General features: G+C 71.6%; 49 protein-coding genes, 10 tRNA genes and 1 other RNA gene. 39 read left to right on the forward strand and 21 right to left on the reverse strand.

The window, feature by feature from the left end; genetic code table 11:
- Positions 1–134: 134 nt before the first annotated feature.
- Positions 135–222: transfer RNA gene (locus ACIBCM_RS32625), tRNA-Ser, on the reverse strand.
- Between the two features lie 72 nt (positions 223–294).
- On the opposite strand from ACIBCM_RS32625, the gene ffs reads away from it, so the two are divergent.
- The 6 genes from ffs (at position 295) to ACIBCM_RS32655 (ending at position 9615) form a co-directional block, all read left to right on the forward strand.
- Positions 295–391, forward strand: an RNA gene (gene ffs / locus ACIBCM_RS32630) — signal recognition particle sRNA small type.
- 59 nt (positions 392–450) lie between these two features.
- Positions 451–2868: a DNA polymerase III subunit gamma and tau gene (locus tag ACIBCM_RS32635; RefSeq protein WP_399249636.1), complete on the forward strand. Its 2418-nt coding sequence runs from the start codon at positions 451–453 to the stop codon at positions 2866–2868.
- 58 nt (positions 2869–2926) lie between these two features.
- Positions 2927–4177, forward strand: a complete 1251-nt coding sequence (gene purD / locus ACIBCM_RS32640; RefSeq protein WP_399249638.1) for a phosphoribosylamine--glycine ligase — start codon at positions 2927–2929, stop codon at positions 4175–4177.
- A gap of 731 nt (positions 4178–4908) precedes the next feature.
- Positions 4909–6579, forward strand: a complete 1671-nt coding sequence (locus tag ACIBCM_RS32645; RefSeq protein ID WP_399249640.1) for a hypothetical protein — start codon at positions 4909–4911, stop codon at positions 6577–6579.
- 625 nt (positions 6580–7204) lie between these two features.
- Positions 7205–8662, forward strand: a complete 1458-nt coding sequence (locus tag ACIBCM_RS32650; protein WP_399249642.1) for a N,N-dimethylformamidase beta subunit family domain-containing protein — start codon at positions 7205–7207, stop codon at positions 8660–8662.
- Between the two features lie 50 nt (positions 8663–8712).
- Positions 8713–9615 carry a phosphoribosylaminoimidazolesuccinocarboxamide synthase gene (locus ACIBCM_RS32655; protein WP_399249644.1) on the forward strand — a complete coding sequence of 301 codons (903 nt, stop codon included), beginning with the start codon at positions 8713–8715 and terminating at the stop codon, positions 9613–9615.
- Positions 9616–9693: 78 nt separating this feature from the next.
- Here the strand turns inward: ACIBCM_RS32655 and ACIBCM_RS32660 are convergent.
- From ACIBCM_RS32660 to ACIBCM_RS32695, 8 genes are all read right to left on the reverse strand, one after another.
- Positions 9694–9766, reverse strand: a tRNA-Gly gene (locus ACIBCM_RS32660).
- Positions 9767–9787: 21 nt separating this feature from the next.
- Positions 9788–10396 carry a response regulator gene (locus ACIBCM_RS32665; protein WP_399249646.1) on the reverse strand — a complete coding sequence of 203 codons (609 nt, stop codon included), beginning with the start codon at positions 10394–10396 and terminating at the stop codon, positions 9788–9790.
- 256 nt (positions 10397–10652) lie between these two features.
- Positions 10653–12224 (reverse strand): histidine kinase, encoded by a 1572-nt coding sequence (locus tag ACIBCM_RS32670; protein ID WP_399249648.1) that lies wholly within the window; start codon positions 12222–12224, stop codon positions 10653–10655.
- 27 nt (positions 12225–12251) lie between these two features.
- Positions 12252–13043, reverse strand: coding sequence for an ABC transporter permease (locus ACIBCM_RS32675; RefSeq protein ID WP_399249747.1), 792 nt, complete (start codon positions 13041–13043; stop codon positions 12252–12254).
- Between the two features lies 1 nt (position 13044).
- Entirely contained in the window at positions 13045–13962 is a 918-nt protein-coding gene (locus ACIBCM_RS32680; protein WP_399249650.1) for an ABC transporter ATP-binding protein, read from the reverse strand.
- Between the two features lie 288 nt (positions 13963–14250).
- Positions 14251–14323 (reverse strand) — tRNA-Gly (locus ACIBCM_RS32685).
- A gap of 79 nt (positions 14324–14402) precedes the next feature.
- Positions 14403–14474 (reverse strand) — tRNA-Gly (locus tag ACIBCM_RS32690).
- 115 nt (positions 14475–14589) lie between these two features.
- Positions 14590–14925, reverse strand: coding sequence for an Lsr2 family protein (locus tag ACIBCM_RS32695; RefSeq protein ID WP_399249652.1), 336 nt, complete (start codon positions 14923–14925; stop codon positions 14590–14592).
- A 343-nt stretch (positions 14926–15268) separates the two neighbouring features.
- Here ACIBCM_RS32695 and purS point away from each other — a divergent pair, with 343 nt between their 5' ends.
- From purS to purM, 9 genes are all read left to right on the forward strand, one after another.
- On the forward strand, positions 15269–15517 hold the full coding sequence (gene purS, locus ACIBCM_RS32700) for a phosphoribosylformylglycinamidine synthase subunit PurS (protein WP_389274350.1): 249 nt from the start codon (positions 15269–15271) through the stop codon (positions 15515–15517).
- Positions 15514–16218, forward strand: coding sequence for a phosphoribosylformylglycinamidine synthase subunit PurQ (gene purQ / locus ACIBCM_RS32705; protein WP_399249654.1), 705 nt, complete (start codon positions 15514–15516; stop codon positions 16216–16218). Before purS ends, purQ begins: the two co-directional genes overlap by 4 nt.
- Complete coding sequence (gene purL, locus ACIBCM_RS32710) at positions 16215–18464, forward strand: phosphoribosylformylglycinamidine synthase subunit PurL (protein WP_399249656.1); 2250 nt, start codon at positions 16215–16217, stop codon at positions 18462–18464. The genes purQ and purL overlap by 4 nt, the downstream gene beginning before the upstream one ends.
- Positions 18465–18635: 171 nt before the next feature.
- Complete coding sequence (locus ACIBCM_RS32715; RefSeq protein WP_399249658.1) at positions 18636–19136, forward strand: ArsR/SmtB family transcription factor; 501 nt, start codon at positions 18636–18638, stop codon at positions 19134–19136.
- 17 nt (positions 19137–19153) lie between these two features.
- A complete protein-coding gene (locus tag ACIBCM_RS32720; RefSeq protein WP_399249660.1) occupies positions 19154–20062 on the forward strand; it encodes a M23 family metallopeptidase in 909 nt (302 codons plus the stop codon).
- 58 nt (positions 20063–20120) lie between these two features.
- Positions 20121–20900, forward strand: coding sequence for a sterol carrier family protein (locus ACIBCM_RS32725; RefSeq protein WP_399249662.1), 780 nt, complete (start codon positions 20121–20123; stop codon positions 20898–20900).
- Positions 20901–21084: 184 nt separating this feature from the next.
- Positions 21085–21903, forward strand: a complete 819-nt coding sequence (locus ACIBCM_RS32730) for an META domain-containing protein (protein WP_399249664.1) — start codon at positions 21085–21087, stop codon at positions 21901–21903.
- A gap of 84 nt (positions 21904–21987) precedes the next feature.
- Positions 21988–23505 carry an amidophosphoribosyltransferase gene (gene purF / locus ACIBCM_RS32735; RefSeq protein ID WP_399249666.1) on the forward strand — a complete coding sequence of 506 codons (1518 nt, stop codon included), beginning with the start codon at positions 21988–21990 and terminating at the stop codon, positions 23503–23505.
- Between the two features lie 76 nt (positions 23506–23581).
- Positions 23582–24676 (forward strand): phosphoribosylformylglycinamidine cyclo-ligase, encoded by a 1095-nt coding sequence (purM, locus tag ACIBCM_RS32740; RefSeq protein ID WP_399249668.1) that lies wholly within the window; start codon positions 23582–23584, stop codon positions 24674–24676.
- Between the two features lie 176 nt (positions 24677–24852).
- Here the strand turns inward: purM and ACIBCM_RS32745 are convergent, their stop codons facing one another.
- A complete protein-coding gene (locus tag ACIBCM_RS32745) occupies positions 24853–25107 on the reverse strand; it encodes a DUF3073 domain-containing protein (protein WP_399249670.1) in 255 nt (84 codons plus the stop codon).
- 281 nt (positions 25108–25388) lie between these two features.
- The gene (locus ACIBCM_RS32750; RefSeq protein ID WP_399249672.1) at positions 25389–26480 is read right to left on the reverse strand and encodes a Leu/Phe/Val dehydrogenase; all 1092 of its coding nucleotides are present in this window, start codon (positions 26478–26480) and stop codon (positions 25389–25391) included.
- A 162-nt stretch (positions 26481–26642) separates the two neighbouring features.
- Here ACIBCM_RS32750 and ACIBCM_RS32755 point away from each other — a divergent pair, with 162 nt between their 5' ends.
- Positions 26643–27482: a hypothetical protein gene (locus ACIBCM_RS32755; RefSeq protein ID WP_399249674.1), complete on the forward strand. Its 840-nt coding sequence runs from the start codon at positions 26643–26645 to the stop codon at positions 27480–27482.
- A gap of 484 nt (positions 27483–27966) precedes the next feature.
- Positions 27967–28173, forward strand: a complete 207-nt coding sequence (gene bldC, locus ACIBCM_RS32760) for a developmental transcriptional regulator BldC (RefSeq protein WP_003949541.1) — start codon at positions 27967–27969, stop codon at positions 28171–28173.
- 390 nt (positions 28174–28563) lie between these two features.
- Here bldC and ACIBCM_RS32765 read toward each other — a convergent pair whose 3' ends face one another.
- The 3 genes from ACIBCM_RS32765 to hrpA all read right to left on the reverse strand — a co-directional run bounded on the left by ACIBCM_RS32765 (position 28564) and on the right by hrpA (position 33904).
- Entirely contained in the window at positions 28564–28791 is a 228-nt protein-coding gene (locus ACIBCM_RS32765) for a DUF6274 family protein (protein ID WP_399249676.1), read from the reverse strand.
- A gap of 840 nt (positions 28792–29631) precedes the next feature.
- Positions 29632–29706, reverse strand: a tRNA-Asp gene (locus tag ACIBCM_RS32770).
- Between the two features lie 118 nt (positions 29707–29824).
- Positions 29825–33904 (reverse strand): ATP-dependent RNA helicase HrpA, encoded by a 4080-nt coding sequence (hrpA, locus tag ACIBCM_RS32775; RefSeq protein ID WP_399249678.1) that lies wholly within the window; start codon positions 33902–33904, stop codon positions 29825–29827.
- Positions 33905–34032: 128 nt separating this feature from the next.
- Here hrpA and ACIBCM_RS32780 point away from each other — a divergent pair, with 128 nt between their 5' ends.
- From ACIBCM_RS32780 to ACIBCM_RS32790, 3 genes are all read left to right on the forward strand, one after another.
- Complete coding sequence (locus tag ACIBCM_RS32780) at positions 34033–34458, forward strand: hypothetical protein (RefSeq protein WP_399249680.1); 426 nt, start codon at positions 34033–34035, stop codon at positions 34456–34458.
- A 65-nt stretch (positions 34459–34523) separates the two neighbouring features.
- Entirely contained in the window at positions 34524–35246 is a 723-nt protein-coding gene (locus ACIBCM_RS32785) for a DsbA family protein (protein ID WP_399249682.1), read from the forward strand.
- A complete protein-coding gene (locus ACIBCM_RS32790; RefSeq protein WP_399249684.1) occupies positions 35243–36178 on the forward strand; it encodes a cytochrome c biogenesis CcdA family protein in 936 nt (311 codons plus the stop codon). Before ACIBCM_RS32785 ends, ACIBCM_RS32790 begins: the two co-directional genes overlap by 4 nt.
- Positions 36179–36225: 47 nt before the next feature.
- On the opposite strand, the gene ACIBCM_RS32795 is transcribed toward ACIBCM_RS32790, so the two are convergent.
- The 4 genes from ACIBCM_RS32795 to ACIBCM_RS32810 all read right to left on the reverse strand — a co-directional run bounded on the left by ACIBCM_RS32795 (position 36226) and on the right by ACIBCM_RS32810 (position 38459).
- Positions 36226–36302 (reverse strand) — tRNA-Phe (locus ACIBCM_RS32795).
- 20 nt (positions 36303–36322) lie between these two features.
- Positions 36323–36397: transfer RNA gene (locus ACIBCM_RS32800), tRNA-Asp, on the reverse strand.
- 38 nt (positions 36398–36435) lie between these two features.
- A tRNA-Glu gene (locus ACIBCM_RS32805) sits at positions 36436–36508 on the reverse strand.
- 103 nt (positions 36509–36611) lie between these two features.
- The gene (locus tag ACIBCM_RS32810) at positions 36612–38459 is read right to left on the reverse strand and encodes a metallophosphoesterase (RefSeq protein WP_399249686.1); all 1848 of its coding nucleotides are present in this window, start codon (positions 38457–38459) and stop codon (positions 36612–36614) included.
- 133 nt (positions 38460–38592) lie between these two features.
- Between ACIBCM_RS32810 and ACIBCM_RS32815 the strand changes: the two genes are divergently transcribed.
- The 7 genes from ACIBCM_RS32815 to ACIBCM_RS32845 all read left to right on the forward strand — a co-directional run bounded on the left by ACIBCM_RS32815 (position 38593) and on the right by ACIBCM_RS32845 (position 44562).
- A complete protein-coding gene (locus tag ACIBCM_RS32815; protein WP_399249688.1) occupies positions 38593–38943 on the forward strand; it encodes a metallopeptidase family protein in 351 nt (116 codons plus the stop codon).
- Positions 38940–39440: a fluoride efflux transporter FluC gene (locus ACIBCM_RS32820; protein WP_399249690.1), complete on the forward strand. Its 501-nt coding sequence runs from the start codon at positions 38940–38942 to the stop codon at positions 39438–39440. Before ACIBCM_RS32815 ends, ACIBCM_RS32820 begins: the two co-directional genes overlap by 4 nt.
- A gap of 16 nt (positions 39441–39456) precedes the next feature.
- Positions 39457–39819, forward strand: a complete 363-nt coding sequence (gene crcB, locus ACIBCM_RS32825) for a fluoride efflux transporter CrcB (protein ID WP_399249692.1) — start codon at positions 39457–39459, stop codon at positions 39817–39819.
- A 444-nt stretch (positions 39820–40263) separates the two neighbouring features.
- Positions 40264–40812: a hypothetical protein gene (locus ACIBCM_RS32830; protein WP_399249694.1), complete on the forward strand. Its 549-nt coding sequence runs from the start codon at positions 40264–40266 to the stop codon at positions 40810–40812.
- A gap of 206 nt (positions 40813–41018) precedes the next feature.
- Positions 41019–43370, forward strand: coding sequence for a DEAD/DEAH box helicase (locus ACIBCM_RS32835; protein ID WP_399249696.1), 2352 nt, complete (start codon positions 41019–41021; stop codon positions 43368–43370).
- A 274-nt stretch (positions 43371–43644) separates the two neighbouring features.
- Positions 43645–44376, forward strand: coding sequence for an FG-GAP repeat domain-containing protein (locus ACIBCM_RS32840; protein WP_399249698.1), 732 nt, complete (start codon positions 43645–43647; stop codon positions 44374–44376).
- Positions 44377–44489: 113 nt separating this feature from the next.
- Positions 44490–44562: transfer RNA gene (locus ACIBCM_RS32845), tRNA-Lys, on the forward strand.
- Between the two features lie 169 nt (positions 44563–44731).
- On the opposite strand, the gene ACIBCM_RS32850 is transcribed toward ACIBCM_RS32845, so the two are convergent.
- Positions 44732–44932 carry a hypothetical protein gene (locus tag ACIBCM_RS32850; protein ID WP_399249700.1) on the reverse strand — a complete coding sequence of 67 codons (201 nt, stop codon included), beginning with the start codon at positions 44930–44932 and terminating at the stop codon, positions 44732–44734.
- Positions 44933–45394: 462 nt separating this feature from the next.
- Here ACIBCM_RS32850 and ACIBCM_RS32855 point away from each other — a divergent pair, with 462 nt between their 5' ends.
- Genes ACIBCM_RS32855 through ACIBCM_RS32865 form a run of 3 tightly spaced genes read left to right on the forward strand, consistent with a single transcriptional unit; the run spans position 45395 to position 46935 of the window.
- Positions 45395–45589: a hypothetical protein gene (locus ACIBCM_RS32855; protein ID WP_399249702.1), complete on the forward strand. Its 195-nt coding sequence runs from the start codon at positions 45395–45397 to the stop codon at positions 45587–45589.
- Entirely contained in the window at positions 45564–46076 is a 513-nt protein-coding gene (locus ACIBCM_RS32860; protein ID WP_399249704.1) for a DUF6879 family protein, read from the forward strand. Before ACIBCM_RS32855 ends, ACIBCM_RS32860 begins: the two co-directional genes overlap by 26 nt.
- Before the next feature lie 4 nt (positions 46077–46080).
- A complete protein-coding gene (locus tag ACIBCM_RS32865) occupies positions 46081–46935 on the forward strand; it encodes a helix-turn-helix domain-containing protein (protein WP_399249705.1) in 855 nt (284 codons plus the stop codon).
- 153 nt (positions 46936–47088) lie between these two features.
- Here the strand turns inward: ACIBCM_RS32865 and ACIBCM_RS32870 are convergent, their stop codons facing one another.
- On the reverse strand, positions 47089–47541 hold the full coding sequence (locus tag ACIBCM_RS32870) for a hypothetical protein (protein WP_399249707.1): 453 nt from the start codon (positions 47539–47541) through the stop codon (positions 47089–47091).
- Positions 47542–47786: 245 nt separating this feature from the next.
- On the opposite strand from ACIBCM_RS32870, the gene ACIBCM_RS32875 reads away from it, so the two are divergent.
- From ACIBCM_RS32875 to ACIBCM_RS32885, 3 genes are all read left to right on the forward strand, one after another.
- The gene (locus ACIBCM_RS32875; protein ID WP_399249709.1) at positions 47787–47963 is read left to right on the forward strand and encodes a hypothetical protein; all 177 of its coding nucleotides are present in this window, start codon (positions 47787–47789) and stop codon (positions 47961–47963) included.
- 115 nt (positions 47964–48078) lie between these two features.
- Complete coding sequence (locus ACIBCM_RS32880; RefSeq protein WP_399249711.1) at positions 48079–48531, forward strand: NUDIX domain-containing protein; 453 nt, start codon at positions 48079–48081, stop codon at positions 48529–48531.
- Positions 48532–48695: 164 nt separating this feature from the next.
- Positions 48696–49817 (forward strand): methyltransferase domain-containing protein, encoded by a 1122-nt coding sequence (locus ACIBCM_RS32885; RefSeq protein WP_399249713.1) that lies wholly within the window; start codon positions 48696–48698, stop codon positions 49815–49817.
- A 447-nt stretch (positions 49818–50264) separates the two neighbouring features.
- On the opposite strand, the gene ACIBCM_RS32890 is transcribed toward ACIBCM_RS32885, so the two are convergent.
- The gene (locus tag ACIBCM_RS32890) at positions 50265–51047 is read right to left on the reverse strand and encodes an HNH endonuclease family protein (protein WP_399249715.1); all 783 of its coding nucleotides are present in this window, start codon (positions 51045–51047) and stop codon (positions 50265–50267) included.
- 441 nt (positions 51048–51488) lie between these two features.
- Here ACIBCM_RS32890 and ACIBCM_RS32895 point away from each other — a divergent pair, with 441 nt between their 5' ends.
- The 6 genes from ACIBCM_RS32895 (at position 51489) to ACIBCM_RS32920 (ending at position 56684) form a co-directional block, all read left to right on the forward strand.
- Positions 51489–51764, forward strand: a complete 276-nt coding sequence (locus ACIBCM_RS32895) for a hypothetical protein (RefSeq protein WP_399249717.1) — start codon at positions 51489–51491, stop codon at positions 51762–51764.
- A 376-nt stretch (positions 51765–52140) separates the two neighbouring features.
- Positions 52141–52554 carry a YciI family protein gene (locus tag ACIBCM_RS32900; RefSeq protein ID WP_399249719.1) on the forward strand — a complete coding sequence of 138 codons (414 nt, stop codon included), beginning with the start codon at positions 52141–52143 and terminating at the stop codon, positions 52552–52554.
- A gap of 148 nt (positions 52555–52702) precedes the next feature.
- A complete protein-coding gene (locus tag ACIBCM_RS32905; RefSeq protein ID WP_399249721.1) occupies positions 52703–53935 on the forward strand; it encodes an RNA polymerase sigma factor in 1233 nt (410 codons plus the stop codon).
- Between the two features lie 204 nt (positions 53936–54139).
- Positions 54140–54895 (forward strand): MerR family transcriptional regulator, encoded by a 756-nt coding sequence (locus tag ACIBCM_RS32910; protein ID WP_399249723.1) that lies wholly within the window; start codon positions 54140–54142, stop codon positions 54893–54895.
- Positions 54896–54992: 97 nt separating this feature from the next.
- A tRNA-Met gene (locus ACIBCM_RS32915) sits at positions 54993–55066 on the forward strand.
- A 457-nt stretch (positions 55067–55523) separates the two neighbouring features.
- Entirely contained in the window at positions 55524–56684 is a 1161-nt protein-coding gene (locus tag ACIBCM_RS32920; RefSeq protein WP_399249725.1) for a PP2C family protein-serine/threonine phosphatase, read from the forward strand.
- The last annotated feature ends 73 nt before the right edge of the window (positions 56685–56757 follow it).

The following is a 56757-nucleotide window of genomic DNA, read 5'->3' on the forward strand; positions in this document are numbered from 1 at the left end:
GCAAGACGCTCGGCTGGGATACCCCAGCCGAGCGTCTACGTGATCTACTCACCACCTGAAACCAAGTGGTGTTGCGACGACCCCTTGAACCCAAGGAACAGCGGGGCCTTCGACGTTAGTGCCCGGTGAGGCACTGGCGGAGGATACGAGATTCGAACTCGTGAGGGGTTGCCCCCAACACGCTTTCCAAGCGTGCGCCCTAGGCCACTAGGCGAATCCTCCGCCGCAAACAATACAAGACGCCGAGGAGTGCTCGCGAACTCGTTCCCACCCCTCGCGATCGGGTACCCTGTGCGCAGCCCCTCACGTGGCGCTATCTGACTGAACTCCCCCAGGGCCGGAAGGCAGCAAGGGTAGGTCGGCTCTGGCGGGTGCGTGGGGGGCCCTTGCGTTTGGGGGAGAGGTACAGGTGGGGGACGGTTGTCGGTGGGGCCCGATAGCCTCGTAGGTGTGTCGTCCCTTGCGCTGTACCGCCGCTATCGCCCCGAGTCGTTCGCCGAGGTCATCGGGCAGGAGCATGTCACCGACCCGCTGCAGCAGGCCCTGCGGAACAACCGGGTCAATCACGCGTACCTGTTCAGCGGGCCGCGAGGGTGCGGGAAGACGACCAGTGCGCGGATCCTGGCGCGCTGTCTGAACTGTGAGCAGGGGCCCACGCCGACGCCCTGCGGTGAGTGCCGGTCCTGCCAGGACCTCGCCCGGAACGGGCCGGGGTCGATCGATGTCATCGAGATCGACGCGGCATCGCACGGCGGTGTGGACGACGCGCGTGATCTGCGGGAGAAGGCGTTCTTCGGGCCGGCGAGCAGCCGCTACAAGATCTACATCATCGACGAGGCCCATATGGTCACCCCGCAGGGCTTCAACGCTCTGCTGAAGGTGGTCGAGGAGCCGCCGGAGCATCTGAAGTTCATCTTCGCGACCACCGAGCCCGAGAAGGTCATCGGCACCATCCGGTCGCGTACGCACCACTACCCCTTCCGGCTGGTGCCGCCCGGCACCCTGCGGGACTACCTGGGCGAGGTGTGCGGCAGGGAGAAGATCCCCGTCGCGGACGGTGTGCTCCCTCTTGTTGTACGGGCCGGGGCGGGCTCGGTCCGGGACTCGATGTCCGTCATGGACCAGCTGCTCGCGGGCGCGACCGAGGAGGGCGTGACCTACGCCATGGCCACCGGCCTCCTCGGCTATACGGACGGGTCACTGCTCGACTCGGTCGTGGACGCCTTCGCGGCCGGGGACGGAGCCGCCGCCTTCGAGGTCGTGGACCGCGTCATCGAGGGCGGCAACGACCCCCGGCGCTTCGTCGCCGATCTGCTGGAGCGGCTCCGGGACCTGGTGATCCTCGCGGCCGTGCCCGACGCGGGGGACAAGGGGCTGATCGACGCACCCGCGGATGTGGTGGAGCGGATGCGGGCACAGGCGTCCGTCTTCGGTGCGGCCGAGCTGAGCCGTGCCGCCGACCTGGTCAACGCCGGGCTCACCGAGATGCGCGGGGCGACCTCGCCGCGGCTCCAGCTGGAGCTGATCTGCGCCCGGGTGCTGCTGCCCGCCGCCTTCGACGACGAGCGTTCGACGCTGGCCAGGCTGGAGCGGCTGGAGCGGGGAGGCGCCGCGGCGGCGGTCGCGTTCTCCGCCGGTCCGCCCGGGGCGGGACCTGCCGCCGGGACCGGCCCCGGGATGGTCGCCATGGGGTACGTCCCCGGGCCCGAGGCCGCCCCCCATATGCCCGGTCCGGACGGTCCGGTCGTCAGGGAGCCGGTCCGGGATCCCGGTGTCCGGCCCGGAGGAACCACACCCGGAGGAATCGCTGCCGAGGGCGTGCCCCCCGCCCCCCATCAGCAACCGCAGGCACAGCAGCCGCCGCCACCGCAGGCACAGCAGCGGCCGGGAGCCTGGCCCGCCGCCACCCAGCAGAGCCCCCAGCAGGCCCCCGCCCAGCAGAGCCCCGGGCAGGCCCAGCCCTCCGGACAGGCCCCCGCCCAGGCGCCCGCCGCCGAGACCGGCCGACGTCCCGGCGGCTGGCCCACCGCGTCCGCCCCGGGCCAGGGCGCCCGGCCCCCCGCCCAGCAGCCCCCGGCGACACCGGCGGCACCGGCCGCCGCCCCCGCCTCCCCGGGCGCACCGGCCTCCGCGCCCTCGCCCGGTATGGCCCAGGGCGCCGGGCAGGTACGGAACATGTGGCCGGACATCCTGGAGGCCGTGAAGAACCGCCGCCGGTTCACCTGGATCCTGCTCAGCCAGAACGCGCAGGTGGCGGGCTTCGACGGCACCACCCTCCAGCTCGGCTTCATCAACGCCGGAGCCCGGGACAACTTCGCGAGCAGCGGCAGCGAGGATGTGCTGCGGCAGGCTCTGGCGGAGCAGTTCAACGTGCAGTGGAAGGTCGAGGCGATCGTCGACCCCTCGGGCGGTGCCGGAGGGGGCCCCGGCGGTCAGAGCACACCGGGCCCGGGCGGCCCCGGCGGTTACGGCGCCCCCCCGGGGCAGGCCGCCCCGCACACCCCCGCGGGCCAGGGAACCCCGGGCGCCGGGGGCGGGCACCCCGGCCAGGGCGGATTCGCCGCGGCCCGCCCGGCCCAGCCCTCCGCCTCCGCCCAGCCTCCCGCGTCCCCGCCCGCCTCACCGGCGTACACCCCCGGCGGCCCGCCCTCCCCCGTACAGCACACCGCTCCGGCCGCCGCCCGGCGGCCCGACGGACCGCAGCGCTCCGCCCCCGACACCCAGGCGCACACCCCGCCCCCGGTCGCCCCAGAGGACGATATGCCCGAGGACGACGACCCGGACCTGGTGGACTCGGCGCTCTCCGGTCACGATCTGATCGTGCGCGAACTGGGCGCGACCATCGTGGAGGAATACACAAACGAATAGGGGGACCTGTTCGGAGGCCCGTACGGGCGAGTGCCGGGCGACGGTTAGGCTGGCGCCCGTGAAGGTCCTTGTCATCGGCGGCGGCGCCCGCGAACACGCCCTGTGCCGCTCTCTCTCCCTCGACCCCGACGTCACCGCTGTGCACTGCGCGCCCGGCAACGCCGGCATCGGCGAGATCGCGGAGCTGCACCCGGTCGACGCCCTCGACGGCGACGCCGTCGCCCGTCTGGCGGCCGGTCTGGAGGCCGGGCTCGTCGTCGTCGGGCCCGAGGCGCCGCTGGTCGCCGGAGTCGCCGACGCCGTACGCGCGGCCGGGATCCCCTGCTTCGGCCCCTCCCGCGAGGCGGCCCGGCTGGAGGGCTCCAAGGCGTTCGCCAAGGACGTCATGGCGGCGGCCGGTGTGCCGACCGCCCGCAGCTATGTCTGTACGAACCCGGCGGAGGTCGACGAGGCCCTCGACGCCTTCGGCGCCCCCTACGTCGTCAAGGACGACGGTCTCGCGGCCGGGAAGGGCGTCGTCGTCACCCACGATCTCGCCGCCGCCCGCGAGCACGCGATCGCCTGCGGCCGGGTCGTCATCGAGGAGTACCTCGACGGCCCCGAGGTCTCCCTCTTCGCCGTCACCGACGGCGAAACCGTCGTTCCGCTGAGCCCCGCCCAGGACTTCAAGCGCGCGCTCGACGGCGACGAGGGCCCCAACACCGGTGGCATGGGCGCCTACTCGCCGCTGCCCTGGGCCGACCCCAAGCTGGTCGACGAGGTCATGAAGACGGTTCTCCAGCCGACCGTCGACGAGCTGCGCCGGCGCGGTACGCCGTTCGCCGGACTGCTGTACGCGGGCCTCGCGATCACCTCGCGCGGTGTACGGGTCATCGAGTTCAACGCGCGCTTCGGCGACCCGGAGACCCAGGTCGTGCTGGCCCGGCTGCGTACCCCGCTCGCGGGCGTACTCCTCCACGCGGCCAACGGCACCCTCGACGACCAGCCTTCGCTGCGGTGGCGCGACGAGGCCGCCGTCACCGTGGTCGTCGCCTCGCACAACTACCCGGACACCCCCCGAACGGGTGATCCGATCGAGGGGCTCGACGACGTCGCGGCGAAGGATGCGCCCCACGCGTACGTTCTGCACGCCGGGACCCGGCGCGACGGCGACCATGTCGTCAGCGCGGGCGGACGGGTCCTGTCCGTCACGGCGACGGGGAAGGACCTGCGGCAGGCGCGGGAGCGGGCGTACGAGGCCGTGGGCAGGATCCGTCTGGACGGTTCCCAGCACCGCACCGACATCGCCCGCGCGGTCGCGGAGGGATAGCCCCCGCGCGCCGGGCTCGGACCGGCCCCGGTCCCCCCAGCCCGGTCGATCGGGGGCATCCGGGCTCGGACGCCCCGGCACCGAGGGGCGCCGAACGGATGCGCGGACGCCCCGGGCCAGGGGCTTCGTGAGCGGCCCGCCAGGGAGCCCAAGGAGCCGGGGAACCGGGGAGCCGGACTGTCCGGTGGGGGTGCCGCGGGCCGATCGGCGGTAGCCCGCCGGGGTGTCGAAGGGCGGCCTCGCATCGGGCTCAGGGCCCCGCACACCGTGTGGGTGACGCACTTCTCAGGAACCCGCGGGCCCGTGCAGCCGCCCGCGCCCCGGGGACCTCACGGCCCCCTGGCACCTCGTGTACCGGGGCAGTACGGGCACCCCGGGGCCGGGGCCCGGCGAAGTCCCGCGTCCCGCCGAACTGCCCGTCCCCCGTACCCGTACCCGTGCCCGTGCCCGTGCCCCGGCCGGATTCCGGGCCCGTGGCGCGAAATGTTTCCCTGCCGTTCAGTACGGGACCCGTACTGAACCCATACCGTCGGAAACCCGTCATCACCTTTGCCCAAAGCCATTCCATCGAGTGACGCTGAGCCATCCGGATGACGGCCGCCGAAGCCCCAACTATGGTGCGGCGGAGGCGTTCCGGCACTTGGCCCACCGGCATTGCGATGTCGGTGGCGGGTGCCACAGTGGGGGAGTACACCTACACCGTCGCAGGGCAGAGGGGGTGAGGACGGATCGTGTCCGGTACCGGAATCGACGAGTCGATCGGCGCACTGGCCGCGCGCTCACGGGCGCTGGCCGTGCTGCGCGTCCGCAGCAGGGCGGTGGCCGTGGCGCTGCTGCCCGCGGCCGTTGCCGTCGTGCTCCTCGCGGGTGGTGTCACCGGCCATATGAGCGGCGGGAGTTGGGACACCGCGCGGATGGTCGTGGGCGTGGCCGCGGTGGCCGTGCTGCTGATCGCGGCGGCCGTCGCGGCGGTGATCGTCCGGGCCAGCCCGGCGCTCAGCCCCACCGTCGAGGTGTCCGAGGGTTCGGCCCCCGATCTGTACCGCCTGGTCAGAGATCTGGCGGAGCGCCTGGAGGTGCCCGCGCCCTCCGCGCTGGCGCTCACCCCGGACTGCGACAGCTGGCTGGAGGACCGTACGCACCCGGCCCACGCCCTGCCCCAGGCGATACGCGGCGGGCGCCGGCGGCGGTCGGCCGAGGCGCCTGTGCTGGTCATCGGCTCGCCGTTCCTGTGGTGGATGCGGGTCGCCGAGCTGCGCGCCCTGCTGGCCCCCGTGGTGGCCGGCACGGCGGCGTCCGCGCACCCCGACATAGCCGCTGCCCGCCGGTTCGTACGGGGCCTGGACGCGGCCGTCGCCGTCGCGGAGAGCCCCGCCCCCGGCCTGATACGACCACTGCGCCCCCCGCGGAAGGCGGCGCTCGGCTTTGTCGGATGGGTCGCCCGGCTGCTGCTGCGCGGCTGCCAGTCCGCCGCCGCCGAGATGGAGCGCGGGGTCGCGGCCGCCGCCTCCGAGCGCGCGCAGACCGTGGACTACGGACTGCGGATCGTCGCCCAGGAGCAGGTCGGCCTCGCGTACGCGGGCTGGGACCGGCTGCTGACCCGCGTCGCGCTGCCCGCCTGGCGCATGGGCCGCTGGCCGTCCCGGCTGGACGCGGGCGTCGTCTCCGCCCTCACCGAGCTGTCCCGCCGCGATCGCCTCGCCGAGGGGTTCGCCTCCCGGCTGGGCGAGCGGCCCGCGTGCGATCTGCTGGAGGAGCCGGGGCTGATCGACGAGGCCGCGTCGCTGCTCGCCGCCCGTCTCTTCCACGGCGGTCCCGCCGAGACCGGACCCGACTGGTCCCCGGTGGACTGGCGGCAGTACCCGGAGGAGGTCGTCGACCGCAAATGGCGTACGGAGGCGGCCCGGCTCCACCGAGTGCTCGACGGGCTCGGGGTGGCCCCCTCGTCCGGCCCCGACGGCCCTACGCTCGCGCGGGTGATGGGTCATCTCGCCGGAGAGGTCGGTGAGGAGGCCGGTGAGCATCTCGCGGCCGGGATCAGCGCGGAGGTCGCCCGTGAGGAGGCGGCCGCCGTCACGCCCGTCGCCAGGAGCGCGGGCGACTCGCTCAACGGCTGGGGCGCGGATCCGCTGCCCCTCTTCCCGCTTCAGCCGCCGCGCACGGGGCGGGAACTGCTCGCCGACCATGTCACCGCGATGGTCTGCTGCGCCGCCGTCGACACGGCGGGCGCGGCCCCCGGCCTCGACTGGCTGGACGGCCCCGCGCTCCTGATCAAGGGCGAGCGCTGCGCCGATCTCACCACCCGGGTGCTCACGCTCACGGAGGACGGCGACCCGGGCCCCCTGCGCAGCTGGCTCACGACGACGGGCATCCGCCCGGAGAAGCCGGTCCGCCTGGTGTAGCGCGCGTTCCCCCGTACGACCCCGTGTACGGCCCCGTCTCCCCGTCTCGTACGAGTACAACCCCGGCACGCACGCCCCACGCCTCACGGACGCCCCGCCCCCGGGCCTGGGGCGCCGACCCAGGCAGCGTCCGTGCTGCCCGACGCCATGCCGGAGCGCGTCCGCACCGGAGCGCCCCCGCACCGGGGTGCTGCCCGCACCCGTGGCAGGCGTCGCGCCACCGTGCCCGCACCCGTCGCGAGCCCGCCCCCACCGTACGCAGCCCCCGCGCCCGCGCTCCCTCGGCGAGGAGCACCGCCGTGAACCCGCCCCCACCGCACGCCCCCACCGCACGCCCCCACCGCCCCGGCACCCCAACAGCACCCCACCACCCCCGAATCATCGAAAACACCGCCGAACCCGCACGAAAAAACTCAAGCGAGCAACAATTCACAACGAAGGGTGACCGCCCGGGTGCGTAATGTGATGTGCTGGAGATCGGCGTCGGCCGGGTCGACGCGGCACGGGATGCGCGCGGACGCGCATGGACGTGCGTGGGTGGGCACCGTTGCGCACCGATGTGCGGGGGCGTCCGTGAAGAGGGTCGCGGACGGGCCGGGGCGGGTACGAGGAGGGGCGCGGAACCATGGGGGCGGAGCAGATCCGGCGGTGGGAATCGGGCGCTCTCGCCCATGCCGTGTCGGACCCCTTCGGACAGGGGCCGCTGCCCTGGCTGCGCAGCAGTGAGCAGTACATCGACGCCAGCGGACAGGCGGTGCCCTGGTACGCCGACCCCGACCGCGGCCGGAGCGCCCGCGCCCCCCGCACGGCCGACGACGTACGGCGCCAGATCAAGGGCTTCGTCTCCACGGGCGCCGTCGCCCCCGGCGGCGCGATCGACTTCCACATCACCGTGGACCCGCCGCAGCAGTTCTCGGTCGACGTCTACCGCATCGGGCACTACGCGGGACACGGCGCGTTCAAGGTCACCACCAGCCCCCGGCTCTCCGGCATCGTCCAGCCGCCCCCGCTGACCGCGGGCCGTACGGTCTCCTGCCACCACTGGTGGATGTCCTGGCGGCTCCAGGTGCCCTCGTTCTGGTCGGTGGGCGCCTATGTCGCGGTCCTGACCACCGTGGACGGCTACCGCTCCCACATCCCGTTCACGGTCCGCGACGACCGGCCCGCCGATCTGCTGCTGCTCCTCCCGGACATCACCTGGCAGGCGTACAACCTCTATCCCGAGGACGGCCGGACCGGCGCGAGCCTCTACCACGCCTGGGACGAGGAGGGCCGGCTCCTCGGCGAGCCGGACGCGGCCATCACGGTGTCGTTCGACCGCCCCTACGCGGGCGCCGGGCTGCCCCTGCACGTCGGCCACGCCTACGACTTCATCCGCTGGGCTGAGCGGTACGGCTACGACCTCGCGTACGCCGACACCGGCGATCTGCACGCGGGCCGTGTCGACCCCGCCCGCTACCGGGGCCTGGTCTTCCCGGGCCACGACGAGTACTGGTCGGCCCCCATGCGCCGTACCGCCGAGGCGGCGCGCGACCGCGGCACCTCCCTGGTCTTCCTCTCCGCCAACACCATGTACTGGCAGGTGGAGCTGGGCGCGTCCGCCTCGGGCGTACCGAACCGGCTGCTCACCTGCCGCAAGCGCCGCGGTCCGGGCAAGCCCGCGCTCTGGCGGGACATCGACCGCGCCGAGCAGCAACTGCTGGGCATCCAGTACGCGGGCCGGGTCCCCGAGCCGCACCCCCTGGTCGTACGGAACGCGGGCCACTGGCTATGGGAGGCGACCGGCGCCGGCGAGGGCGACGAGCTGCCGGGGCTGGTGGCGGGCGAGGCGGACCGCTACTTCCCCCGCACCCCGCTCCCCGACCACCGGCGCCGCATCCTGCTCGCGCACTCCCCCTACCGGGACGGCGGGGGCGCGCTCCGGCACCAGGAGACCTCGCTCTACCGGGCGCCGTCCGGCGCGCTCGTCTTCGCGTCCGGCACCTTCGCCTGGTCCCCGGCCCTCGACCGTCCGGGGCACGTCGACACGCGGATCCAGCGTGCCACCGCCAACCTCCTCGACCGCATCTGCAAACGCGACTGAGACGACTGGGACAATGGGCACCTACCAGTCGTGAGCAACGCGGAGGAACCGTGTCCGGATTCGTCGAAAAGCCCGAACCGATCCAGGTGCCGGGCCTGGTGCATCTGCACACCGGGAAGGTGCGCGAGCTCTACCGGAACGAGGCGGGCCACCTCGTCATGGTCGCCACCGACCGCATGTCCGCGTACGACTGGGTCCTCCCCACCGAGATCCCCGACAAGGGCCGGATCCTCACCCAGCTCTCGCTGTGGTGGTTCGAGCTGCTCCAGGACATCGTGCCGAACCATGTACTGAGCACGGACCTCCCCGAGAACGCCCCCGCCGACTGGGAGGGCCGGGCGCTCGTCTGCACATCCCTGCGCATGATCCCCGTCGAGGCCGTCGCCCGCGGCTATCTCACCGGCTCCGGGCTCGCGGAGTACCGGGAGACCCGTACGGTCTGCGGGCTCGCGCTCCCCGAGGGCCTCACCGACGGCTCCGAGCTGCCCGCGCCGATCTTCACCCCCGCCACCAAGGCCGCCGTCGGCGACCACGACGAGAATGTGAGCCACGAGGAGGTCGCCCGCCAGGTCGGCGCGGAGACCGCCGCCCTGCTGCGCCAGACGACGCTCGCCGTCTACACCCGCGCCCGGGACGTCGCCCGTGACCGGGGTGTCGTCCTCGCCGACACGAAGTTCGAGTTCGGCTTCGACGGCGACGACCGGATGATCCTCGCGGACGAGGTGCTGACCCCGGACTCCTCGCGCTTCTGGCCGGCCGACACCTGGCAGCCGGGGCGCCCCCAGCCCTCGTACGACAAGCAGTACGTACGCGACTGGCTGACCTCGCCCGCGTCCGGCTGGGACCCCCGCGGCGAGCAGCCGCCGCCCCCGCTTCCGCCGGAGGTCGTCGAGGCGACCCGGGCGAAGTACGTGGAGGCGTACGAGCGCCTGACGGGCCTGACCTGGAGCTGATACCCCTGACCTGGACCTCATCCGGGGGCCGACGCGGAAGGCCCCGGTTCTCTTCGGAGAACCGGGGCCTTCACACCGAGCGGACGACCAGGTTCGAACTGGCGACCTCAACCTTGGCAAGGTTGCGCTCTACCAACTGAGCTACGTCCGCGTGCGCCGTGCGCGCAGCCCACTATACCCAACCTCGCGCCCGGGCGAGACGGACCGCGGTATGCCGGTTCTCGGCCCCCAGCTTGGACGCGGCCGACGACAGATAGTTCCGTACGGTTCCCTGGGACAGGGACGCCCGCTCGGCGATCTCCGCGATCGGGGCGCCGTCCGCCGCGAGTTCCAGCACCTCGGCCTCGCGCGCGGTCAGCGGCGAATCCCCGGCGGAGATCGCGTCGGCGGCCAATTCCGGGTCCACATAACGGTTTCCGGCATGGACGGTACGGATGATCTCGGCGAGCCGCCGGGCGCTGACGGTCTTGGGGACGAAACCGCGGACCCCGGCGGTGAGGGCGCGTTTGAGATGGCCCGGCAGACCGTGGCTGGTGACGATCATCGTCCGGCACCCGGGGAGTTCGGCCCGCAGTGATGTGGCCACGCTCACACCGTCGGCGCCGGGCATCTGGAGATCGAGCACGGCGACGTCCGGCCGGTGGGCCCGGGCCATGGCGAGCGCCTCGGTGCCGGAGGCCGCCTCGGCGACGACTTCGAGATCGTCCTCCAGCGCGAGCAGCGCGGCGAGGGCACCACGGATGAGGTGCTCGTCGTCGGCGAGCAGTACGCGGACGGTCATGCGGTCACCTCGTGCGTACGTACTCCTGCTCCGGCCGCCGTCCGGGGGCCGTCGCCGATCCGATGGGGGACCCCGGGCCGGGTGCGGGCGATCGGCCCCGCGGCCCGCGTCGCCCTCCGTGTCTCCGGCTTCGGTGTCTCCCATGCCTCGCGGGCCGGCTCCGGTGCCTTCCGCGCCCGCCCCCGGGTCTCCCGCCCGCTCGGAGACGTCCCGGGCGCGCGGTGCGTCGTCCCACGCCCTCTGATCCCACGCCCTCTCATGCCGCGCCCTCCATGCCCTGCTCGGGTGCGCTGTCCGGGCCGATGCGCCGGGGCGCCGGTCTCGGGTCGCGCCACTCGGACCGTTCGGGTCGCTGGTGGCCGGTCCGGCCGGGTACGGAGGGTTCCCGAGCGGTCTCCGCGGCCGCGCCCGCCGCCGGGGGCGTCTCCAAGGGCACGCCCACAGCCGGCTCTCGCCCGGTCCCGGCCCGGCCCCCCGCTTCCGGCCCGGTTCCGGCCCCCCGCCCGCTCTCCGGCCCCTGCTCCCGGCCCGACCCCGCTGCCCGGCCTGTCTCGGCACCCGCTCCCGCCATCGTCCCGGCCCCCACCGCAGTCTCCGCCCCAGCCCCCGCAGGCGTCCCCGCACGCAGGGGAACCCGCGCCGTCACCCGGTAGCGCCCGCCCCGCACCGGGCCCGAGTTCAGGGTGCCGTCCACCGCGGAGAGGCGTTCCCGCAGCCCGGCGAGCCCCGAGCCGCCGCCGACCGAGAGGAAGGAGACCTCGCCCGCCCGGTCGTTCTCGACGACGAGGACCACGGAGTCGTCCACCGTGCCCAGCGAGATCGTGCAGCGCCGTGCGTCCCCGTGGCGCAGGACGTTCGTCGTGGCCTCCCGTACGACCCATCCGAGGGCGGACCGCACCTCACCGGGCAGCTCCACCTCGTCCTGGACCACCGTGCAGGTGATCCCGGCGGCGTCCAGCACGGCGCGCGCCCCTTCCAGCTCCACCCGGAGGTCCGCCTCGCGGTAGCCGCGCACCACATCGCGGACCTCGCGCTGGGAGTCCTGCGCGATGCGCTGGACCTCGCTCATCTGGTCCACGGCCTCGGGGCGCCCGCGCCGGGCGAGCTGGACGGCCAGTTCGCTCTTGAGCGCGACGACCGCGAGATTGCGGCCCAGGACGTCATGGAGATCGCGGCCGAAGCGGAGCCGTTCCTCCGCGACCGCGAGCCGTGCCTCGACATCACGGGCGTGCCTCAGCTGCCACATGACCCCCAGGACCCACATCGACGCCCGTGAGGTGAACGCCATCCACCCGTTCACGAACCCGATGACGACAAAGGTCACCAGCACAGCCCCGGGCCGTCCCACGAACAGCGCGACCAGCCCGCACACCACGGTCAGCACGGCCACCTGGACCAGCACGGTGGTCCACTTGCGGACGAGCAGACAGTGCACGGTGAGCAGCGGCATCAGCGTCCACGCCATCAGCGAGGGGAACAGACCCAGCAGATCGTCGCCGGGCACCGTGAACGTCAGCGCGAGGATGACACCTGACTCCGCGGCCGTCATCGCGACGGCCCACCCGATCAGCCGCGAGGACACCCGCCCCTGCCCCAGATAGGAGTCCATCGCGCGCCGGGCGAGCCGCCCGCAGACCAGCCCGATCGCGATGCCGAGCACCGGCCCGAGGACGGCGAGCGGCAGCGGCGCCCGTTCGCGTACGGGGGACGACAGGGTCATGGCCGTCAGCCCGAGCGCCGCGATCCACACGATCAGATAGACCGTGCCGCGCGTGTACAGATCCACCTTGGCGAGCCCGCTGCGCCCGCTCCAGCCCTTCACCCGCACGGCGACTCCTCCAGGGAAAACAACAGGTCAGCGGCGGGGCTCCCAGCGGAACCACCGCTGCACAGCAAACACCGAGACCACGGTCCAGGCCAAGGCGGTGCCGACGGCCGTGATGAGCTCCCCGTTGTCGCCCGCCCCGAACCATCCGGCCCGTACCAGCATCATGACCCCGCTCAGCGGCAGCAGTTCACAGACCGCGGCCATCTTCTCGGGCATCACTTCGAGCGGTACGAGCAGTCCGGAGCCCGCCACCGAGATCATGAACATCGGCATCGTGGTGATCTGCGAACTCTCCACGGTCCGGGTAACCGCCGCGGTGAGCGCCGCGAGGGCCGTCAGCAGGACCACCCCGGCGGCGATGCCCCCGATCAGCAGATCTGGCCGCTCCGGCGCCCCCAGATCGAGGACGGTGACACCGGCCGCCACCAGCACCAGGCACTGCACGAGCGCGAGCCCGACGCCAGGCAGCGCGGTCCCCGCGAGGATCTCCCGGTCGGACACCTCGCCCGTGCGCAGCCGCTTGAGCACCAGCTCCTCGCGCCGCGCCACATAGGTGGAGACGAGATTGAGATGGACGACCAGCAGCAGCACCATCCCGATGCCGCCGGTCACCGCCGCCCCGGCCATGGTCATCCCGGCCTTGCCCAGATCGACCCGGTCCAGCGACGACTTCATCGCCAGCACCATCAGCAGGGGCATCAGCAGCGCCACGAAGAGCGCGGTCCGATTCCGTACGAGCAGGGTCAGCTCGGCCCGCCCGAGGGCCGTGAGCCGTCCCGCCGTCGTGCTGCGCGCCCCGGTCGCCGTCGTCGCCGCCATGTCAGACACCCGCCGTTTCCGTCTGTGCGATCTCCAGGAACGCCTCTTCCAGCGACGCCGAGCGGGCGTCGAGCCCTTCCAGCCGCAGATCCGACTCCCGCGCCCACCGCAGCAGCTCCTCCAGCGAGTCCTGGAGCCGATGCGTACGGATCTCGATCCGCCGGCCGTCCGCACCGGCCCGCAGGGACAGGGGCAGCCGCCCCACGGGCACTCCCGCGGGCAGGACGAAACGGATCCGGGCGGGCCGGGAGGCCGTCACCTCGGCGGGTGTGCCCGCGGTGACGATCGTCCCCTTGTGCATGATCGCCAGCCGGTCGGCGAGCGACTCGGCCTCCTCCAGATAGTGCGTGGTCATCAGCACGGTGGTGCCGGTGTCGCGCAGCGCCCGTACGAGATCCCAGGTGTCGCGCCGCCCCTCCGCGTCCAGTCCGGTCGTCGGCTCGTCGAGGAAGAGGACCTCGGGGCGCCCGAGCAGCGCCAGCGCCAGATCGAGCCGCCGGCGCTCACCGCCGGAGAGCTGCTTGACCCGTACGCGGGCCCGCTCGCCGAGCCCGACCATCCCCAGAGCCTCGTCGACCGGGCGCGGCCCGCTGGTGCATCCGGCCCACATCCGGGCGGTCTCCGCCACGGTGAGATCGGCGGGGAAGCCGCCCTCCTGGAGCATCACACCGATCCGGGGGCGCACGGCCGCCCGCTCGCGGTACGGGTCGTGGCCGAGGACCCGAACGGTCCCGGCGGTGGGGGCGGCGAGCCCTTCCAGCAGCTCGACGGTGGAGGTCTTCCCCGCGCCGTTCGTCCCGAGCAGCGCGAAGATCTCCCCGCGCGCCACCGAGAACGAGACTCCTCCCACGGCCTCGAAGCCACCCGCGTAGCTGCGCCGCAGGTCCTCCGCCGTGATCACGTACTGGTCCCTGGTCATGCCTCCAGGTTTCCGCCCGTGTGATGAGGCGGGCAGTGCGCGCTGTCACCGGCGGTGATGACAAATGTCATCGGTGCCGCCGATCGCCGTACGGGCGGGGCGGACGGCGGACGGGCATCCGGTGCGGCGAGGGGACATGGCCGGATATGACGGGAGGTCATGGCCGGATAAGCGGGGGCCAATCGATGGATGCGCCCAACACGGCGCGGACACGACAAAGGCGCCGGTCCTCCGACCGGAAACGACAAAGACCCCGGTCTTCCGACCAGGGCCTCGATCTTTCATCGGAGCGGACGACGAGATTCGAACTCGCGACCCTCACCTTGGCAAGGTGATGCTCTACCAACTGAGCCACGTCCGCATTGCTCCCGCGCGGCTCTCACCGAGCGGTGCGACACCACCCTACCCGATCCGAATGAATGACCGGTTCGAGCGATGAGAGCGGGTGACAGGGATCGCACACTGCGCCTTCCCCCTGGAAGGGGGATGTTCTACTACTGAACTACACCCGCACGCTGCTGAGGTGGGGCCTTGCGGCCTCGCCCCTCGGCGTGCTTCAGACTCTAGCCGACGCCCTGGGGTGCAGCGCAACTCCGAACACGCCCGGCCGCCGGCGGCCGGGCCTGCTCAACTCGCCTCGCGGAAGGCTTCGTAGACCGCCTTCGGGATCCGCCCCCGGGCCGGCACATCCATCTTGTTGGACTGCGCCCACGCCCGGACGGCCGCGGGCGCCGGCTCCAGCGCGGTGTGCTTGTAGGCGCCGCGGTGCCTGCCGCGCTTCCCGGGGTTTGTCTGCTTTCGGCCCGCGGCGACGTAGGGCGCGAGCGCCTTGCGCAGTTTCTTTGCGTTGGCGGTATTGAGGTCGATCTCGTACGACTTCCCGTCCAGACCGAACATGACCGTTTCCGCCGCTTCTCCGCCGTCGATGTCGTCGAAGAGTGCGATCACTACTCGCTGAGCCACGGATATCGGTCCTTTCCCGTGGTACCACCGTCCCCGGTTCTGACATGTGGTGATACCGGATTTCCGGATACTTGAGGGCCACAAGCGGCTCTCATGTATTCCTTTGTACAGCGGCCGACCGCACATTGTGAAGCCCGCGCAATTACCTGCGCGTGTCCCGCGCAATGACTCCCGGGATATTTCCCAGGATTTTCGCCGTCCGTTACCTTGCGCCTTCCCGGTGACGGTGCCTGCCCGCGTACCCGGTCCGGCCGCCCGATATCCACCCCCGTCTACGCGGGTAGAAATTCCGGCCGGGTACGCTGGGCGGACCGCCCCAGCAACACACCACCCGGGAGTGCCCGTGGCACGCGTCGTAGTCGACGTCATGCTCAAGCCCGAGATCCTCGACCCCCAGGGGCAGGCGGTGCAGCGCGCACTGCCCCGCCTCGGATTCGACGGCATCGCGGACGTACGTCAGGGGAAGCGCTTCGAACTGGAGGTGGACGGGCCGGTCGACGAAGCCGCCCTCGCCCGCATCCACGAGATGGCCGAAACCTTCCTCGCCAACACCGTCATCGAGGACTTCGTCGTAAAGGTCGACGAGTCGTGACCTCTCGTATCGGAGTCGTCACCTTCCCCGGCACGCTCGACGACCGGGACAGTCTGCGGGCCGTGCGTCTCGCGGGCGCCGAACCCGTCTCCCTCTGGCACCGTGACAAAGATCTCCAGCAGGTCGACGCGGTCGTCCTCGCCGGGGGCTTCTCCTACGGCGACTATCTGCGCGCCGGAGCCATTTCCCGGTTCTCGCCGGTGATGGAGACGATCATCGACCAGGCCAGGTCGGGCATGCCGGTTCTCGGTATCTGCAATGGCTTCCAGATCCTCACGGAGTCGCATCTGCTGCCGGGTGCGATGCTCCGCAACAACCATCTCCACTTCATCTGCCGCAACCAGAAGCTGCGGGTGGAGAACGCGGAGACGGCCTGGACCTCCGATTACGAACAGGGCCAGGAGATCTCCGTACCGCTGAAGAACATCGACGGCCGTTATGTCGCCGATGAGCGGGTTCTCGACGAGCTGGAGGCCGAAGGCAGGGTCGCCTTCCGCTATGCCACCGGCGGCGCCGCGGCGGACGGATACGGAAACCCGAACGGCTCCCTCCGTGACATCGCGGGTATCACCAACGCGGAGGGCAATGTCGTCGGGCTGATGCCCCACCCCGAGCACGCGGTGGAGCCCCTGATCGGCACCGGCCGTACCGACGGCCTCGCCTTCTTCACCTCGATCATCAAGAAGCTGGTCACGGCATGACACTCGACACCGTCAAGCACGCGACCGAGACCCCGGAGGCGGACCAGCCCTGGGCCGAACTCGGTCTCAAGGAAGACGAGTACGCGCGCGTCCGGGACATCCTGGGCCGCCGCCCGACCGGCGCCGAGCTGGCGATGTACTCGGTCATGTGGTCGGAGCACTGCTCGTACAAGTCGAGCAAGGTGCATCTCAAGCAGTTCGGCGACAAGGCCCCCGAGAACGACGCGCTCCTCGTCGGCATCGGCGAGAACGCGGGCGTCGTGGACGTCGGCCAGGGGTACGCGGTCACCTTCAAGGTCGAGTCGCACAACCACCCCTCCTACATCGAGCCCTACCAGGGCGCGGCCACCGGCGTCGGCGGCATCGTGCGCGACATCCTCGCGATGGGCGCCCGCCCGGTCGCCGTCGTGGACCCGCTGCGCTTCGGCGCGGCCGGCCACCCCGACACCAAGCGCGTGCTGCCCGGTGTCGTCGCGGGTGTCGGCGGCTACGGCAACTGCCTCGGCCTGCCCAACATCGGCGGTGAGGTCGTCTTCGACGACTGCTACCAGGGCAATCCGCTGGTCAACGCCGGCTGTATCGGTGTGATGAAGCACGAGGACATCCATCTCGCGCAGGCGTCCGGCCCCGGCAACAAGGTCATCCTGTACGGCGCCCGTACCGGCGGCGACGGCATCGGCGGTGTCTCCGTACTGGCCTCGGAGACCTTCGAGAGCACCGGCCCGGCCAAGCGGCCCGCCGTCCAGGTCGGCGACCCCTTCCAGGAGAAGCTGCTGATCGAGTGCACCCTGGAGATCTTCCGGGAGAAGCTGGTCGCGGGCATCCAGGACCTCGGCGGCGCGGGTCTGTCCTGTGCGACGAGCGAGCTGGCGAGCGCCGGCTCGGGCGGTATGCGCGTGGACCTGGACACCGTGCCGCTGCGCGACGCGACCCTCTCGCCCGAGGAGATCCTCATGAGCGAGTCGCAGGAGCGCATGTGCGCGATCGTCGAGCCGGACAAGGTCGCCCGCTTCCTGGAGATCTGCGAGAAGTGGGACGTCATCGCCACCGTCATCGGGGAGGTCACCGAGGGCGAGCGGCTGGAGATCTTCTGGCACGGAGAGCAGATCGTCGACGTCCCGCCGCGGACCGTCGCCCACGAGGGCCCGGTCTACCACCGCCCGTACGCCCGTCCCGACTGGCAGGACGCCCTCCAGGCGGACGACGCGGGCGCTCTGCCCCGCCCCTCGACCGGCCAGGAGCTGCGCGAGCAGGTCCTGAAACTGGTGGCCTCGCCCAACCAGGCGTCGAAGGCGTGGATCACGGACCAGTACGACCGCTTCGTGCAGGGCAACACGGTTCTCGCCCAGCCCGAGGACGCGGGCATGGTCCGGATCGACGAGGAGACCAACCTCGGGGTGGCGATGGCGACCGACGGCAACGGCCGTTACGCCAAGCTCGACCCGTACGCCGGTGCCCAGCTCGCGCTCGCGGAGGCGTACCGCAATGTCGCCGCCTCCGGCGCCCGGCCGCTGGCGATCTCCGACTGTCTGAACTTCGGCTCACCCGAGGACCCGGGCGTGATGTGGCAGTTCGCCGAGGCCACCCGTGGTCTCGCGGACGGCTGTCTCCAGCTCGGCACCCCGGTCACCGGCGGCAATGTCTCCCTCTACAACCAGACCGGTGAGACGGCGATCCACCCGACGCCCGTGGTCGCGGTTCTGGGGGTGATCGACGACGTCAACCGCCGTACGCCGATCGCGTTCGCCGAGGAGGGGCAGCTGCTCTATCTCCTCGGGGACACCCGTGAGGAGTTCGGCGGCTCGGCCTGGTCGCAGGTGATCCACGATCACCTCGGCGGGCTGCCCCCGGCCGTGGACCTGGACCGGGAGAAGCTGCTCGGCGAGATCCTGATCTCCGCCTCCCGCGACGGAATGATCGACGCGGCGCACGATCTGTCGGACGGCGGGCTGATCCAGGCGGTCGTCGAGTCGTGTCTGCGCGGCGGGACGGGCGCGCGGCTGGTCGTCCCCGACGGGCTGGACGCGTTCACCTTCCTGTTCAGCGAGTCGGCGGGCCGCGCGGTCGTCGCGGTGCCGCGCAGTGAGGAACTGCGGTTCACCGACATGTGCGGGGCGCGCGGGCTGCCCGCGACCCGTATCGGTGTCGTGGACGGCGACGAGGTCGCGGTCCAGGGTGAGTTCGGCATCGCGCTGAGCGAGCTGCGTACCGCGCACGAGGAGACCCTTCCCGGTCTGTTCGCGTAGCAGCCCGTCATGGCCGGACCGGTGCCCCGGCCCGGTGACAGCACCACCACGAGCCCCTGTCCGAGCACCTTCGGGCAGGGGCTCAGCCATGCCCATGACCCCTGGCCCCTGGCCCCTGGAAATGGCATGACCCCCTTGAATGAAATTACGTAATTACGTATCTTCGGAGTCATGGACCTGGAAGAGCGCGTGGCCGGGCTGGAGCGCCGGATCAGCGCACTGGAGGAGAAGCCCGCCGAGGCCCCGCCCGTGGGCGAAGGCCCGCTGTGGGCGCTGGAGGGCTTCAAGGAACAGCTCGCCGGGATCGGCGCCGCCGACGGGGGCGTGATGTTCACCGGGGCCGTACGGCTGCCGACGAGTGACCGGTACGAGTGGCAGTACGGCGTCCTCACCGAGGAGCTGATCGAAAGCGACTGGTCGGACGCCGCCGAATCGTTCGCCGCGCTCGGCCACCCCGTACGGCTGCGGCTGCTGCGGGAGATCCTCGCGGGCAGGCGCACCGTCGCCGAGCTGACCGAGCTGGTGGGGCTCGGCACGACCGGCAAGGTCTACCACCACCTGCGCCAGCTCACCGGTACCGGCTGGCTGCACATCGAGAGCCGTGGCCGCTACGAGGTCCCCGCCGCGCGGGTGGTCCCGCTGCTGGTGGTCCTCAGCGCGGCCTGTCCGTAACCCAGGGGAGGAGCACGATGTCCGTACGCCATGAGGGCCGGAGCCGGAGCCGCAAGACGATGGCGGTCCTCGCCCGGATCTGCTGGGTCGCCTTCGTCGTGCTTCTGATCACCGATCTCTCCCTCGACCTGCCCGGGTCCTCCCTGTGGGTGCTGCCGGCCGCCGTTCCCGCCGTCGCGCTCGACCTCCTCAACGGCCGGGCGGCCCGCGGGGAGCACACCGCCCTGGGGCGCCCGCCCGCCATCGAGGTGGCCCCGCCGGTCACGGGCCGCTGGACCGCGCTGAACAGTCCGGCGGACAAGGTCCCGAGCCATGGCACCCACGGCTTCGGCCAGACGTACGCGATCGACATCGTCGCCGAGGGCCAGGGCGAGGGCGAGGGCGACGGTGCCGGGAAGCGGCCGGGCTTCTCCTGGCTCTGGCCGCTCGTCCGCCCGAGCAGCGCGTTCCCCGCCCATGGCCGGCCCCTGCTCGCGGTCGCCGACGCCACCGTCGTCCACGCCTCGGACGGTCAGCGCGACCATCTGAGCCGCACCTCACTGCCGATGGTCGTCTATCTGATGGTCCTGGAGGGATTCTTCCGCTCGCTGGGCGGGCCCTCCCGGGTCACCGGCAATCACCTCGTGCTCGACCTCGGCGGTGGTACGTACGCCCTGTACGCCCATGTCCGGCGCGGCTCCCTCGCCGTCCGCGCGGGCGACCGGGTCCGTACGGGCCAGCGGCTCGCCGAGTGCGGCAACTCGGGCAACTCCTCCGAACCCCATGTCCACTTCCAGCTCATGGACGGCCCGGACCTCGACACCGCGCGGGGCCTCCCCTTCAGCTGGCACGGCATCGGCGTCCCGTCCAACGGGAAGACCTTTACCGTCCCCACCGCCCCACCGGTGACCGGCCCGGTGACCGAACCGTGCGACCAGGACGTCTGACCGGTCCCGGACGCCCTCAGGGCCACACGGCCCGGTCACAGCCCTTAGGCTCACGGCCATGCCCCCGGTGAGAAAGCGCCCCCGCAGCTACGACCCCGTACGGACCCGCGCGGCCGTGCTCACCCAGTTCGGCAGTGTGCGTACGGCCGTCGAGGCCCTCGGCCCCGCCGAACTGGCGCTGCCCACCAGGATCGGGCAGTGGACGGTACGCGAACTGGCCGCGCACATGGCGCTGGCGGCGGACGGCGTCGTCCGCGCCATCGAGCGGCCGGAGCCCGCGAAGGCCGAGGTCGGCCTGCTGGGGTGGCCCGCCGCGTACGGCGGCCCGAGCGACGAGGACACCGGGGAGCCGGCCGCCGCGGGACCGCTCGACGAGCTGTACCCGCGCGTCGCGGACCGCCTCGCCCGCGCCCTGGCCGACACCCCGGGCCACCGGATCGTCCCCACCCGTGTCGGGGCCATGCGGCTGGAGGACTTCCTGGTCACCCTGGCCGTGGAGCTGACCGTCCACACCGACGACCTGAACGACGCCGGACTGTCCGTCCCGCATGACCGCCAGGCGCTCGCCGCCTGCACCCGGCTGCTCGCCGACGCGCTCGCGGTGAAGGCCCCGGGCGGCTCGGTCGAGGTGCGGGTGCCGCCGTATGCGGTGGTGCAGTGCGTCGAGGGCCCCCGGCACACCAGGGGCACCCCGCCCAATGTCGTCGAGACCGACCCGCTGACCTGGATCCGCCTGGCCACCGGTCGTACGGAGTGGGCCGAGGCCCTCGGCGCGGCGCGGGTCAGCGCCAGCGGGGAGCGCGCCGACCTGACCGCCCTGCTCCCGGTCCTGGGCTGAGGCGCCCGGGGGTATCCGGAGGTATAGGGAGCAGCCCCGTACGGACCGGAGCCCGTACGGACCGGAGCCCGTACGGAACCGGGGGCCTGAGGCACAGAGCCGTACCGGACCGGGGCCGTACGGAAACGCGAGCCCGGGGAAGAGTCGTACGGAACCGGAGTCCCGCCGTCTCCGTCCCAGGGGCATGCGTACCCTGCCGATCATCCCCGTCGCGGTCCTGGCCCTCGTCACGCTCACCGCCTGCGGTTCGCAGACAGTGTCCGGAGACGGCGCCGGCGCGGCCGGTCACCGGGCCCTGACCGATCTGCCCTACACGGACGTGCGCTGGAACATCGAGAGCCTGACATCCGAGGGCAGGAAGACGACGGCCCCGGCGGGCGCGAGCCTGCACTTCCCCGACGGGGGCACGGTCCAGGGCAACAGCGGGTGCAACACCTTCCGCGCGGACGCCGGGCTGGACGGTGACGCCCTGGTCCTGGGCCAGGTGGAGCGGACCATGATCGGCTGCCCCGAGCCGGCCGCGGACTTCGAGGAGACCCTGCTCTCGGTCATCGGAGGACGGCTGAAGGCCGATCTCTCCGCCGACGAGAAGAAACTCACACTCACCGACAGCGGCGACGGCGACACCGTCACCCTCACCGCCGAGTCCCCGACCCCGCTCCTCGGTACCAAGTGGACCGTGAACTCCCTGATCACAGGCGATGTGGCCGCCTCCGTGCCCGCGGGAGCCGAGGGAGCCGCCCATCTGGTCCTCGGCAAGGACGGCACCGTCCGCGGAAACCTCGGCTGCAACACCTTCACCGGTACGGCGAAGGTCTCCGGCCAGAAGATCGCCCTCGGCCGGATCGCCAGCACCAAAATGCTGTGCGACGGCGCAAAAGGCCAGGTGGAAGCCCATCTGCTGAAGGTGCTCAACGGACAGGTGACCTTCAGCGTGCAGCACCGCGGGCTGACCCTGACCGGCCCCGGGGAACGGAGTCTCGCCGCCGTCGCGGGCGGCTGAGCGCCGGGCCGGCCCCGGGCCCGGATCCGGATTCCCCGCCTCCCCAATTCGGACCAGTGGTCGATCTCGCCTACACTCGGTGCCGTGCCACGTGGTGACGGTCGACTCAATCACGATCTGCTCCCCGGTGAGAAAGGCCCCCAGGACGCGTGTGGCGTCTTCGGTGTCTGGGCTCCCGGAGAAGAGGTCGCAAAGCTCACGTACTTCGGGCTCTACGCCCTTCAGCATCGCGGCCAGGAGTCCGCGGGTATCGCGGTGAGCAACGGCTCGCAGATTCTGGTCTTCAAGGACATGGGCCTGGTCTCCCAGGTCTTCGACGAGACATCCCTCGGATCGCTCCGGGGGCATATCGCCGTGGGCCATGCCCGGTACTCGACGACCGGGGCCTCCGTCTGGGAGAACGCGCAGCCGACCTTCCGGGCCACCGCCCACGGCTCCATCGCGCTCGGGCACAACGGCAACCTCGTCAACACCGCCCAGCTCGCCGAGCTGGTCGCCGCCCTGCCCCGCCAGGACGGGCGCGCCACCCAGGTCGCCGCCACCAACGACACCGACCTCGTCACCGCGCTGCTCGCGGGCCAGGCCGACCCCGACGGCAAGCCGCTCACCGTGGAGGAAGCGGCGGCCACGGTGCTGCCCCAGGTCAAGGGCGCCTTCTCGCTGGTCTTCATGGACGAGTCCACGCTGTACGCGGCCCGTGACCCGCAGGGCATCCGCCCGCTCGTCCTCGGCCGCCTCGACCGGGGCTGGGTCGTCGCCAGTGAGTCCGCCGCCCTCGACATCTGCGGCGCCGGCTTTGTCCGCGAGATCGAGCCCGGCGAGCTGATCGCCATCGACGAGAACGGCGTCCGTACCTCTCGATTCGCAGAAGCGAAGCCCAAGGGCTGTGTCTTCGAGTATGTCTATCTGGCCCGTCCCGACACGGACATCGCCGGCCGCAACGTCTATCTCTCCCGTGTCGAGATGGGCCGGAAATTGGCCAGGGAAGCTCCCGTCGAAGCCGACCTGGTCATAGCGACGCCGGAGTCCGGCACCCCGGCCGCGATCGGCTACGCCGAGGCGAGCGGCATCCCCTACGGCTCCGGACTGGTGAAGAACGCCTATGTGGGCCGTACCTTCATCCAGCCCTCCCAGACCATCCGCCAGCTCGGCATCCGCCTCAAGCTGAACCCCCTCAAGGAAGTCATCCGGGGCAAGCGGCTCGTGGTCGTCGACGACTCCATCGTCCGCGGCAACACCCAGCGCGCCCTGGTCAAGATGCTCCGCGAGGCGGGCGCGGCCGAGGTCCACATCCGGATCTCGTCCCCGCCGGTCAAGTGGCCGTGCTTCTTCGGCATCGACTTCGCCACCCGCGCGGAGCTGATCGCCAACGGTATGACGATCGAGGAGATCGGCGTCTCGCTGGGCGCCGACTCCCTCTCGTACATCTCCATCGACGGCATGATCGAGGCGACCACCATCGCCAAGCCGGATCTGTGCCGCGCCTGTTTCGACGGCGAGTACCCGATGGAGCTCCCCGACCCCGAGCTGCTCGGCAAGCAGCTTCTCGAGACGGAGCTGGCGGGCGGCGCGGACGCCGCCGACGCCCTCCGCCGCCCGTAGGCCCCACCGTGATCCACAGCATCCGTGACTCACCCCGCACGGGCCCCGCAGCAACGACACGAAGGCTTTCCCCGTCATGACAGCTGAGTCCTTTGAGCGAGCCCCGCAGGACGGCGCCGGCGCCAGCTACGCCGCCGCGGGCGTCGACATCGAGGCCGGTGACCGCGCCGTCGAGCTGATGAAGGAGTGGGTGCGCAAGACCCGCCGCCCCGAGGTCCTCGGCGGCCTCGGCGGCTTCGCCGGGCTCTTCGACGCCTCCGCCCTCAAGCGCTACGAACGCCCGCTGCTGGCCTCCGCCACGGACGGCGTGGGCACCAAGGTCGACCTCGCCCGCAGGATGGGCGTGTACGACACGATCGGCCACGACCTCGTCGGCATGGTCGTCGACGACCTCGTCGTCTGCGGCGCCGAGCCGCTGTTCATGACCGACTACATCTGCGTCGGCAAGGTCCACCCCGAGCGGGTCGCCGCCATCGTCAAGGGCATCGCCGAGGGCTGTGTACTGGCAGGCTGCGCCCTGGTCGGCGGCGAGACCGCCGAGCACCCCGGACTGCTGGGCGAGGACGACTTCGACGTCGCCGGCGCCGGTACCGGAGTGGTGGAGGCCGACGGGCTGCTGGGCCCGGATCGTATCCGTAAGGGTGACGCGGTCATCGCCATGGCGTCGTCCGGCCTTCACTCCAACGGGTACTCACTGGTCCGCCACGTCCTGTTCGAGCGGGCCGGGATGGCGCTGGAGCAGCAGGTCGAGGAGTTCGGCCGCACCCTCGGCGAGGAGCTGCTGGAGCCCACCCGGATCTACTCCCTGGACTGTCTGGCGCTCGCCCGGACCGCCGAGGTCCACGCCTTCAGCCATGTGACCGGCGGCGGGCTCGCCAACAACCTCGCCCGGGTAGTCCCGGACGCCCTGCACGCGGTCGTCGACCGTTCGACCTGGACCCCGGGACCCGTCTTCGACCTCGTCGGGCGGACCGGGTCGGTCGACCGCCTCGAACTGGAGAAGACCCTGAACATGGGCGTGGGCATGATCGCCGTGGTCCCCGCCGAGTCGGCCGAGGTCGCCCTGACCCTGCTCGCCGACCGCGGTCTGGACGCCTGGATCGCCGGGGAGATCACCGACCGCGGCGATCACACCACGGGCGCGGAACTCGTCGGCGACTACGCGGTCTGACGGCGGCCGCGGCGGGCGGGCCGGTGACGACCGGGACCGGGCACGGCGATGCCTGAGCGATCAGACACGATGATCCGGACCTGTGCGGGATCGGCCCCGGCGGCACGTGAGCCGTACAGCACAGAACCCGGTCCGTGGGGTGGTGCCCCAGGACCGGGTCGGTGGTCGGTACGAGGTCAAGCGCCGCGACGCTGCGACGACGGTGCGTCGTCCTCGTCGTCGTCCTCGTCGTCGTTGTACAGGTCGGCGTACCGCGCGTACGGGTCGTCTTCCTCGTCGTCGTCCTCGAACGGCTCCGGGTTCGGAGGCTGGCTCGAAGTCGATGCGCCCAGCTCGTTGGCCAGACGCGACAGGTCAGTCCCGCCGCCGCTGTTGTACTTCAGCTGGCGGGCGACCTTTGTCTGCTTGGCCTTGGCCCGGCCGCGCCCCATGGCTCGACCCCCTCGGTGACGGGGCTCGACGGCCCCAGAGTCTTGACACGCGTTCATGATTCGGAACGGACTCTCCGTGGAGAGACCGGCCCGTAGGGCTTCAACGGTACCTGCTTCCGCGGCCATACGGTACGCCGCCCGCATGACGTGCCACTTCGCAGGACCCGCGAGGAGCCCCGTCCTCGCTGGTCAACTGCGATATTAACCTCTTCTGGGCACTCGACCCGCCGACCGGGGTGAGTCTTGTCTCCCAGGGCGGCGGGCCATGGCCCCGTGCGGCGTCAGCTCCGGCGGGCCTCCGCCATGCGCTGCTCGGCGATCCGGTCGGCCGCGGCGGCCGGCGGAATGCCGTCTTCCTTCGCACGTGCGAATATGGCGAGCGTGGTGTCGTAGATCTTCGCGGCCTTCGCCTTGCAGCGGTCGAAGTCGAAACCGTGCAGTTCGTCGGCGACCTGGATCACACCTCCGGCGTTCACCACGTAGTCGGGCGCGTAGAGGATCTGGCGGTCGGCGAGGTCCTTCTCGACGCCGGGGTGCGCCAGCTGGTTGTTGGCGGCGCCGCAGACGATCCGGGCGGTGAGCCGGGGGACGCTGTCGTCGTTCAGCGCCCCGCCGAGCGCACAGGGGGCGTACACGTCGAGTCCGGGCAGTCCGATGAGCACATCGGTGTCCGCGACGGTGGTCACCTGCGGGTTTCTGGCCAGAATTCGCTGTACGGACTCCGGGCGCACATCCGTGATCACGACCTCGGCGCCGTCCTCCAGGAGGTGGTTCACCAGGTGATGTCCGACCTTTCCGACGCCCGCGACACCGACCGTGCGTCCGCTGAGCGACGCCTCGCCCCACAGATGCCGGGCCGAGGCCCGCATGCCCTGGAAGACCCCGTACGCGGTGAGGACCGAGGAGTCGCCGGCGCCGCCGTTCTCGGGGGAGCGGCCGGTGGCCCAGCGGGTGCTGCGGGCGACCACGTCCATGTCGGCGACATAGGTCCCGACGTCACAGGCGGTCACATAGCGCCCGCCGAGGGAGTCCACGAAACGGCCGTAGGCGAGGAGCAGTTCCTCGCTCTTGAGGGTCTCCGGGTCGCCCATGATCACGGCCTTGCCGCCGCCGTGGTCCAGGCCGGCCATGGCGTTCTTGTACGACATGCCCCGGGACAGGTTCAGCGCGTCGGCGATGGCCTCCGCCTCGGAGGCGTACGGGTAGAAGCGGGTGCCGCCGAGGGCGGGGCCCAGGGCGGTGGAGTGGATGGCGATGACGGCCCTGAGGCCGGTTGCGCGGTCCTGGCAGAGCACGACCTGCTCGTGGCCACCCTGGTCCGACCGGAAGAGGGTGTGCAGTACATCTGCAGAGGCGCCGGTCACATCGGTCACGGTAGTGACTCCCAAGTACGAAGCGGCGGGCGGGCTTCCCGGGGTGGGGGAAGCCCCAGTTGGGGACGAGGGTAAGTCCTACGCGGCCGTAGATCAGGCGCAGTGCCGAGGATCACCCGCTCGGGGAGCGCAGCGGAGTGAGGGCGTGGAAGGATTTGCGGTATGCCAGCGGTGTCCTCGGTGATCGTTCCTTACGCGTCCTACCTGCGGGTGTACGAGCCCCTGGCGGCCTTCCCGGAGCCCGAGCGGGGCCACTGGGCCCGCTACGCGACCCGTGGTGCCACCCCCACGGCGCAGGACGAACTGAGGCGGTCCCTGGCCGATTTGCTGCCCACTCCGCCGGTGCCCGTACCGGTGCACGAGAGCGGGGACGCCTTTGTCGCGGAGGTGGACGGGACGGTCTGCGTCTGCCCCTGGCGGACGCGGCTGCGCGGCTGGCTGGCGCTGGAGGAGCTCTCCGCGCGTCTTCCCGGCCCTCTGCTCGACGCCGCGCTGCCGCCCGTGGTGCGCGGCCAGGCCGCGGCGGACTGGGAGGCGTGGCGGGAGCGTAATCCGGACGCCCGGCCGTGGATCAGGACGGCGGTGTGGCAGGTGCCGGTGCGGTGGTTCGCGCTCTTCCGGGACGAGGAGCGGGAGTACGAGCCCGCCGGGCCCGGGGCGGCGGTGATGCGCTACCGCACGCCCATGGTGGAGGCCCGGCGGCGCACCGCGCGGGCCCTCAGAGCGCTGCGGGAGTCCGCGGACGGCGGGCCGCTCACCGAGGGGCTGGTGGAGGTGGGCAAGTGGCTGGAGGAGTTCCATCCCCGCTCCCTGGTCGAGCTGGACTACGGCGGTCTGGTCCACGCGCTGACCGGACCGCAGCTCGACGGCGACCACTCGGCCGCGGATGTGGCCTCGGGCATCGCGGCCCTGCGGGCCGGTGACGGCGAGGGCGCCGGCGAGGCATACGGTCGTCTGGTGGAGCGGTGGCGAGTGGTGAGGGAGCTTCAGTTCGCGAACTGAGCGAACCCCCGTCCCGTCGCTGGATTGAAGCCTGTCGTCTTAGGCCGTAGGTCCCGATCCGGGCCTTTGTCTCAAGCGTGACGGACTGCACTAACGGGGCCCTTGCGTCTATCGCCCTCCCTCGTGTCAAAATAGGACAAGGAGTCCGGGGGGTTCCTTCCGCCCAAGTTCGGGCGGAATGCTTGGCATTGCACTCTATGGGGGGTCTGGTGACTCCTGATCGCTGTGTGACTGATCGTCACTGTGACGTGACTGTCCGCTATGGCATGGTCCATCGGCGTTCCGCCGCTGTTGGACACCTCAGAGGGCAATTCCGTCGGTTTGGCCGACGTGGCTGGACAGATGGTGTAGTTGTAGTGCCGAGGACAAGCCGTTCGTCCTATAACCGACTCGGCCCGCGTCCGCCATTTCGGGCAACGCGGGTCAAGGTGCAGAATTTAGAGGAAAGAACCGAGAAGGTTCGGTTCTCCCGAGGAGGCCGCTCATGACAGCTCGCACCCCTGATGCCGAGCCGCTGCTGACCCCGGCTGAGGTTGCCACGATGTTCCGCGTGGATCCGAAGACGGTCACCCGCTGGGCCAAGGCAGGCAAGCTCACGTCCATCCGCACGCTCGGAGGACATCGCCGGTACCGCGAGGCAGAGGTACGCGCGCTGCTGGCGGGTATTCCGCAGCAGCGCAGTGAGGCGTGAAGCCTTGCTGACCGGGCAGTTCCGGGACCCCCATCCTGGTGAGGCCCACCCATAGCTCCACATGACGGGCGTCTGCCCCAACAGGCCCGCAGTCATTGATCGCGCTGGACTCCGCCGGGTCCAGCGCGATTTTTCATGCGCTAACGATGTACTCCTCGGTAGGCGCCGAGGGGCCGGCGGGAGAGGCCCCGGGGCGGTTCGGGGAGGGGCTCGCGGAGGCACGCGAGGGCGCTTACCGGTGGGTGCAATTGCACATACTAAATTTGTCGTCTGTAGGGAGGGCTTAAGAACCCGCGTTCTGAAAACCTATACGGTGACACCCGTCACACCGTGCAACTCTTGCCAACGTCGAGCGTGTCACTTTCCGAGCGGCGGGGAACCGGGCCGAAGTCACTCCGTGCCGGGACCTTCGGCCCCGGGGGCGGGTGTGGTGCCGGAGGCGGGCGCGGGTGCGGTGTCAGTGCCGTCGGGGGCGCCGGGTTCGGCTTCCGTCGCGAGGCGCTGGAGATGGCGGCAGGCGGGGCACTTCCGGGTGAGGTGCCGGTAGCCGGAGGCGGCGGCGAGGTGGGCGCGCAGGAGGGCACGGGTCTCGTGCCGCCGTATCGGGGACGCCGCCATGCACGTCACCTCCGCCCGTGGGTGTGTGCCGCCCTCTCCTTGATGGGTACCCGGCCCCTCCGGCCCCGTCAAGAGCCTTGCCCGGGGCGGTGGGGTCCGGGGGGCGGGGTCCGGTGCCCCGGGGCCCTCAGGGGCGCGTGGGGCGCCTTCTGCCCGCCTCCGGGTCAACGGGTGGGCTCCCCGCGCGACTTGCCCGGGGCGCGGGCTCCTGCGGCCTTCTCCCGCCCCGTGGCTCCGCCCCGGGCCCCTGCGCCTCAATCGCCGGCGAGGCTGGTTCCTTCGGGCGTCCTCGCCTTTCCGGCGCGGGTGCGTTTCGTGCCCCTTTGCGGGTGCGGGTCCCTGCCGGGGGCTCTGCCCCCGGACCCCCGCGCCTCAATCGCCGGCGAGGCTGGTCTTTGGCACCGTTGCCTTTCCGGCCCAGCCTTTCCAGTCTGTCCGGCGTATGAGGGCGGAGGGTGTGGTGGTTGTCCGCTGCCGGTGCGGGCGCCTGCGCCTCAATCGCCGGCGGGGCTGGTTTTTGGCGCCGTTGCCTTTCCGGGTTGGGGGCTGGGGGCGCGCTTTCAGCCCGTCCGGCGCTTGAGGACGGACCTGTGGCCGGGGTGGGGTCCGTTTGGTGTGGTGGCCGGGCCGGATCCACGCATCTCCAGCCCGTCCGGCGCTTGAGGACGGACCCGGGCCGTCGGAAATTCGCGTGGTGGCGGGCGCGGTCACTCCAGCCCGTCCGGCGTTTGAGGACCGAGCCCGGACCGCGGGGGCCCGAGGCCCGGTGGCCCGGGGACAGTTGGGGTATGCAGAAGACCCCGGGCCTCTCCGAGGCTACGGGGTCTTGAAAAACCTGCGCGGTCCTGACGGGATTTGAACCCGCGGCCTCCACCTTGACAGGGTGGCGAGCACTCCAAACTGCTCCACAGGACCAGATGTCGCAGCTCCGAAAACTGCGCTGGGCTGCGAGAAGAGACTCTACAGCAGCCCGGCCCGGCGGTCGAACTCACTGTGGGCGACGGGCCCGTCACGAGCGGAGGGGGCCCGCCGGTCAGGGTGCCGCCGCGTCGATGGCCTTCACGATGCGCTTGTCGGAGACGGGATACGCCGTGCCCAGCGCGTGCGCGAAGTAGCTCACCCGCAGCTCCTCGATCATCCAGCGGATGTCCAGCACGCTCCCCGGGACGGGCCGGCCCCTGGGCAGCTGCTCCAGGAGCCAGGCGTACTCGTCCTGCATCTCGTGGACCTTCTCCATGCGGGTGGTGTCGCGCTGCACCGCCGACGGCATCTGCTGGAGCCTGCGGTCCACCGCGACCAGATAGCGCATCAGATCGGGCAGCCGCCGCAGCCCGGTCGAGGTCACGAACCCGGCCGGCATCAGGGCCGCCAACTGCTGCCGTACGTCCTGGACGTTGTTGACCAGGGCAAGGCTGTTCGTGGCCTTGAGACGGCGCTCGCACGCCTGCCAGGCGGCCAGGATCTGCTGGACCTGGTCCACCGTCCGTACCGTCGTGTCGACGAGATCGGCGCGTACGGAGTCGTACAGCTTGCGGTAGGACTCCTCGTCCCAGGCCGGCCCGCCGTGCTGGGCCATCAGCCGGTCCGCCGCGGCCGTCGCGCAGTCGTCGAAGAGGGCCTGGACCGAACCGTGCGGATTGCGGGACAGGGCCAGCTTCTGCTGGTTGCCGAGCCGGTCGGAGGCGAACTTCGCCGCGTTCACGGGGATGTTCCGCAGGATCAGCCGCCGCGTGCCCGCCCACATCGCCTGCCGCTGCTCCGCCTCGGTGTCGAAGAGGCGTACGGAGACGGTGTCCCCGGCATCGACCAGCGCGGGGTACGCCTTCACCGGCTGCCCGGCGCGCCGGGTCTCGAAGACCTTCGCCAGCGTGCCGATCGTCCAGTCCGTCAGTCCCGTGCGCTCGATGGACTCACCCGAGGGTCCCGCGGTCGCCGCCGCGGCCCGGGAGAGGGCCTGGCGGGCCCTGGGGCGCAGCTCCAGCCGCAGCGCCTCCAGATCCTTGGCCTCGGCGAGCCTGCGCCGGCGCTCGTCGACGATACGGAAAGTGATCTTCAGATGGTCGGGGACCCTCGACAGATCGAAGTCCTCGGCGCGCACCGGCACCCCGACCATGCTCTGGAGTTCGCGCGCCAGCGTCACCGGCAGCGGCTCCCGCAGCGGGACCGCGCGCTCCAGGAACGCCTTGGCGTAGTTCGGCGCCGGCACGTAGTGCCGCCGGATCGGCTTCGGCAGGGAGCGGATCAGCTCGATGACGACGTCCTCGCGCAGCCCCGGGATCTGCCAGTCGAAGCCCTCGTCCGTGACCTGGTTCAGCACCTGGAGCGGCACATGCACGGTGACGCCGTCCGCGTCCGCGCCCGGCTCGAATTGATAGGTCACCCGGAACGCCAGCCGGCCCTGGCGCCAGGAGTCCGGATAGTCGTCCTTGGTGACCGCGCCCGCCTTCTCGTTGATGAGCATCTCGCGCTCGAAGTCGAGGAGTTCGGGCTCGTCCCGGCGCTTGTTCTTCCACCAGGAGTCGAAGTGCGCGCCCGAGACGACATGGTCGGGCACCCGCTGGTCGTAGAAGTCGTAGAGCGTCTCGTCGTCCACGAGGATGTCGCGGCGGCGGGCCCGGTGCTCCAGCTCCTCGACCTCGGTCAGCAGCCGGCGGTTGTCGGCGAAGAACTTGTGGTGGGTACGCCAGTCACCCTCGACCAGGGCGTTGCGGATGAAAAGATCACGTGAGGTCTCCGGGTCGATCCGCCCGTAGTTCACCTTGCGCTGGGCGACGATCGGGACCCCGTACAGCGTGACCTTCTCGTATGCCATCACCGCCGCCTGGTCCTTCTCCCAGTGCGGCTCGCTGTAGGTGCGCTTCAGCAGATGCTGTGCGAGCGGCTCGATCCACTCGGGCTCGATCTTCGCGTTGACGCGGGCCCACAGCCGGGAGGTCTCCACCAGCTCGGCGGACATCACCAGCCGGGGCGGCTTCCTGAACAGCGCCGAGCCGGGGAAGACGGCGAACTTCGCGCCCCGGGCGCCCAGATACTCGTTCTTGCCGCCCGCCTTCCCGGCCTCCGCGCCCGCTTCCTTGAGACCGATGTGCGAGAGCAGCCCCGACAGCAGCGAGATATGGATGCTCGCCTCCGGGCCGTCCTCCTCGTTGATGTGGATGCCCATGGCCTTGACGACCTGGCGCAGCTGGGCGTAGATGTCCTGCCATTCGCGGATGCGCAGGAAGTTCAGGTACTCCTGCTTGCACATCCGCCGGAAGCTGGAGGAGCCGCGCTCCTTCTGCTGTTCGCGGACGTACCGCCACAGATTGAGGTAGGCCAGGAAGTCGGAGGTCTCGTCCTTGAAACGGGCGTGCTGCTGGTCGGCCTGGGTCTGCTTCTCGGCGGGCCGCTCGCGCGGGTCCTGGATGGAGAGCGCGGCCGCGATCACCATGACCTCGCGTACACAGCCGTTCTTGTCGGCCTCGATGACCATCCGGGCGAGCCGCGGGTCCACCGGCAGCTGGGACAGCTTCCGCCCGAGCGGGGTGAGCCGCTGCCCCTTCTTCCCGTCCGTCCTGTCCGGTTTCCCGGTCGGCTTCCCGGCCTGCTGTCCGGCCGGTTCTCCCTGCTGCTCGCCGGCGGGTTTTCCATCCTGGGCGGACTTCTGCGCCGTGTCGAAGGCGCCCAGCTCCTGGAGCAGCTGCACACCGTCGCGGATATTGCGGTGGTCCGGCGGATCGATGAAGGGGAACTTCCCGATGTCGCCGAGTCCGGCCGCCGTCATCTGGAGGATGACCGAGGCCAGATTCGTCCGCAGGATCTCGGCGTCCGTGAACTCGGGGCGCGCCTCGAAGTCCTCCTGCGAGTACAGCCGGATGCAGATCCCGTCCGACGTACGGCCGCAGCGGCCCTTGCGCTGATTGGCGCTCGCCTGGCTGATCGCCTCGATCGGCAGCCGCTGGACCTTGGTGCGATGGCTGTAGCGGGAGATACGGGCGGTGCCCGGGTCGATCACGTACTTGATGCCGGGAACGGTCAGCGAGGTCTCCGCGACATTGGTCGCCAGAACGATCCTGCGGCCGGTGTGCGGCTGGAAGACCCGGTGCTGCTCGGCGTGGGAGAGCCGTGCGTACAGCGGCAGGATTTCGGTGCCGTGCCGGTCGGAGCCCCCGGCGCGGGGGCGCTGCCTCTTGGCGAGGGCGTCCGCCGTGTCCCGGATCTCGCGCTCGCCGGAGAGGAAGACGAGGATGTCGCCCCTGCCCTCGCCCTGGAGCTCGTCCACCGCGTCACAGATCGCGGTGATCTGGTCGCGGTCGCTGTCGGGGCCGTCGGCGCCGCCCGCGCCGTCTTCGTCCAGCAGCGGCCGGTAGCGGACCTCCACCGGATACGTACGCCCGCTGACCTCGATGATCGGCGCGTCCCCGAAGTGGCGGGAGAACCGTTCCGGGTCGATCGTCGCCGAGGTGACGACGACCTTCAGATCCGGCCGCTTCGGCAGTAGCTGCGCCAGATAGCCGAGCAGGAAGTCGATGTTCAGCGACCGCTCGTGCGCCTCGTCGATGATGATCGTGTCGTAGGCGTGCAGTTCGCGGTCCGTCTGGATCTCCGCGAGGAGGATGCCGTCCGTCATCAGCTTCAGATAGGTGTCGCCGCCGACCTGGTCGGTGAAGCGGACCTTCCAGCCCACCGCCTCGCCGAGCGGGGTCCGCAGCTCCTCGGCCACGCGCTCGGCGACGGTACGGGCCGCGATACGCCGGGGCTGCGTGTGGCCGATCATGCCCCGCACCCCGCGCCCCAGCTCCATACAGATCTTGGGGATCTGCGTCGTCTTGCCGGAGCCCGTCTCACCGGCGACGATCACGACCTGGTGGTCCCGTATCGCCTCCAGGATCTCGTCCTTCTTCTGGCTGACCGGCAGCTGCTCGGGGTACGAGATCTCCGGGACGCGCTCCGCCCGCCGGGCGGTCCGGGCCGCCGCCCGCTCGGTCTCGGCGGCGATCTCGTCCAGCACGGCCTGCCGCGCTTCGGGCTTACGGATGCGGCGGGCGCCCTCAAGACGGCGGCCGAGCCGGTGGGCGTCCCGCAGGGACACCCCGGCCAGCAGCGTCTGGAGGTCGGCGAAGGAAGTAGACATACGGACCCCAGGATCGCACCCCCGGGAAACCGGGGGCGAACGCATTTCTTCCACGAACTGGTGCAGTATGGAGCAGATCATTCACCTGCCATGTATTTGTCGAGCCCGCACGAAGGGACCGGTCGTCCATGCCGCCCAGCCGCGACCGGCACCGGTCCCGTCTGCCGGTGGCCGCGATCGCGCTCCTGGGGCTGGTCTTCACGGTGCTGCTGGCGCTCTGCCCGCCTCCCTCGGCGCCCTCTGCGGGCCTGTCCTCAAAGGGGGCGGGCCCGTCCTCGGGCGCGTACGGCCACGGGGATGAGCGGCCGGTTCTGACGGCCCAGGGCCAGGGCCCCGGCTGCGGTAAGACCGGGCAGGGCGAGGACCGGGGCGCGCAGCCGTCCGCCCCGCCGCGCGCCACGGCCGCGTACGAGCCGCCGCCCGTGCCCTGGGACACCCACTGCGCGACGGACACCTGGGCCCGGACGGCGACGGCCACCGGGACTGCGCCGGACGGACGGCCGCCACCGCTCGTTCCGCCGTCTCCGGAGGAACTGTCGATCCTGCGTGTGTAGGACGGGCATCCATTCCCCATGGACGCCCCTTCTGCCCGTTTCTGCCGCTCAGGAGTACCACCGTCATGCCGTCCTCCTCCCGCAAGCCCCTGATCATCGGCGCCGGTGTCGCCGTCGCCGCCCTGCTGCTCGGCCTCGCCTCCTACACCGCCACCCGCCCCGACGACCCCGCCTCGCCCGGCACCTCGGGACCAGTCGCCGACGTCAGCGCCGCCCCGGGCGGGGGCGCCGTACCCGGGCTGGAGCAGTACGCCCGCCGGGACGCCAAGGACCCCCTCGCCGTCGGCCGCGCCGACGCACCCGTCGTGATGATCGAGTACGCCGACTTCCAGTGCGGCTTCTGCGGAAAGTTCGCCCGCGACACCGAGCCCGCTCTCATCAGGAAGTACGTCGACCAGGGCGTTCTGCGTATCGAGTGGCGCAACTTCCCGATCTTCGGCGAGCCCTCGGAGAACGCGGCCCGCGCCGCCTGGGCCGCCGGGCGGCAGGGGAAGTTCTGGCAGTTCCACCAGGCCGCCTTCGCGGAGGGCGCCAAGGAGAAGGGCTTCTCCGAGGACCGGCTGAAGACCCTGGCCCGGGAGGCCGGCGTCCCCGACCTGGACCGTTTCGCCCGGGACCTCGACAGCGAGGCCGCGAAGGCGTCGGTCGCCGAGGACCAGGCCGAGGCCTACGGACTCGGCGCCGCCTCCACCCCCTCCTTCCTGATCAACGGCCGCCCGCTCGCGGGCGCCCAGCCGCTCGCGGAGTTCACCCGGGCGATCGAGGCCGCCCACAAGGCCGCGAAGTGACCGAGATCGGCTATCTGGCCGCCTTCCTCGGCGGTCTGCTCGCCCTGATCAGCCCGTGCAGCGCCCTGCTGCTCCCGGCGTTCTTCGCGTACTCGCTCGACTCGGCGGGCCGGCTTCTGCTGCGTACCGGGATCTTCTACGCCGGGCTCGCCACCACCCTGGTCCCGCTGGGGGTGGCGGGCTCGTACGCGAGCCGGTTCTTCTACGGCAACCGGGACCTCCTCGTGTCCCTCGGCGGCTGGCTGATCATCGTCCTCGGCGCCGCCCAGATCCTGGGCCTCGGCTTCGCCTCCCGCCGCCTCGCGGAGATCTCCGGCCGCATCCGGCCGACGACGGCCGCCCCCGTGTTCGCCCTGGGCCTGGTCTACGGCCTCGCCGGGTTCTGCGCGGGCCCGATCCTCGGCAGCGTCCTCACGGTCTCGGCGCTCAGCGGCAGCCCGGTCTACGGCGGGCTGCTCCTCGCGGTCTACGCCCTCGGGATGGCGGTCCCGCTCTTCGTGCTCGCGCTGCTGTGGGAGCGGTTCGGCCTCGGCGGGCGCGCATGGCTGCGCGGTCGGGCCTTCACGGTCGGCCGCCTCCGCCTCCACACCACCTCGCTGCTCTCGGGCCTGTTCTTCATCGTCCTGGGGTCCCTGTTCCTCGCCTTCGACGGCGCCACGGCCCTGCCGGGGCTGCTCTCGGTCGACGACTCCTTCGCCGCCGAACGCTGGGCGGGCGAGCTGGGCCGGGCGGTCCCCGACTGGGCGCTGCTGGCCGGGGTGGCGGCGGTGGCCGTGGCCGTTCCGGCCGTACGGGCACGGCGTCGGCGGGACGCATCCGCCGACCCGGTCCGGGAGGCCGGGGACGGAGGAGCCGGAGACACCCCGGAGGCCGGAGAACTCCCCCAGGCCCGAGGCACCCGCGAGGCCGGAGACGTCCGCGGGCAGGCATGACGGCGCAGACACGACGAAGGGCCCGTCCGGTGGACGGGCCCTTCGGGTGGTGGCTGGGGCCGGGATCGAACCGGCGACCTATCGCTTTTCAGGCGATCGCTCGTACCAACTGAGCTACCCAGCCACGCGGTGACATGACCGCAGCGGTCCTGACGGGATTTGAACCCGCGGCCTCCACCTTGACAGGGTGGCGAGCACTCCAAACTGCTCCACAGGACCAAGCAATGTGCGAGCACCAGTCTCGCACATGTGTTGCGTGCCCCCAACGGGATTCGAACCCGTGCTACCGCCTTGAAAGGGCGGCGTCCTGGGCCACTAGACGATGAGGGCTAAGGGCCCGCCTGGGCGCTTTGCAGCGCGTCGGGGACGTGAGAAGCATATGGGATGGCGGGAGGTATCGCCAAAACCGTTTTCGGGCCCTCGGGAAAACGGCTCAGGGAGCCGGTGAACGCGGTGGCGGCACCGGTGAACGGGAGGGGGAGGAGGCCCCCGGCGAGGGTGGGGGAGGGGTGGCGCCGGGCCGGTTCTCCTCGGGGAGATGACGGCTGACCTCGGCGGTCGTCAGACCGAGTCCGCCGAGGGTGATCTCGTCCCATGCCTGGAGCCGCCGGGTCGCACGGTCGAGATAGAGCACCGACGCCCGTACCTTCTCCGGTTTGTCGTTCTGCACCGCGCGCAGCCCGCCGCCGCCCGTGGAGCCCTCGATCTTCAGCCGGGTGCCGTGCTCCATCACCTCGTTGACACGGCGGTGCACATGCCCGGCCAGGACGAGCGGGACCGTGCCGTCGGTCTCGCGGGCGGCGACCGGGTTGTGGGCGACCGCGATGTCGACGGGGGTGCCCGCCCGGGTCTGGTCGCGCAGGGCGGAGGCGAGACGGATGCCCGTCAGCCGCTCGGCCGGATCCCCCTGGGCGGCCACCGAGCGGTCGGGGGTGAACTGCGGGTCCCCGCTGCCCGCGATGCGCAGCCCGCCGACGCTGACGGCCCGGCCCTCGTCCAGCACATGCACGTTCTTCAGCCGGGAGAGATATGCCTGGGTGATACGGGAGTCATGGTTGCCGCGCACCCAGACATAGGGGGCGCCGAGGTCGGCGATGGGGTCGAGGAAGGTGTTCTCGGCGGCGGTTCCGTGGTCCATGGTGTCGCCGGAGTCGATGATCACGTCGATCCCGTACTGCTCCACGAGCGAGGCGATGATGTGCCAGGCGGCCGGGTTCAGATGGATGTCGGAGACGTGCAGGACCCGCATGGTGCCCGGGTCCGGCTGATACGCGGGCAGGGTGGAGGTCGCGTCGTACAGCTTGGTGACATTGGTGACCAGACGGGCCAACTCCTGCTGGTAGACGTCGAATTCGGTGACGATCGAGCGGGCGTTGCCGACGAGGGAGGGCGCGCTGGAGAGCAGACCGGAGAACTTGGGCTCCAGCACCGAGTCCGCGTTCCAGGTCACCACCGCGCTGACACCGGACGCGGCGAGCAGCGCCAGCGCCAGCCCGCCCGCCGCCAGCGCCCTGCGGGGACGGCGGTAGACGGCGAGACCGAGGGCCGTCGCCCCGCCGACGACGGCGGCACAGGAACGTACGGCGAGTTCCGTGGTGCCGCTGACGACGTCCTGCGCGACCTCGTCCTGGAGGCCGGACAGCCGCTCGGGGTGCTCGACCAGCGCGGTGGAGCGGGCGGGGTCGAGCTGCTCCACGTCCACGTCGAGCCGCAGCGGCGCCAGATGGGATTCCAGCTCCAGCGCACCCAGCGGCGAGACGTTGATCCTGGTGCCGCCGGTGAGATCGGGCCGCAGGGTCATGCTGGTGTTCATCGGCCCGACGGGGGTGTGGACGCTGCCCACGATCAGCAGCCCGAGCCAGGCGCCCGCGACCACGACGACCGTGAGACCGAGCGCGCGGGCCCAGGGGTGCGGGGTGCGGACGAGCGTACTGGTGAGCTGCTCGGTGTACCGGGAGCGGTAGTGGCGCCGTATCCGCTCGTACGGCTGCCGGAGCCGTCCGTATCCGCGCCGGAGCGGGCCGCGTATCCGCCGGAGCCGGGGGTACGGGAGCGGGACGCGGATGCCCGGAAGGCGGCCGGCCGCGCGCCCGAGCCGGGTCCCGGGCCCTTTCTCGCGCCCGGTCCCGGGCCCTTTCCTGCCCTCGGCGCCGGGCCTGTTCGTGCTCGGGCCCCGGTTCCGGTCCGGGTTCCGGTTCCGGCCACGGTTACCGAGCCGGAGCAGCGCGGCGCGGACCGGTTCTCCGATCCGTTCCCGGACTTTGCGGACTGAGCGTGCCATTGGGCCCGTATGCCCATCGGGGCCCCTCGCCATGCGAACACCGGGGCGGGACCGCACTGGGGCGGCGGACCGGCCGCACGGGACGCGCAGGGCTCGGGGAGACCGCCGTCATGTTGTACGTGACAATGGCCAGGTGCTGGAGATGACGCGCGAGGAGTTCGAGGAACTGGTCGCCGAGGCGCTGGACCGGATCCCGCCCGAGCTGACGCGGCTGATGGACAACGTCGCCGTGTTCGTCGAGGACGAACCGGCCGCCGACGACCCCGAGCTGCTCGGGCTCTACGAGGGAACCCCGCTCACCGATCGCGGCGAGTGGTACGCCGGGGTGCTGCCGGACCGGATCACGATCTACCGGGGGCCGACGCTGCGGATGTGCCAGAACCGCGAGGAGGTGGTGGAGGAGACGGAAATCACCGTGGTTCATGAGATCGCCCACCATTTCGGCATCGACGACGAGCGGCTGCACGCGCTGGGGTACGGGTGAGCCCCGGCTCTCCGGGACCGGGGGAGGCCGTCGACCCTTCCCCGGGCGCGGGGGAGGCCATCGACCCGGATGTCGATCTGCATGTGCCGACCCAGCGGGCGGAGACGTCCGGGGCGCGCCGGTGGGGCGTCCTCGCGGTGATCTCGGTGGGCGGCGTCATCGGCGCCCTGGCCCGCTACGCGCTCATGCGGGCGTGGCCGGTGGAGGGCTTCCCCTGGGTGACCCTCGTGATCAACGGCTCCGGTTCCGCCCTTCTCGGTGTCCTGATGGTCCTCATCAGCGAGGGCGGCCGGAGCGCGCATCCGCTGGTGCGGCCGTTCGCCGGTGTCGGGGTGCTGGGCGGATTCACCACGTTCTCGACGTACGGGCTGGACTTCCGTGTGCTGCTGGAGAGCGGCCGGTCCGGCGCGGCCCTGGGGTACGCGGCCGGCACGGTCGTCTGCTGCGTCGGCGCGGTGTGGCTGGCCACGGCACTGACCCGGCGGGCCCTCCCATGACCCGGCGGGCCGTCATATGACGTGGCTGCTGGTGGCGTTGGGCGCGGCCGTCGGGGCGCCCCTGCGCTATCTGACCGACCGTGCGATGCAGGCGCGCCATGGCTCGGTGTTCCCCTGGGGCACCTTCGCGGTCAACGCGTCGGGGTGTCTGGTGCTCGGCGTGGTGGCGGGGATGTCGGTGTCCTCGCAGACGAACGCGCTGCTGGGGACGGGGCTGTGCGGGGCGCTCACCACCTACTCGACCTTCTCCTACGAGACGTTCCGGCTGACAGAGCGCGGGTGGGGTCCTCTTGCGGCGGCGAATGTGCTGGGGTCGGTGGTGGTGGGGCTCGCGGCGGTGGTCCTGGGGGCGGAGGCGGCGCAGGCGCTGCTGGGGTAGGGCGGCGGGCCGGGACGCCGGACGGGCGCTGCCGGTCCGGGGCCGGCGGCCCCCGGCGGTCGGGGCGGGCCCGGGCGCCGGGTTCTCCTGCGGTGCGGCGGTTGTGCCGGTAGGGGCCGTGGGTTGGCAGGGTCCGTAGGCACCGTCCGCTGGTACGGGGCGCGGTCGGCCCGCGCGTACAGGCCCGCGTCGGCACCGGTCCGCCCGTACGGGCCGGTGGTGGCCGTGGCGGTGCCGGGCTCGGGGCCTGCCCCGGCGGGCGCGGGCGTCGGCGCCGTCGTGTACTTGTCAGGCTCTGGGGCGTGTCCCCCGCGGGCCACGGGGAGTTGGACAGGGCACCCCCGCGTCCGGGTGCGCATCCCGCGCGCGGTGGCGAATCCCGCGCCCTGTCCCCGTACCGTCCCCGGAGGTGCCCCCGTGCGCCAGTTGTCCGCCCCTGGCCGTTTGGCTGTCGCGTTCGCCGCCTCGCTGGCGCTCGCCGCCACGGCGGGCTGTATGAGCGTGAGCGACGACAAGGGCGCCGAGCCGGTGCCCGGCAAGCCCTCCGGCCGCAGCGGCGCCGTGACCGAGCACGACGGTGTCCACGGTGGGTCCGGCGGCCGTCACCTCCGTGGCGGACGGGGAGATTCCGGCGCCCCCGGGGGCAAGGGCGACGCACCGGACGCGTCACCGAGCCCGAGTGGTACGGCGGGCCCCGCCGCCCGGCCGCCCGGGGGCGGGAAGCGCCCGCACCAGCCCGGTGTGCCCCAGCCGACCGGAGACGGGCCCACCCCTTCCGTACAGCCGACTCCGCCGCAGGAGGAGCCCGCCACCGAGCCGCCCGTGGAACCCACCCCCCAGCCCACCCCCGAACCGACCGACCCGCCGTCGCCGTCCTCCGCGCCCGATGTGCACGCGGGCGCGGTACGGCCGGCCTACGCCGACGGCCCCGGGCCGGGGTGGGAGCCGGTGGCGTCACCCCAGACGGGGCCGGAGCAGAGGGGGGCGGTGTAACGGGGGTCACTCCGGTGTGGTTTGCCTGGGGAGGGGGAGGGTGCGTATGGTGGTAGATCGTTTGATCCCATTGCCCGGCGCCGAAACAGAAGAGCGCCGCGTGGCGCGTACTCTCCCTAGCCGTGGCTGACCGCATAGAGGCGGTCGACTTGCGAAAACACGGAGTTTGGGCGCGTGCCGAGACTCCGGAAGGTTTCGCATTTCGCATGTCCGCTTTCAGTGCTGAGCACCCCGTCATGCCCGAGAACGAGCCGACGGGCGAGGCCCCGGCCGAGACCGCCGGCACCCCGGCGGCCGCCGGAACCGTGACCCTTGAATCGCTCGGTGTCGAGCCCGCCGCCGACGCCCCCGAGGCCGCTGAGGTCCCTGCCGCTGAGGTTTCCGTGGCGGCCGAGTCGTCCGTGGCGGCTGAGTCCTCCGTGGCGTCCGAGCCGGCTGACGCGTCCGAGGCGTCCGACGTGTCCGACTCCTCCGCAGAGTCTGTTGCGTCCGAGGCCCCCGAGGTCACGTTCGCGGACCTCGGCCTCCCCGAGGGCGTCGTCCGCAAGCTCGCGCAGAACGGCGTCACCGTCCCCTTCCCGATCCAGGCCGCGACCATTCCGGACGCCCTGGCCGGAAAGGACATCCTCGGCCGCGGCCGTACCGGCTCCGGAAAGACGCTCTCCTTCGGCCTCCCGCTGCTGGCCACCCTCTCCGGCGGCTTCACCGAGAAGAAGAAGCCGCGCGGTGTCATCCTCACCCCCACCCGTGAGCTGGCCATGCAGGTCGCGGACGCGCTCCAGCCGTACGGCGACGTCCTCGGCCTGAAGATGAAGGTCGTCTGCGGCGGTACGTCGATTGGCAACCAGATCTACGCCCTGGAGCGCGGTGTCGACATCCTCGTCGCCACCCCGGGCCGGCTGCGGGACATCATCAACCGCGGCGCCTGCTCCCTCGACCAGGTCCAGATCGCGATCCTGGACGAGGCCGACCAGATGTCGGACCTGGGCTTCCTGCCCGAGGTCACCGAACTGCTCGACCAGGTGCCGACCGGCGGTCAGCGCATGCTCTTCTCCGCGACGATGGAGAACGAGATCAGCACCCTCGTCCGGCGCTATCTGACCGACCCGGTCAGCCACGAGGTCGACAGCGCCCAGGGCAATGTCAGCACCATGACCCACCACGTCCTCGTCGTGAAGCCGAAGGACAAGGCCCCGGTCACGGCCGCGATCGCCGCCCGCAAGGGCCGCACCATCATCTTCGTCCGCACCCAGCTGGGCGCGGACCGTATCGCCGAGCAGCTGCGCGAGTCGGGTGTGAAGGCGGACGCGCTGCACGGCGGTATGACCCAGGGCGCGCGCACCCGGACGCTGGCCGACTTCAAGGACGGCTACGTCAACGCGCTCGTCGCCACCGACGTCGCCGCGCGCGGTATCCACGTCGACGGCATCGACCTGGTGCTGAACGTGGACCCGGCCGGTGACCACAAGGACTATCTGCACCGCTCGGGCCGTACCGCCCGCGCCGGCAAGTCCGGCGTCGTCGTCTCCCTGTCGCTGCCGCACCAGCGCCGCCAGATCTTCCGGCTGATGGAGGACGCGGGCGTCGACGCCTCGCGCCACATCGTGGGCGGGGCGGGCGCGTTCGACCCGGAGGTCGCCGAGATCACCGGGGCGCGTTCGCTGACCGAGGTCCAGGCCGACTCCGCGAACAACGCCGCCAAGCAGGCCGAGCGGGAGGCCGCCGAACTCACCCGGCAGCTGGAGCGCGTCCAGCGCCGCGCCGCCGAACTCCGCGAGGAGGCCGACCGCCTGGTGGCCCGCGCCGCGCGTGAGCGGGGCGACGACCCCGCGGCCGCGATCGCCGAGGTGACCGAGGCCGCCGAGGCGGAGCTGGAGGCCGCCGTGGCCGCGTCCGCCCCGCAGCCGCAGGCGGACCGCCGTGACGACCGCCGTGACGACCGGGGCAACTTCGAGCGGCGGGGCCGTTCGTACGACGGCCGCCGTGACGACCGTGACGATCGCCGGGACGACCGGGGTGGCGAGCGCGGTGACCGTGGCGGGCGTTCCTTCGACCGTGACCGTCGTGATGACCGTCCGTTCAACCGCGACCGCCGTGATGACCGTGGTGGTCGTTCGTTCGACCGTCGTGACGACCGTCCCTCGGGCGGCTTCCGCCGTGACGATCGCCGGGACGACCGGGGTGGCGAGCGCGGTGACCGTGGCGGGCGTTCCTTCGACCGTGACCGCTCGTTCGACCGTGACCGTCGTGAGGACCGTCCGTTCAACCGCGACCGCCGTGATGACCGTGGTGGTCGTTCGTTCGACCGTCGTGACGACCGCCCCTCCGGCGGCTACCGCCGCGACGACCGCCCCGGCGGCCACCGTGGCAGCGACCGTCCGTTCAACCGCGACCGCCGTGACGACCGCCCCTCGGGCGGCTACCGGCCGGGCTCCTCGGACCGCCCGTACGCCCGCCGCGACGACCACCGTGGTGAGCACCGCGGCACCGGCACCGGCACCAACTCGGGCTCCTTCGGCCGCCGCGACGACAAGCCGCGCTGGAAGCGCAACGGCTGACGGTACGACGGCTGATCGCGGCACGTCGGCCCGCCGCTGACGGCTGGTCACCGGCCGGCCCGATGTGATGCGTACGGGCAGGGCCCGCACCTCGACTCGAACTCCGAGGTGTGGGCCCTGCCCGTCTGTCGTTCCAGGCTGCCGTGGTCAGCGGTCCGGCGACGACGACCGAGGTCGCGCGGCTGCCGGTGGACGTGCGGTGGACCGTGGACACGTTCGGCGGGCACGTCGCGTTCACGACGCCGACCAGGCCGTCCACGTCCGGGCGGTCACTGTGCCGACCAGCCCGATCGGCCTGGCCGACAGCCACACGGCCACCGGGACGAACGTGGCACGCCCCCACACCGACAACGGCGCCCCCGAGGTACTCACCCGCAGCGCGACCGCGATCTACGGCCACGAAGGGTTCGCCAAGGACCACAGCCCGGGCCTGAGCTGGTCCGCGGCCTCCGGCTGGAGGGCCGCCGACACCGTCGTCCCCATGGACGACAAGACGGGCGACCGCTGCAAAGCCGTCGTCGTCCGCGTCACCCCGGGCGATCTGATCCGCCACAACGGCACCTGCGACGGCATGCCCGGCCCGGCCTCCCCCAAGGTGACGTTCGCCACCGGCTTCGACAGCTTCGACACCGTGCTGACCACGGGCGATCTCACGGGCGAGGGCCGCGCCGACATCCTGGGGGAGGGCCTCACCCTCATCGGCGCCGGCGACATGACCGGCGCCGGCCACGGCGACCTCATGGTCCGCGACTCCGGCGGCGAACTCCGGCGCTACAACGGCACCGGGCGCGGCACCGTCAGAAGCAGGGCCCTCGTCCTCAAGGACTGGGGCGCGGGCCGCAACGCCATCGTCGGCGCGGGCGACCTCAACGGCGACGGCAAGAACGACCTGATCTCCCGCGACACCTCCGACCGCCTCCTGCGCAACCTCGGCAACGGAACGGGCTCCTTCGGCCGCACGGTCGAGGTCGGCTCCGGCCGGCAGGACTACCGCTCCCTCCACTGACCCCCGCCCGCCCTCCCCCCACAAGGCGACACCACCCGACTCCCGCCCCAATGATCGGATACCCGATCGGCTCCCGGGTTCGCTCCGGCTATGCTCGGGTGTGATGTCGCCGAGGGCCGTTAGCTCAATTGGCAGAGCAGCGGACTTTTAATCCGTTGGTTGTGGGTTCGAGTCCCACACGGCCTACCCTCCAGCCCCAGGTCAGAGCACATCTGGCCTGGGGCTCACCGCTTTTCAGGGCACCGGAGAGGCGCCTGCTGGCCCGCTGCCGGCCCGATAGGTAAACGATCACGACGCAGAAGAGCCCCGGCCTGTCCGCGACGGGGGCGCGGGCAGACCGGGGCGGTCTCGGGGGTCAGGGGCAGGCCCATACCTCGGTGTCGAGGACGTGGGCGCCAGCGTGGCCGCGTGCCCATCCGGCGTGGACGGCTCCGGTGGTGAGCGGTTGGCCGCAGGCGTAGCAGTCGTAGCCCTGGTACGCGCGCCAGCTCAGGTCTTCTACGGGCGGGATCGGCACGTCCCGGCACGCCGGGACCGAGCGGGGCAGGGGCTCCATCAGCGGCTGTGCCCGTGGCCCCCGGACGGGGCCGCCGGAAGCACGGGCGTTCCGGTGTCCCGGCAGCGGAGACAGACACAGGGTGGGTACGACAACGACGCTGGGACCACCGTGGGATCGCCGTCACCGCCGAACTCCGCCGTTGGCCGCACCGTCCGCCGCTGCCCGTCGCGGCTCACCCGGTACACCTTGATCGTCATCACCGGTCGTCCCCCAGCCGAGTCGTCGGATCGCGTCCCAGGACCGTAGGAAGCGGGCATCCCGGACCGCCACAAAGTTGCACCGGATTACAGGGGAGTTGGTCCCTCCAGGTCATGACGACGATGCGCCCTTGACCCGTGTCGCTCCAGCCGTGACGGTGGATGCAATCCCCTGCAATCGGCTAGCGCTTGGAGGTCAGCCGCTGTGACCATACGGTTCGTCGGGATCGATCCCGACACAGACGAGGACGGATGCCCAACGGTGTGGGTGGACACAGCCGCCGAGGACTTGCTGATCCAGAGCTACCGGGCAGACGACGCGTCCACCGCCGAGTGCCACACGCTGTCGCCCGCCAAGGCCCCCATCCCTCCCGGCGAGACGGTCATCAGGATCCCCAAGCGCATGGTGCCGATCATCAGGAAGGCGTGCGATGAACTCGATCCCGGAATTCGCTGACCTCCTCGCCGACACCCGGCGGTCAGCGGTCCACCTGGAGATGCGGGACAGCTACTACAGCAACCCTCGCTTCGAAGCGTGGCAGCAGGGCCACCGCGTCGACTGGGAGGACACGGCGTCATGGTGGCGTCCGTTCCACCAGCAGATCGCCGACGCCGTCGCCCGCGGTGTCGCCGTGCGCCGGGCCCGGGTCGTCTCCGAGCCGGTGACCGAATACATCCGCTGGGAGCACTACCAGACCCACGCCAACGCAGCGGCCGGGGAACAGGTGCGCTGGCTCCCACGGCAACGGACGGACCTGCTCCTGCCGGCCAACGACTTCTGGGTCTTCGACAACCGCCGGGTCCGCATCCACCACTTCTCCGGTGACGGCGAGTGGAGGGGCAAGGAACTGCGGGAAGACCCGGCAGCGGTCGAGTTGCATACTGCCGCGTTCGAGCAGGTCTGGAGCCTCGCCATCCCGCACGAGAAGTACGAGATCCAGTAGCGCCATGTCCCGCTTTCCGACGTCGAGCGTGCACGAGGCGCGCGCAGCTCTCGCGGGGCGCCTGCGGGAGCTGCGGCAGGACGCCGGGATCACGGGGAAGGAACTGGCCCGGCGCTGCGGATGGTCCGTGGCCAAGTCGTCCCGGATCGAGAACGCGCGCACGGCTCCTTCCGATGAGGATGTCCGGGCTTGGTGCCGGGCGTGCGGAGCCACCGGTCAGGCCCCGGACCTCATAGCGGCGAACCGCCAGGCCGACTCCATGTACGTGCAGTGGAAGCGCCTCCAGCGCACGGGAATGCGGCACCTCCAGGAGGCGTCGGCGTCCCGGTACGAGAGCACCCGCCTGTTCCGCGTGTACGCCTCGCACGTGGTACCGGGGTATCTCCAGACCCCCGGCTACGCGTCGGCTCTCATGGGGACCATCGCGGGATTCAGAGGCACCCCCGACGATGTCAGCGAGGCGGTCGACGCGCGGATGCGCCGCTCGCGGGTGGTCCACGAGGGGGACCATCGCTTCGCGACACTGGTGGAGGAGAAGGTCCTGCACCACCGCGTCGGGGACACCGAGGTGATGGCGGGGCAGCTGGGCGCGTTGCTGGCGTCCATGGGCCTGCCGTCCATATCGCTGGGCGTCATCCCCTCTGCCGCGCCCCGGGAGCGGGTGATGTGGCCCATCGAGCAGTTCACGGTCTTCGACGACGCCCGCGTCCATGTGGAGCTGCTCGCCGCGCGGGTGACGGTCACGGCCCCCAGTGAGCTGGACATCTATCTGCGTGCATTCACCAGGCTCACGGAGCTGGCGGTGTACGGGCAGGAGGCGCGCGGGCTGATCGTGAAGGCGATCGACGCACTGAACTGACGGAACCGTTGCCGTCTGAGCAACGGTTGCCCTTACGGCCCGGCCGGGCCCGGACTGGTAGATCACCGTGCCAGCCCCGGCGGCCAGGCCCGTGAACGACGAAACCGCCCCCGCCCCCGCGTGATGAGGGTAGGGACGGTGTCGTGGTCGGAGTCAGGTCAGCCTTGCGCAGCCGGAGATCACGCCGTTCTTGACGTTGCAGACCCGGAATCGGACGCTGTTCGAGTCCACGGAAGTGACGTTGTAGTGAGTCCCCCACCAGGGTGCGACTTCCCAGCCGAAGTTCTGCCAGGCGCCTGAACGCCACAGCTTCCCTGACCACTGGATCACACCTGAGTCGATCCAACTGGCGCAGTTGGTCTGCTCCCACACATTGCCGTACCCCGAGATGTCCGAGTTCGGGAGGCCTGCATGTGACCCATCAGGAGTGATGTCTATGTGTACAAATCCGCCCCAGCAGTTGCCGTAGCTGACCGCCTGGAGGTAGTCCAGGGCACCGGTCTCGCCCGCGCTCGCGGGCGCCTGGCTGATGCCAACGGTGAGGGCCGCCGCGGCAAGCGCGCCGGCGACGCGTGTTCGTGTTCGTGTTCGTGTTCGTCCGAGCATGAGTTCTCCTGAAACAGAGGGGAGATTGCCGGAACATCAGGGTGCTGGCACAGCGCCACCGGACTCCATGGATACCCGTGCACAGTCATGGGAGATGGATGCACGAAAGCCCCCCGCCCGGACCTCACGAAGGGGCCGGACAGGGGGCGGGAGTAAGAGGGGAGGGTCAGCGGCCGGGGGTACAGCGACGCACCCAGAGCGCACACGGCCGTGACCGCAGCCACCGACGGCAACGGCCACAGCTGGTGCTCCAGCGCATCGAGCCGCGACTCGTGGTCGTCGAGCTTCCGGTCCGTCTGGTCTCCGTGCTGCACCAGCAGAGCGAGCGACCCGTCCACCCGGGCGAGCCCCGTCTCCAGCGTGCCCTGACTCCCGCCAACAAGGCGGTACGTGCCGCTGTGAGCGTTGCTTCCCCCTCCTGACATGGTTCACGGACAGGGGCACCGAGGGCGGATGGGCCCGGGTTCGCCGGATGGGGCATGGTGGATCGTCCGACCGGCTCGGTCCCGTAACCCGGACTCCTGAAGGTGTAGAGGCATGAAACGGCTCATCGCACGTATCTGGCACCTGATGCGCGGTTCGGTCCAGTGGCGGGTGCTGTGGCTGGCGCACGCGAAGTTCATGGTCGGGGTCACCGGGGTGGTGCGGGACGAGCGGGGGCGGGTACTTCTGCTGCGGCACCGGATGTGGGCCGCGGGACGGCAGTGGGGGCTTCCCACCGGATACGCGGTCAAGGGCGAGGAACTTCCCCGCACGGTGGTCCGGGAGGTCAAGGAGGAGACCGGGCTCGATGTGGAGACCGGTGAGCTGGTGCGGCTCACCAGCGGCTACCGGCTCCGGGTGGAGGTGGCCTACGAGGCGCGGCTCGTCGGCGGGACCCTCGACATCGACCCGTTCGAGATCCTGGAGGCGCGGTGGTGCGAGCCGGACGACCTGCCGGAAGGAGTGCAGGAGTCCCATCTGAGTCTGATCCGCCGCCCGCAGAGCTGACCGGGACGGCCGACGGCGGAGACAGACGGCAGGGGGCCTGCGACCGGTGGGAAGAGCCCGGGACCGGTGAGAAGTGGGTGGCCCCCCAGGGCCGTGGCTTCCGGTCGGCGTTCGTGATGCGGTGATAGTACGTGCCATGTACTACGCAGTACGTACTATCAAGTATGCGCACCCAAGACGCCCAGACCCTTGTCCTGTCCGCCCTCGCCGACGGCCCCTTGCACGGCTACGCCGTCAACACCGCCATCGAGAAGCTGTCCGGCCGCCGCCTCGGAGCGGGGAGTCTGTACGGGGCCCTCGCGAGGCTGGAGGACAAGCGGCTGGTGGAGCCGTTGGAGGGGCAGGGGCGGCGGCGGCCGTTCCGGCTGACGGATCTGGGACGGGGCGTACTGGAGCGGAAGGCGCGGTCCATGGCCAGGGTGAGCGGCCATGTCTTCGAAGCCACGACGCCGGACGAGATCCGGTACCTCGACCGGGTGGCGGCGAGCACCGCGGCCAGTTCGTACAAGCACGTCATGCTGCACACCCTCGGCCTCCGGGCCGGTCAGTCGGTGGCCGACCTGGGGTGCGGGCCCGGAACGGATCTGGAATCCCTGGCGCGGGCGGTCACCCCGTCCGGCGCGGTCATCGGCGTCGACCTCAGCGAGGAGATGGTCGACCGGGCGCGCCGGCGTACATCAGGCCTGTCCGCCGTGGACGTACGGAAGGGCGACCTCCACCGGCTTCCCCTGGCCGACCGGAGCGTCGACCGGGCACGTACCGACCGGGTGCTCCAGCATGTCGAGGACCCGGGCCGGGCCCTCGCGGAGGCCCGGCGCGTGCTGCGCCCCGGCGGGCGGCTCGTCATGGGGGAGCCGGACTGGGACTCGCTGGCGATCGACGGCCCCGACCTCGACATCGCGCGCGCCTACACCCGGCACATCACCGACCGGATCGTCCGCAACGGGGTCATCGGGCGGCAACTGCCCCGGCTCGCAGAGGAAGCCGGGTTCACGGTCACCTCGGTCGTCCCGGTGACCTCGGTCTTCCGCGAGGTGGGCGCCGCCGACGACATCCTCGGCCTCCAGCGGAACACCGAACGCGCCGTCGCGGCCGGGTATCTGCCCGCCGACGCGGCACAGCCGTGGCTCGACCACCTCGCCGAGGAACCCTTCTTCGCCGCCGTGACGCTGTACGTCGTGGTCGCGGAGACGCCCCAGACGACCGAGTTCACAGGGACTGTAGAGGTCACAGAGGCCACAGAGGTTGCAGTGGTCAGCGAGAGCGACGGAAGCACCGGGAAGTGAGCGGGTGCTGAGGACTCCGCCCTCCGGGGACATCGCGGACACGCCGTACGGGTGAACAGGCGGGGGCAGGCCGTACGGGTGAACAGGCGGGGGCGGGCGGACAGCCTGACACACGGACGGACGCGCGGGCCGAGTCATCACCGCGCCGGGCGCCCCGGGGCCGGGGGTCTTCCGGCATCCGGTGCACGCCGGCGCGGGACGGAGGGGCGCCTGGTCCGGGACGTACGGACGCGGGGATCCCGGCGCATCGGACAGCCGTGTCCCGGGTGTCGGGGCCGAGCAGGGTGGCCCGGTCCGGCCCACCCCTCCGGGGACGGCCCCGAACGGCCCCTTCCGGCGGAGAAGACCGGCCCGACCCCCTTTCTTCCGGAGAAGACACCGGTCCGGTTTCCCGCGGAGAAGACACCGGTCCGGGCCCCTCCCGGTGGAAGGGGCCCGGGCGCGCGGCTACGGCGCGGGCTCGTAGGTGACCTCGTGATCGGCGCAGCCGACGGCGAGGGCGAACAGCCGGTCCTGCTCGTTCTCGTCGACCGACAGACCCCAGCGGAGCTTGGTCGCGGTCCATTCGGTGAGGTACCGGCAGAGGGCGTCCGGCGACGGCGGCAGCCAGTCGGCGGGGTCCTGGTCGGCCTTCTGGCGGTTGGAGCGCGCGGTGACGGCGACGAGCGAGGCGGGCGCTCCCTGGTCGTTGGCGTACGCCTCCCGGCGCGCGGCCGTCCAGGCGTACGCGCCCGAGTCCCATGCCTCGGCCAGCGGGACCATGTGGTCGATGTCCAGGGCACCGGCCGGCGTCACGACCTGGTCGTCGTAGTACGACCACCAGGAACCGCCGGTCAGCGCGCATCTGGCGCCCACAGCCGGTGCCTCGACGGCCTCCGCGATCAGGACCTCGGCCCGGGTGTTGCAGCCGTCGCGCGGGTCGAGGCCGGCGTTCCAGTGCCTGAACGATTCGCGCTCGTAGCCTTCTCTGTTCTCCAGGGCGACCGACAGCCGGCTCACCGCGATGACGAGTGGCAGCGTCTCGGCAGCGCGAGCGGTGCGGACCGCCGGAACGGCCTGCGGCACCAGAGCGGTCGAGGGCGTCGCAGGCGTCGCGGTCTCCGCGGCCGTCACAGCCGCGGGGGCCGGCGGGGCCGTGGAAGCCGCATGGGCGACGGGCGTTGTGGTGAGAGCGAGGGGCAGAAACGTGAGGACCGCGGCCGTGGTGGCGCGCGTCAGGTTCTTGATCACGTCAACTTGAGTACGTGCGCATCACCCTCACGAGGGGAACTGAACCGAACAACTGCGCCACTTGGGCGTGCGAGTTCACCGTAGAAACGTTTCCCCGTGTGCGTTCGCGCGCCTGGGTCGTACGCCCCGGGGCGCACCCGCCCGCGCACCCACCACTGAGCGCCCCCACCGCCTCCGTACCACGCCCACCACCCTGTGGGCGCCCGGCCCGGCCCGCGCCCGGCGCATGCCCCGGACTCCGACCGGCGCCGTGGGCCCGGTCCGGTCCGCTCCCGTTCGCCGTCCCTCCGTCCCTCCGTCCCCCACGTTCCCCGCCCGCCCCGCGACCGACCTTGCGGCGGCCCGGGACCGACCTCAGCGGCGGCCCGGGACCGACCTCGCCGCGGGCCGCGACCACCCGCCGCCCGTGACCACCCGTCCCCCGGAACCGTTGTCCCCGACATGAACAAGACACAGCGCATCCTCGCCGCGGTCGTCCTCGCCGCCGGGGCCTCCGCCATGACCGTCACCGGGGCGAACGCCGCGGGCCACGCCTCCGGGCAGCCGGGCACCGGGTCCGGGCAGTCGGCCGCCGACCGGACGGCCGCCGAGGCGACCTCCCTCAGCCAGCTGAACAAGCTCAAGGAACTCAACCAGCTCAACCAGCTGATGGAGGTGCCCAACCGGCTCGCCCCGCTCACCGACCCCGTCACCCAGGTCGCGGGCGCGATCCAGTAGCGGTCCCCGCCGCTTTCCGCCCTTCCCGGTACCGCGCCCGGGCCGAAGGGCGTCCCGTGCGCCCGGCCCGCCCGCCGAAAGCCCACCGGCCCCGCCCGCCCGGACCTGCCCACCGGCCCCGCCCACCGGCCCCGCCCGCCGAAAGCCCGCCGAAAGCCCTCCGAAAGTCCTCCGGCCGCCCCGCCGGAGGCCCCTCGGCGCCACCGTCCCGCCCTGCCGGAAGCCCTCGGCCCCGCCCGGCCCCGCCCGCCGAAAAAAGTCGCTGAAAAAAGTCGCGGAAATTCTCGCGAGGCATGTCGAGAACCCGGAGCCGGCTCCGACGTCCCCTGTGAGAGTTGCCCGGGAGAGGGCAACCCACCATCGAGGGAGTGACGTCATGAAGTATCTGGTGATGGTCCAGGGCAGCCAGGCGGGCTACGCGGCCATGGCGGGCAAGGCCTCCCCGGGCAACCCCGCCTGGAGCGAGAAGGAACTCCAGGAGATGTTCGCGTTCATGGGGGCCGTCAACAACGACCTCGCAGAGTCCGGCGAGCTGGTCGACGCCAACGGGCTCGCCGACCCCGCCGAGACCCGTTTCGTCCTGGCGGGCAAGGACGGGCGGCCGGTCGTCACGGACGGCCCCTACAGCGAGACCAAGGAAGTGATCGCCGGTTACTGGGTGCTCGACTGCGCGAGCCTGGACCGGGTCACGGAGATCGCCGCGAGGGTCGTCACCTGTCCGGTTCCCGAGGGCTCCGTCCCCAGCCCGGTCGTCATCCGCGCCATCCCGCAAGCGCCCGCCGGCGACTGACCGGACCGGTCCTCCCCTGGAGGACCGACCGCGACGGCCGACCGCGACGGCCGACCGCGACGGCCGACCGCGACGGCCGACCGGAACCGGATGGCCGGAGGACGTCGGTGAGGTGTGTGTGGCGCCCGGGTGTGGTACCCACGTCTGAATGAACCGCACGACCACGATCGAGGACCTGCTGCGCCACCACGCGCCGCAGGTCCTCGGTGCGCTGGTGCGGCGTTACGGGCACTTCGGCCTCGCCGAGGACTCCGTACAGGAGGCACTGCTCGCCGCCGCCGAACAGTGGCCCGCCAGCGGAATCCCCGACAATCCGCGCGGCTGGCTGATCAGGGTCGCCTCGCGCAGACTGACGGATCTGCTGCGCGGTGAGGAGGCGCGGCGGCGGCGCGAGGAGACCGCCGCGAGCCTCGCCCCGCGTGACGCGTTCACCGCGCCGCCGCCCGGTGAGAGCCGTGCACCGTCCGAGGACGACACCCTCACGCTGCTCTTTCTCTGCTGCCACCCCGATCTCAGCCCCGCCGCGCAGATCGCGCTGACGCTGCGCGTGGTCGGCGGGCTGACCACCGCCGAGATCGCCCGTGCGCACCTGGTGCCGGAGGCGACGATGGCCCAGCGGATCAGCCGGGCCAAGCAGAAGGTCAGGGGAGTGCCGTTTCAGCCGCCGCGGCCCGAGGACCGTGATCAGCGGCTGGCCGCCGTGCTCCAGATCCTCTATCTGATCTTCAACGAGGGCTATACGGCCACATCGGGCACCGCGCTGCACCGCTCCGACCTGGCCCGGGAGGCGATCCGGCTGACCCGTGCGGTGCGGCGGCTGCTGCCGCGCGAGGGTTCGGTCACCGGGCTGCTGGCGCTGATGCTGCTCACGGAGGCGCGCAGTGCCGCCCGCTCCGGGGCACAGGGCGAGCTGATCCCGCTCGACGAACAGGACCGCACCCGCTGGGACCACAAGGCCATCGAGGAGGGCATCGCCCTGGTGGAGAAGGCCCTCGGGCAGGGACCCGCCGGGCCGTATCAGCTCCAGGCGGCGATCGCGGCCCTCCACGACGAGGCGGAGCGCCCCGAGGACACCGACTGGCCGCAGATTCTCGCGCTGTACGACCTGCTCGTACGTCTGGCCCCGGAACCGATGGCCGAGCTGGGGCGGGCCGTGGCCGTCGCGATGGTACGCGGGCCCGAGGCCGGGCTCGCCGAGGTCGCCGGACTGGAGGACCGGCTCGCGGGCCACCACCGGCTCGACTCGGTCCGCGCGCATCTGCTGGAGCGGTCCGGCGACACACAGGGCGCACGCGATGCCTACCGCCGTGCCGCGGAGCGTACGCTCAGCCTGCCGGAGGAACGCTATCTCCGGGGCTGCGCGGCCCGCCTGGAGCCCTGACCCGCGGACCGATCCCCCTGATCCACGGGTCGACGCAGGAGCTGACCTGCGGGTTCACCCGCGAACCGCCTGCCGGTGGCCGACGTACGGACAGGCCTGTGAACCGCGCCCGTGTCTGCCCCCACCAGGACCCGGACCACCCCTTCCGCCCGCTCGGTCCCGGCGCTTGACCTTGACGTAACGTCAAGATCTACCGTTCAGGACATGGAGTGGTCGATCCAGGAAATCGCCCGCCGAGCCGGCACGACGAGCCGGACTCTGCGGCACTACGACGACATCGGCTTGCTGGAACCCAGCCGTGTCGGCCGTAACGGCTATCGCTACTACGGTCCGGACGCGCTGGTGCGCCTCCAGCGGATTCTGCTGCTGCGCGAGCTGGGTCTCGGGCTGTCCGCGATCGCCGAGGTGCTCGAAGGGCAGCGCGACACCACCGCCGCGCTCCGCGCCCATCTGCGGCTGCTGGAGCAGGAGCGCGAGCGCATCGGGCGGCAGATCGCCTCGGTGCGGACCACTCTCCACAAGACCGAGAAGGGGGAGGAACTCATGGCCGAGGAAGTGCTCGACGGCTTCGACCACTCGCGGTACGAGCGGGAGGTGACCGAGAGCTGGGGCCGGGAGGCGTACGAGCGGGGCGACCGCTGGTGGCGTTCGCTCGACGAGAGCCAGAGGCGCGACCACCGGGAGGAGCACGAGGCGATCGCCAGGGACTACGCCCTGGCCCTGAAGGACGGCAGGCCCGCCGACAGCGACGAGGTGCAGGCGATCACCGCCCGGATGTACGAGTGGCAGGCGGCGACGGGCGCCATCGGCGCGCTGAGCAGGGAACATTTCATCGGGCTCGGTGAGATGTACGTCGCCGACGAGCGTTTCGGCGCCAACTACGACAAGTACGGGGAGGGAACGGCCGCCTTCGTCCGGGACGCCATGACGGTCTATGGGGAGCGCCATCTCACCGACTGACCCCCGCCTCCCCGAGCCGGATTCCGGCTTTCGAGGGCCACCGCGTCGAAAATGGGAGTGGATCTTGCTCCGGATGGCGTAGGGTTGTGTTCACCGACGCGGGGTGGAGCAGCTCGGTAGCTCGCTGGGCTCATAACCCAGAGGTCGCAGGTTCAAATCCTGTCCCCGCTACTGAAAGCCGATGGCCCGGCACTCGATGGAGTGCCGGGCCATCGGCGTGTTGTCCCACGGCTTGCCCTCCCCGCCGACGTGTGCCGACGTCACACTCGTCGTCCGTCCCCCGGCGCATGGCCGATCCACGGAGCCCATGACCCTGTACGACGGCGTTGCGCACCCCCGCTCGTGCGGTGTGACAAGGCCCCGGCCCGACGGTCAGCACCTGACGGAACCCGAACCGGAACTGGAGCAGGAACCGGAATCGGAGCCAGAGCCAGAGCTACAAGCGGTAGCCCGTTCCAGACATCGACCCGGTCCAGAACCGGAACCGGAATCGGAACCGGTGGCCGGAGGTCGTGTCCGTACCCCATTCGGCCGATGGCGGCTCGCTCCCCGGCCCGGTTGGGGCGAACCTGGAGGGGGCGCGGTACCGGGCCGCTGCCGCGCGGGCGGACCGGGGAGGAGTGCACCCTTGGCGGACGTGGAGCAGCGCAGTGGATTCGGCGCCCGCCGCTTCCTCCGCGTACTGCCGGTGCTGATGATCGTCGGCGGGGTGACCCATGACCTGCTGGCGCCGGAGAACTTCACCGGCGTGCCGCTGTTCGCCGCGGCCCCGCTGGTCGCGGCCCCCTTCTTCTCCTGGACCAACACCCTGCTGACCGGGATCACGGCGTCCCTCGCGGAGCTGTCGCTGCATCTGTACGACAAGACGCTCACGCAGTCCGCCGGATACACCGAGCTGACCACCGTGGTCACCGTCTCGCTGCTCGCCTTACTGATCAACCGGGTCGTGCGCCGCAGCGGGCAGCGGCTCGCCTCGGCGCGGGTCATCGCCGAGGCCGCGCAGCGCGCCGTGCTGCCCACGCCCGCCGAGGAGATCGGCGGGCTCCAGATCGCCGCGCGGTACGAGGCCGCGCTCGCCGACGCCTTCATCGGGGGCGACCTCTACGCCGTGCAGGACACTCCGCACGGTGTGCGGCTGGTGGTGGGGGACGTACGGGGGAAGGGGCTGGGGGCCGTTGAGACGGTGGCCGTGATCATCGGCGCATTCAGGGAGGCGGCCGAGCAGGAGAGTTCGCTGGAGGGTGTGGCCGAGCGACTGGAACGAGCGCTCGTCCGTGAGGCCAAGAGGCGGGGCAGCCTGGACACGTTCGAGGGGTTCGCCACCGCCGTACTCGCGGAGATCCCACGGGGGCGGGGCGCCGTACGCCTGGTGAACAGGGGTCATCCCGAGCCGCTGATGCTGCACGGTGACGGTCTGCTGGAGGAGCTGGCGCCGCGTGAGCCCGCGCTGCCGCTCGGCATGGGCGAGCTGGGGGAGTGGCCGGACCGGGCCGAGGAGTATCCCCTGCCGGCGGGATCCACCCTGCTGATCTACACGGACGGGCTCTCCGAGGCAAGAAACGCGGCCGGGGTCTTCTACGAGCCCGGCATCCGGCTGGCCGGCCGGATTTTTCCCGGCCCGGGGGAGCTGCTGGACGCCCTGGTCGAGGATGTACGCCGGCATACGGGCGGCGGCGCCACGGACGACATGGCGATGCTGGCCCTCACCCGGGCGGGTGAACGGCAGCCGACACGCCGGAGAACGGTGTCGGTTGTCCCACAGCCGGGAGCGCCGGACGGTCTCCGGTGATGAGGGGCGGGCAACGCCTCGATGAAACTGTTCTCATCCCGGCCCCCGTACTGCGGGTAGTGAAGTACGGCCT

Source organism: Streptomyces sp. NPDC051018 (assembly GCF_044456085.1).
Taxonomy (GTDB): domain Bacteria; phylum Actinomycetota; class Actinomycetes; order Streptomycetales; family Streptomycetaceae; genus Streptomyces.

Bases quoted from the DNA above. Each gene is read 5' to 3' on its own strand.
- ACIBCM_RS32650 (WP_399249642.1), top strand. From the start codon at position 7,205: ATGGGGGCGGAGCAGATCCGGCGGTGGGAATCGGGCGCTCTCGCCCAT.
- ACIBCM_RS32665 (WP_399249646.1), bottom strand. From the start codon at position 10,396: ATGACCGTCCGCGTACTGCTCGCCGACGACGAGCACCTCATCCGTGGT.
- ACIBCM_RS32675 (WP_399249747.1), bottom strand. From the start codon at position 13,043: ATGGCGGCGACGACGGCGACCGGGGCGCGCAGCACGACGGCGGGACGG.
- ACIBCM_RS32680 (WP_399249650.1), bottom strand. From the start codon at position 13,962: ATGACCAGGGACCAGTACGTGATCACGGCGGAGGACCTGCGGCGCAGC.
- purL (WP_399249656.1), top strand. From the start codon at position 16,215: ATGACACTCGACACCGTCAAGCACGCGACCGAGACCCCGGAGGCGGAC.
- ACIBCM_RS32715 (WP_399249658.1), top strand. From the start codon at position 18,636: ATGGACCTGGAAGAGCGCGTGGCCGGGCTGGAGCGCCGGATCAGCGCA.
- ACIBCM_RS32720 (WP_399249660.1), top strand. From the start codon at position 19,154: ATGTCCGTACGCCATGAGGGCCGGAGCCGGAGCCGCAAGACGATGGCG.
- ACIBCM_RS32725 (WP_399249662.1), top strand. From the start codon at position 20,121: ATGCCCCCGGTGAGAAAGCGCCCCCGCAGCTACGACCCCGTACGGACC.
- ACIBCM_RS32730 (WP_399249664.1), top strand. From the start codon at position 21,085: ATGCGTACCCTGCCGATCATCCCCGTCGCGGTCCTGGCCCTCGTCACG.
- purM (WP_399249668.1), top strand. From the start codon at position 23,582: ATGACAGCTGAGTCCTTTGAGCGAGCCCCGCAGGACGGCGCCGGCGCC.
- ACIBCM_RS32745 (WP_399249670.1), bottom strand. From the start codon at position 25,107: ATGGGGCGCGGCCGGGCCAAGGCCAAGCAGACAAAGGTCGCCCGCCAG.
- ACIBCM_RS32755 (WP_399249674.1), top strand. From the start codon at position 26,643: ATGCCAGCGGTGTCCTCGGTGATCGTTCCTTACGCGTCCTACCTGCGG.
- bldC (WP_003949541.1), top strand. From the start codon at position 27,967: ATGACAGCTCGCACCCCTGATGCCGAGCCGCTGCTGACCCCGGCTGAG.
- ACIBCM_RS32765 (WP_399249676.1), bottom strand. From the start codon at position 28,791: ATGGCGGCGTCCCCGATACGGCGGCACGAGACCCGTGCCCTCCTGCGC.
- hrpA (WP_399249678.1), bottom strand. From the start codon at position 33,904: ATGTCTACTTCCTTCGCCGACCTCCAGACGCTGCTGGCCGGGGTGTCC.
- ACIBCM_RS32780 (WP_399249680.1), top strand. From the start codon at position 34,033: ATGCCGCCCAGCCGCGACCGGCACCGGTCCCGTCTGCCGGTGGCCGCG.
- ACIBCM_RS32785 (WP_399249682.1), top strand. From the start codon at position 34,524: ATGCCGTCCTCCTCCCGCAAGCCCCTGATCATCGGCGCCGGTGTCGCC.
- ACIBCM_RS32810 (WP_399249686.1), bottom strand. From the start codon at position 38,459: ATGGCACGCTCAGTCCGCAAAGTCCGGGAACGGATCGGAGAACCGGTC.
- crcB (WP_399249692.1), top strand. From the start codon at position 39,457: ATGACGTGGCTGCTGGTGGCGTTGGGCGCGGCCGTCGGGGCGCCCCTG.
- ACIBCM_RS32835 (WP_399249696.1), top strand. From the start codon at position 41,019: ATGTCCGCTTTCAGTGCTGAGCACCCCGTCATGCCCGAGAACGAGCCG.
- ACIBCM_RS32850 (WP_399249700.1), bottom strand. From the start codon at position 44,932: ATGGAGCCCCTGCCCCGCTCGGTCCCGGCGTGCCGGGACGTGCCGATC.
- ACIBCM_RS32860 (WP_399249704.1), top strand. From the start codon at position 45,564: ATGAACTCGATCCCGGAATTCGCTGACCTCCTCGCCGACACCCGGCGG.
- ACIBCM_RS32865 (WP_399249705.1), top strand. From the start codon at position 46,081: ATGTCCCGCTTTCCGACGTCGAGCGTGCACGAGGCGCGCGCAGCTCTC.
- ACIBCM_RS32870 (WP_399249707.1), bottom strand. From the start codon at position 47,541: ATGCTCGGACGAACACGAACACGAACACGAACACGCGTCGCCGGCGCG.
- ACIBCM_RS32880 (WP_399249711.1), top strand. From the start codon at position 48,079: ATGAAACGGCTCATCGCACGTATCTGGCACCTGATGCGCGGTTCGGTC.
- ACIBCM_RS32885 (WP_399249713.1), top strand. From the start codon at position 48,696: ATGCGCACCCAAGACGCCCAGACCCTTGTCCTGTCCGCCCTCGCCGAC.
- ACIBCM_RS32895 (WP_399249717.1), top strand. From the start codon at position 51,489: ATGAACAAGACACAGCGCATCCTCGCCGCGGTCGTCCTCGCCGCCGGG.
- ACIBCM_RS32900 (WP_399249719.1), top strand. From the start codon at position 52,141: ATGAAGTATCTGGTGATGGTCCAGGGCAGCCAGGCGGGCTACGCGGCC.
- ACIBCM_RS32905 (WP_399249721.1), top strand. From the start codon at position 52,703: ATGAACCGCACGACCACGATCGAGGACCTGCTGCGCCACCACGCGCCG.
- ACIBCM_RS32910 (WP_399249723.1), top strand. From the start codon at position 54,140: ATGGAGTGGTCGATCCAGGAAATCGCCCGCCGAGCCGGCACGACGAGC.